This window comes from Pseudonocardia phyllosphaerae (genome assembly GCF_046546475.1).
GTDB classification, from domain to species: Bacteria; Actinomycetota; Actinomycetes; order Mycobacteriales; family Pseudonocardiaceae; genus Pseudonocardia; species Pseudonocardia phyllosphaerae.
Genome location: NZ_JBKGXS010000008.1, coordinates 114066 through 169671, shown reverse-complemented (window position 1 = coordinate 169671; position 55606 = coordinate 114066). Strand labels below are relative to the sequence as shown.

The following is a 55606-nucleotide window of genomic DNA, read 5'->3' as shown; positions in this document are numbered from 1 at the left end:
CTCGGTGGCGACCTCGTTCAGCGCGATCACCATGATCTCGGCGGAGAGGATGAAGTCGGTCCGCACGGCGCCGGAGACGACTCGCTTCTCACGGGCCTTCGGGTCCTCGCCGGTCTCCTCGTCCTGCGACTGCTCGTCGTGGCCGTGCCCGGAGAAGTACTCCCAGATCTTCTCCGCGCCCTCGTAGGACAGGTAGAGCCCGCCGAGCATGAGGATCGGGGTCAGCGCCCACGGCGCGAACTGGCTGAGCACCAGTGCGACCGGGAGGATGAAGACCAGCTTGTTGCGCAGCGACCCGACCGCGATCCTGCGGATGATCGACAGCTCGCGCTCGGGCTTGAGGCCGTGCACGTAGCGCGGGGTCACCGCGGCGTCGTCGACGACGACCCCCGCGGCCTTGGTGCTCGCCCGCCCGGCCGCACCGGCGACGTCGTCGAGCGAGGCGGCGGTGAGCCGGGTGAGCGCGGCGATGTCGTCGAACAGGGCGAACAGGCCGGCGCTCATCGGGCGACGCTCGCGGGCGAGGTGGTGGTCTGCACGCGAAGCAGCGTACGGCCACGAAAGGACGAAGACACCACTCGTTCGAAAAGGGGACGAACGAGTCGGAACGGGGCTCCGTCGACGTACCGTCGGCGCCGACGATCATGACGCCTGGAGTGACCGGAGGGGCCATGCCACGCCCGACGACCTCGAGCCACGTCCGGCGGGTGCTGCTCGCCCTCGGGGCGGTCCTGTCCGTCGGCGCCCTGACCTCGGCCGGGGTCGGCGGTCCCGTCCCGGGGCCGAAGCCCGACCCGGGACCGGCGCCGCGCACCCAGGCGGACGCGCCCCTGCCGCGGCTGCAGACCGACGGCCGCTTCTTCACCGCGGGCGGCAAGCCGTTCTTCTGGCTCGGTGACACCGCGTGGGCGCTGCTGGGCAAGCCCGACCACGACGACGTCCTGCGCTACCTCGACACCCGCGCGGCCCAGGGCTACACCGTGATCCAGACGGTGGCGATCTTCCCGCAGGCCGGGTCGACGAAGCCGATCAGCGGCGACGTCAGCACCGCGAGCGAGCACGAGGACTACTGGAAGCGCGTCGACGGCATCGTCGACGAGGCCGCGAAGCGCGGTCTCTACCTGGCGATCCACCCGGTGTGGGGCGACAAGCAGACCGGCAAGGTCGTGAACGAGGGCAACGCCGAGGACTACGGCCGCTTCCTCGGCAAGCGCTACGGCGCGCGCGACAACATCACCTGGACCCTCGGCGGCGACCACCCCGCCGACGGCGAGGAGAAGCTCTGGGGCGCCCTGGCCAAGGGCCTCGACGCCGGTGGCGGCACCCAGCTCAAGACCTACCACCCGCAGGGCGACCAGACCTCCGCCCAGTGGTTCGCCGGGTCCGACTGGCTCGACTTCAACATGCTGCAGGGCGGGCACTGCCTGCGCTACGAGAAGCGGCAGAAGCTGGTCGAGCAGACCTACGGCGCGTCGCCTGCGAAGCCGTTCGTCGACGGCGAGCCGATCTACGAGGACCACCCGTACTGCTGGAAGCCGGAGAAGGGTTTCTCCACGGCGCAGGACGTCCGCCGCGACGCGTACTGGGCCGTCCTCGGCGGCGCCGCCGGGCACACCTACGGAGCGCACGCGGTGTGGCAGTTCAGCCCCGGCGGCAAGGGCTCGCTCGGTGCCCGCGGCAGCTGGACCGACGCCCTGCAGCTCCCGGCCGGCAAGGAGCAGATGGCGCACCTGCGGCAGCTGATGACCTCGCTGCCGTTCACCAAGGGCGTCCCGGCCCAGGACGCTCTGACCTCCGACGCCGGCTCGGGCGCGGACCGGGTCGTCGCCAACCGCGGCTCGGACGGCTCCTACCTGCTGGTCTACAGCCCGTCGGGGGAGAAGTTCACCCTCGACGACGCCGCGACCAAGGGCCTGACCCGGATGCAGTGGTTCGACCCGCGCAGCGGCACCTACCGCCCGGCGACCACGGGCACCGAGCAGCGGCCGCCGTCGGCCGACGACTGGGTGCTGGTCGCGCGGCGCTGACCACGACGCCGGCGCCGGAGCCCGACGAGCAGCACGGTCAGCAGAGCCCCGGCGACGGCCGTGACCAGCCCGTACGCCGAGGTCACCGACTCCCGCGCGGCCTCGCCGGTGAGGTGCCCCAGCGTCGTCAGCACGGCCGCCCAGGTCGTCGCGGACACCGAGTGGACGACGGTGAACCGGCCCGGCGGTACCGCGGCCCAGCCCGCGACTCGGGGCGTCACGACCCGGCCCCAGGACAGCCACTGACCGGTCGCCACGGTGAGCACCGGGTGCCCCGCGAGCAGCCGCCCGGCGTGGCGCCACGGTCCCCGCGGCAGCCGCGTCGCGACCGCGAACGGCGCCGCCCGCCCGCGTCGGGCACGCCCGATCCGGAAGCCCAGCTGGCCCCCGGCCACCGTCCCGGCGGCCACCGCCGCCACGGCCACCGGTAGTGAGGCTCCTCCGGCGAGCGCCCCCGCGGTGAGGGCGACCAGCGTCCCCGGGACGAACGCACCGACCGGGAGCCCCGCCTCGACCACCAGCACCGGGACCACCAGCGCGAACAGAACGGGCAGCGGCAGGTCGGCCGCACCGGGCACCGCGGTCACGATGCGCTCCGTAGCGGCCGACGGCCGATCGTCAGCCGGGCCGGTGGCAGGTTCGCCCAGATCGTCGCGGTCTCGACGACCTCCCCGAAGGCCTCGTGCATCCGGTCCAGGAACCGGCGTCCACCGGCGCGCAGCCGCGCGGGCCGGTAGGTCACCGTCGCGAACACGCCGTCCGGGCGCAGGGCGCACAGCACCTCCTCGAGCACCCGGTCCTGGCCTGCCGCGTCGAAACACGACCACGGCAGGGTGCTCAGCACCGCGTCCGCCGGACCCGCACCCGCGGTGGTGAGCAGAGCGGTGAGGTCGCGGGCGTCGCCGGGGATCCGGTGTGCCCACGGCGCCCGCCGGCGCAGCTCCGCCAGCATCATCGGGTCCCGTTCGACGGCGAGGTGGGTGCCGCGGCCGTCGAGCTTCGGGCCCAGCGCGGCGCTGACCGCACCCGTACCCGCCCCCAGCTCGACGACCACGACACCGGGCGCGCCGGGTATGAGCGCGGCCATCCGGCGCGCCACCACCCCCGACGTCGGCGCGACGGCCCCCATCGACGGCTGGTCGACGACGGCGCGGTTCAGGAACACGGCCAGCGCACTCATCTGGTCCCCTCAAACGCGGCTGCTGATCGGACGAGATCGATCGTCGCGAGCTGCGCCGAGCAGCAGGAGGGTGCGCGGTCCACACCCGGAGCTCCGGTGCTCCACCCGGGCGGGGGAGGAAGGTCCACCCCCGCCCGGGGAGCCGTCGCCCTCCTGCGCACGGACGGGATCGGCCAGGATGGATCGCGGGGGAGGTGATCGGAATGCGGCTCGTCCGCTTCGTGCAGGCCTGGGCGGCCGGCGTGTGGCGGCTGCTTCTCACCGGCGTCGCCGCGGGGCTGCTGCTGTGCCTGCTCGTCGCCGGGGTCGTGCTGCTGCCGCTCGCCGGGCTCGGTGTCCCGGTACTGGTGGGGGTGTTCGCGCTGGTCCGGCTGCTCGCGGCCGAGGAGCGGGCCGCGGCCGGTCGCCGGCTCGACGCGTCGATCCCGGAGCCCGCAGGCCTGCGCTTCATCGACGAACCGGGCCCCTCGGTGTGGCGTCGCTTCGGCCGGCTGCTGGGTAGTGACGCGTTCTGGCGCTACCTCGGCTGGACGGTGTGGCAGGCCGTGGCGGGGCTGGGGGTCCCGCTGCTGATGTGGGCGTCGCTGTTCTTCGGCTGGACCTTCCTCGAACCGGTGCCCGGTGGGGGAGGTGCACTGGTACTGGCGCCGGTCGCCCTGGGGTTGCTCGCGCTCCCGTTCCTGGTGGGCCTGCCGGTCCTGCGCCGGCTCGCCGCGGTGTCCCGCTGGTTCCTCGCCGCCCCGGAACATCGCTCCGACCTCAGCCGCCGGGTCGACGAGCTGGCGCGCACCCGGGCCGCGACCGTCGAGGCACAGGACGCGGTGATGCGCCGCGTCGAGCGCGACCTGCACGACGGGACCCAGGCGCACGTCGTCGCGACCGGGATGACGATCGGCCTGGCCCGTACCCTGCTGCGCGAGCAGCCGGAGAGGGCCGACGAGCTGCTCGCCGAGGCCGAGCGGACCATCGGGCAGACCCTGCAGGAGCTGCGCGCCACCGTGCACGGAATCCGCCCGCCGGTGCTAGCCGAACGCGGCCTGACCGAGGCCGTCCGGGCGCTGTGCCTGCGCTCGCGGATCCCGGTCGAGCAGCACATCGCGCTCGACGAACCGGCCGGTCCGGCCGTCGAGACCGCCGTCTACTTCGCACTCGCCGAGGCGATCACGAACGTGAACCGGCACTCCGGCGCCGGCCGGGCCCGCCTCGAGCTCTGCCGTTCCGGCTCCGCACTGCACGCCGCTGTCTGGGACGACGGCCACGGCGGGGCCGACCCCGGCCGCGGCAGCGGACTCGCCGGGCTGCGTGGCAGGCTCGCCGGCGTCGACGGGACGGTGCAGGTCGTCAGTCCCGCCGGAGGCCCGACCGAGATCAGGATGGAGGTGCCGTGCGCGCCGTCGTCGCCGAGGACCTCGCCCTTCTCCGGGACGGGATAGTCCGCCTCCTGACCGCGCACGACGTCGAGGTCGTCGACGCCGTCGCCACCGGCCCGCTGCTGGCCGACGCCCTGGCCCGGCACGAGTTCGACGTCGCCGTCGTCGACGTGCGGCTGCCGCCGTCGTTCACCGACGAGGGCCTGCGCGCCGCGATCGGCGCGCGCAGCCGCCGCCCGGGGCTGCCGGTGCTCGTGCTGTCCCAGCACGTCGAGCCGCTCTACGCCCGCGAGCTGCTCGCCGACGGCGCCGGTGCGGTCGGCTACCTGCTCAAGGACCGGGTCATGGAGGTCGGCCAGTTCGTCGACGCCGTCCGCCGGGTCGCCGACGGTGGGACCGCCATCGACCCGGAGGTGATCTCCCAGCTCCTCGCCCCGCGTGACGGCGACGACCCGCTGCACCGGCTCACCGGACGCGAGGCCGACGTGCTCGCGCTGATGGCCGAGGGCCGTACCAACGCTGGTGTCGCGCAGCGTCTCTCGGTGTCATTGAAGGCGGTCAGCAAGCACATCAACAGCATCTTCGACAAGCTCGGCCTGGCGCAGAGCGAGGACGACAACCGGCGCGTGCTGGCGATCCTCGCCTACCTGGAGCTGCGCGGGCGGTCGTAGTCGGGCAGCTCGATCGTGTTCACCGGAGGCGAGGTGAGCTTGCCCAGCAGCCCGCCGAGCGGGCTGTTCACCACGGCGGACATCCCGCGCATCGCGACGCGGTTCACCGCCCGCCCGGCGCGGCTCTGCGGGTTCATCACCCGCAGCACCGACGGCCGGATGTCCTGTGCCTTGTCCACGAACGGCCGCATGGTCGTCTCGTACCGGTCGAACGCGCCACGCACGTCGGCGCCGTCGCGCAGCTCCCCGGCCAGTACGTACGCGCCGGTCAGGGCCAGTGTCGTGCCGGCGCCGAACGGGCCGGGCGACCAGGCGGCGTCGCCGAGGAGCACGGTGCGCCCGGTGCTCCAGCGCGGCATCCGGACCTGCGCGACGGCGTCGAAGTAGTACGGCGCGTCGTCGAGCCGGTCGAGCACCCGGCCGGTCTGCCAGCCGGCGTCGGCGAAGGTGCGGCGCAGCACCGCGGCCTGGTCGGCGCGGTCGAGCGCCTCCAGGCCGCGGATGTTGCTGAGCAGCGACAGGAACACCCGCGTCGTGCCGAGGTTGTCCGGGCGCAGGCTGACGCTGCGCGAGCCGACGGCGGAGTACCAGCGCCACCACTGGTCGTCGTCGGCGGTGCGGGGGATGGTCAGGTAGGCGATGTAGAGCCCGAGCTCGGTGATGTCCGGGGTGATCCCGGCCGGGGTGAACACGGCGTCGCGGGTGCGCGAGCGGGTGCCCTCGGCGAGCACGACGACGTCGGCGGTGAGCACGTCGCCGCCTGTCAGGGTGACCGTCGCGCCGTCGTCGCCCTCGGTGATCCCGGCGATCTGCTCGCCGAACCGGTAGTCGGTGTCCGGCGTGCGTTCGTAGAGGATCCGGGACAGCTCACCGCGCAGGATCTCGGCCTCGGCGGTGCCGCCGTTGGTGTCGCCCTCACCGGCGGGGAACACGGCGATCGCGGCGCCGTCGTCGTCGACGAAGCGCAGCCCGACCTCGCCGGTGCCGGCGGCGAGCACGGCGTCCTCGATGCCCATCCGGCGGCAGACCTCGCGGCCGACGCCGCGGATGTCGATGTTCTGGCCCTCCTCGCGCAGCTGCGGCGCGCGCTCCAGGACGGTGGTCCGCCATCCGCGGGCGTTGAGCTGGTGGGCCAGGGCGGGCCCGGCGATGCTGGCTCCGGAGATGACGGCGTGCGGGCTCATGCCGCTCATCCTGCCGCCCGCGGCGGTGCGCGGCCCGCCGGTTTCCGATTCGTCCGGAGACCGGCGGGCCGGGAAGCGGTGCTCAGCCCGGGAACACCTGGGCGAGGTCGTCGTCGGCGGGCTGCTCGGCGCCCGGGGACAGCGGGCGGTCGACGACCTTGGCCTTGCGGGAGTTGTCGAAGTGGAGCCGGAAGACGTCCGGGCGGGAGTAGTGCCCGACCGGGTCCGCAGCGTTCTTCGCGGCGAGGATCGCCGAGTAGTCGATGTCGGCGAACAGCAGGCCCTCGACGGTCGGCGCCAGCGGCTCGGCGAGCTCGCGGCCGTCCGGGCCGAAGATCCGCGCGTGCCCGCCGCCGACGGCGAGGAACTGCTTCTTCTGCTCGGTGTCGGCGACCAGCGCCTGCCCGGCCTCGCCGACGATCGCGCACGGCGACAGCACGAATGTCTGGCCCTCGACGGCGTACTGCCGCGCGGCGCCGGTGTTGACCTCCGGGCCGAGCGCGTAGACCGCGCCCTCGAAGATCGAGAAGCTCGGCCAGGCGGCGACGTGCAGCTGCTCGCCCTGGGAGAACATCGCGTACTTGGCCAGCGGCTGCAGGTGCTCCCAGCAGTTCAGGGCGCCGAAGCGGCCGAACTCGGTGTCGATGACCTGGATGTCGGAGCCGTCGCCCTCGCCGAACAGCGTCCGCTCGACGTGGGTGGGCTTGAGCTTGCGCCGCACGGTGCGGGTGACGCCGTCGGCGCCGATGAAGGCCTGGGCGATGTAGAGCGAGCCGTGGTCGCGCTCGCTGAACCCGAGGGAGATCGCGATTCCCAGCTCGCGGGCGGCCTTCTCGATCCGGCCCCAGAGCGGGCTGCCGACCTCGAGCGAGTTCTGCGCGTAGGGCAGCGTGAACTGGGACTGCCAGGCGACCGAGTCGAGCCAGAGGAACCACGGGTAGCCCGGGATCCAGACCTCCGGGAACGCGATGATGTCCGCGCCGCCCTCGGCCGCCTCGCGTGCCAGGGCGATCGTCTTCTCGACGCCTGCCTCGACGTCGTTCCAGGCCGGCTCCGCCTGCACCACCGCTGCACGGAACTGCGTCGTGTAGTCGCTCACCGTTGCCTCCTCCGAACCGGACCGGGGCCGGGCGCCCCGGGAGTGCGGTCGAAACTAGGAGCGGAGTTCGCGGTGCGGCCCGGCGATTCCTGCACCGCAGCCGGAGATCCGTGCAGGATGCGCCCGTCGATCCGGCGCTTTCTGCACGTGCAACACGATCCGCGGCCGCGGAAACACAAGGGAAACGGCGCACCGCTGGTGGGGGACGGGGCCGGTTCGTAGACTGGACCGCGATGACCCCGGTCACAGTGCGGTCGGTGTCGGAGTGGGCGGACGCGTGCAGCGCGGCGTTCGTGCCCCTCGCGGTGGAGGCGACGGCGCCCCGCTTCGCCGCGAAACTCGACCAGACCGAACTCGCAGCAGGCGTCTCGGTGACGCGCGTGGCCAGCGACGGATCGGTCGTCTCCCGGGGCTCCGGCACGATCACCCGCGAGCCGCGCGAGGACCTGCTGCTGTCGCTGCACCGGGTCGGCCGCGGCCGGGTCGAGCAGCACGGACGGGCCGCCGACCTGCGGGCCGGTCAGGCCGCCGCCTACGACGCGTCGGTGCCCTACTCGCTGCGCTTCCCCGGCCGGATGGCCGAGCTGGTGCTGCAGGTGCCGCGCCGCGTGCTGGGCCGCAACGGGCACGCCTTCGACGACCTCACCGCGCGCGTGCTGCCGGACTCACCGAGCCTCACCGCCCTGACCCACCTGATGACGACGCTCGGCGCCGACGGCGACCGCCCGCGCGACCCGGCGGAGAACGACCTGCTGGCCGACGCGGCGGTCACCCTGCTGCGCGGAGCGCTGCTGCCGGTCGGCCGCCCGGCCACCTCCCGGATCGACACCCGAGCCCTCGACGCGGCCATGCGCGCCTACGTCGACCACCACCTCGCCGACCCGGATCTGACCGTGGACAAGCTGGCCGCCGAGCACCACGTGTCGGTCCGGCTGGTGCACAAGATCTTCGCCGACACCGGGGAGTCGCCCGCGGCCTACGTGCGGCGCAAGCGGCTCGGGCACGCCCGCGCGCTGCTGCGGGACGGCGCCACCGTGACCGCGGTGGCGCGGCAGGCGGGGTTCTCCGATCCGGACACCTTCACCCGGGCGTTCAAGCGGGAGTACGGGCTGCCGCCGTCGGCGTTGCGTTCCTAGACCCCTCTGCAGTTCAGCGGCGGATCCCGAGCAACGCCGAGGCGAGCGCGTCCGCCGCGTACGGGACCGACAGTGAGCTGAGCAGGTAGGTCGCGCGGGTGGCGGCCGGGTCCAGCCGGGTGACGCGTCCCTGGCGCACGGCGGGGAGCCGGGCGAAGGTGGGCGTGGCGAGGAGCTGCGCGGTCGTCGTGCCGAAGTCCTGCACGACGACGGCGTCCACATCGGAGAACCGGCTGAGCTCTTCGTCGGAGATCTGCCGGGTCCCGGGTGCCGCGCCCGGGTCGACGGGCGTCAGGCCCAGCGCGCGGAGCAGGACGCCGCCGCCTGCCTGGCCGTCGTCGACGCTGTCCACCCGGATGCCGCCGCCGTAGTGCCCGAGAACCGCGACGCGGGTGCCCGCCATCGCCGCGAGCCGATCACGCGCTGCCGCCAGTCCGGTCTCGGCGCCATCGATCGCCGCGGTCGCCTGTGCCTCGCGTCCGGTGGCCCGCCCGACGACCGCGGTGCCGCGCCGCCAGTCGCCGTCACGCAGCTCGACGGTGACGGTGGGTGCGATCGCCTGGAGCGGCCGGAGCTTGTCCCCGATCAGCCCCGCCGCGGCGACGATGAGGTCGGGTCGCTGGGCGGCGATCTTCTCGAGGCCGACCTCGGCGACCGAGCCCTCCAGGCGTACCGATCGGCTCGCCCCCTGCGCCCACGGCGTCAGGTCCGGCACCAGCCAGGGGGAGTGGCCGAAGGCGACGGGGACGACGCCGACGGCGAGCACCGCGTCGAGGTCGTCGTAGTCGAGCGCGCTGACCACCCGAGTCGGCGCGGCCGGTATGTCGGTGACCCCCGAGGCGTTCTGCACCGAGCGCGGGAAGCCCGGAGTGGTCCGCTCGGCGGACCGCCCGCCCGCCGGAGCACATCCGGTGAGTACCCCTGCGGCCGCGGCACCGGCGAGCAGGGAACGGCGGGAGACCGAATCCTGGAGTGACTGAACGGCAGTCAGCATGGGGCGAGCACACCACCCCGGTCGCGGAGGGCGCAAGGGCCGACCCGGCGCAGGCACTGTCCTACGCCACTCCGTGGCGGTGTCGATCTACGCCACTCCGTGGCGGTGTCGATCTACGTCACTCCGTGGCGGCGCCGGTACGCCCGCTGACGGCACGCGGCGGAGCAGTACGAGGCCCGGCGGCCGGTGCTGCGCGCCGTCAGGGCGGTGCCGCACTGCAGACAGCCGCGACGGCGCTCGTCGTGACGAAACCCTGCAGATCCGTCACGGGCGGCACCGGCTGGCGCGGCTGCGGCCGACCGTGCCGCGACGAGCGGATCCCGTTCCGGGAACCGGCCACGCGGGGTGTCCCGGGCGAGCAGGTCGTCGAGGAACGGGCAGTCGGCGGCGGGGTCGTCGTCGACGCACTGCAGCAGATGGCGCAGGTGCTCCCGGGCGGTGTCGAGCCGGGCGATCTCGGCGTCCAGCCGGCGGAGCTCGCCGCGGACCTCGCCCTGCCAGGCGGCATGCGTCGTCCCCGCGGACACGACCGCGGCGGTACGGGTGAGCGTCATGTCGCCGCTGATGCGACACAGATGCGCCAGGCCGATCCGGCGCAGCTCGCGGCGGTCGTAGCGCCGCCGCCCGCCGGTGCGCGGGGCGGCCGGGAGCACACCGTGGCGTTCCCACCAGCGCAGCGTGGACGGGGCGAGACCGAACAGTGCGGCGGCGGCACCGATCGCAACGGTGTGGTCGTCGGTTGACATCACGTCGTCTCCAACCGGGATGGTGAGCCGACTCTAGGAGAGGAGCCGTCGTGGCGGAGGAGAACGCCGGGCAACTGGACGTCGGGCTGCTGGAACTGGCCGACGCGTATGCGGCGCCGTTCCTGCTCCGCGCCGCCCTGCGGCTCGGGCTGGCCGAGCGGATCGGTGAGCGGACCGTGACCGCCGAGAGCCTCGCCGACGAGGCCGGCTGGCACGCCCCCACGGTGCTGCGGACCCTGCGCGCGCTCGCCGCCCTGGACGTACTGGCCGAAGGGGAGCCCGGCAGGTTCCGGCTGACCGCACGCGGTCACCGGCTACGCCCGAACGTCCCGGACTCGATGTACGCGTTCCTCGCCGTCTCGCTGGACGACCCCATGTGGAACGCCTGGCCGGCCCTGGACCACTCCGTCCGGACCGGGCAGTCGGCGTTCGAGCACGTCCACGGCAGCGACTACATGACCGCGGTCGGCTGGACGGACGGGTCGGTGACCCGTGAGCAGGTCGACCGGCTGATGATCGACGAGACCGCGAGCGTCACGCCGTACGTGCTCGCGGCGGTCGACCTGGCCCGCTTCTCGACGGTGGTCGACATCGGCGGTGGGAGCGGCCCGCTGATCGCGGCCGTCCTCGCCGTCCACTCCGGAATGCGCGGTGTCCTCCTCGACCGTGCCGACGGCGCGGCGCACGCCCCCGATGTGCTGGCCCGGGCAGGCGTCGAGAACCGGTGCGAGATCAGGATCGGGGACTTCCTCGACTCCGTGCCACCCGCCGACCTCTACGTCTGCAAGTCCGTGCTGTTCAACTACGCCGCCGACGCCGCGGTCGCGCGCCTGCTCGCCAACGTCCGCGAGGCGATCGCCGCGGACGGCAGGCTGCTGCTGGTCGAGCAGATGCTGCCCACCACGGTGGACGGCTCGGTGCCTGCCCGGCTCTACCTCGACGACATCAACTCGGTCGTGAGTCTCGGCGGCCGGTGGCGCACCGAGCCCGAGTACCGCTCCCTGCTCACCGCAGCCGGCTTCTCGATGGTGGTGCACCCGCTGCCGCTGCTCGGTTACTCGGTCATCGAGGCCGCACCGGCCGGCTGAGGAGCGGACGCGGCGTCCGGCAGGCCCACCGCCCGGCGGAACAGCGTCCGCGTCGCGGTGTGCATCCGCTCCGTGGCGATGTCGTCGGAGCGGTGCCACAGCCGGTCGAACATCCGGTGCAGCGCGCTGCACAGCAGCGTCGCGGTCAGCTCGACGTCGTCGACGGTGAACAGCCCGGTGGATCGGCCGTGCTCGATCACGTCGGCGAGGCTGTCGGTGAGGTCGCGGCGGTCGTCCTCGGAGTCCGGATGCGGCGTCGCCAGCACCGGGTGGTGGAACAGCACGTCGTGCAGGGCGACGTCGTCGGGGTAGTGGGTGAACGCGGCGTCGAGCCACGCGTCGAGCCGGGCCGCGGGATCGTCGCCCGCAGCCTCGGCGACGGTGTCGGCACGCTCGACCATGCGGGTCTCGAAATCCTGCTGCAGCCCGGCGAGCAGGTGCTCCTTGGACTCGAAGTGCAGGTAGAAGCTGCCCTTCGCGATGCCCGCGGCGCGGGTGATCTGGTCGAGCGTCGCCGCGGCGACACCCTTCTCCAGGAACACCTCGAGTCCGGCGTCGAGCAGCTCCCGGCGCCGCTGCGGTGCGGGCTTGGTGCGGGGTGCGCGGCCGGTGGTGGTGGCGTCGCCTCGGGTCACCCGGTCACGATAACCGCTCTTGAAATGACTGACCGACAGTCAGTACCGTGCGGCGCATGGAGACGGTGAGCGGCGGGCGCAATCCCGTACTGGCGTTGTCGGAGGGGGTGCGGGGCTGGATCGCGGCGGTGACCGTCGTCCGGCTCGCGGTCCTGGCCTGCTATCTCGCGCAGGGGTTCCTGCTCGCGGGGCTGCTGGCCGGAGTGGTGCACGGCAGCGAGGTCGGCGCCCTGGCCGGGCCGGTGCTCGGGCTCGCCGGAGTCGTCGTGCTGCGCGCGGTGCTGTTGTGGCTGGCCGACGTGCTCGCGGCGCGCACGGGTGCGGCGACGACGCTGCGGGTGCGCAGGCGCGCGTTCGACCGGCTGGCGCAGCTCGGCCCGGTGCACCTGACCGGAGCCCGCACCGGAGCGTTGCGGGAGTCGCTGGTCGAGGGCGCCGAGGCATTGGAGGGCTACCTCGGTGGTTACCTGCCCTCGCTGATCGCCGCCCTCGCGGCACCGGTCGCGGTCGTCGCCCTGCTCGCCCCGCGCGACGGGGTGCTGGCCCTGCTCGTCGCGGTCGTCACCGTGCTCACCCTTGTGCTGCCGCCGCTGTGGACCCGCCCGCTCAAGAAGCGTGGCTCCGAGCGGATGGACGCCTATCTCGGGCTGGGCGCGGAGTTCCTGGACACGCTGCAGGGCATCGTCACGCTGAAGAGCGTCGACGCCGCCCGGCGCCGCCGGAACGAGCTGGCCGATACCTCCGACCGGCTCGTCCGCCGGTGGAACCGCGAGATGGCGATCGCGCTCGTTCCCGGCGGGATCTACGCGGCCGGGATCGTCGGCGGCGTCGTGCTCGTCGGTCTGGTGGCGGCCTTCCGGGTCGCCGGGGGCGTGCTGCCGGTCGGGACCGCGTTCGTGGCGCTGTTCCTGACCCGGGAGGCGCTGCGCCCGATCGGCGTCCTGGCCGGCGCGTTCCACACCAGCTACGCCGCCACCGACGCCGCCCGCCGCATCCAGGACCTCCTCGACACCACGCCGCCGACCCGTCCCACCACCGGGTACGGCGCGCTCCCCACCGCCGACGGCGCGCTGCCGGTCGCCCTCGACGACGTCACCTTCGGCTACGACCCGCAGCGGCCGGTGCTGCGCGAGGTGTCCCTGCAGGTCCCGGCCGGTGAGACGTGTGCACTGGTCGGGCCGTCCGGTGCCGGGAAGAGCACGGTCGCGTCGCTGCTGCTGCGCTTCGCCGACCCGCAGGCCGGTGCGGTGCGGATCGGCGGGACCGACCTGGCGTCGGTGCCGCGCGGGGCCGTCCCGACCGCGCTGGTCGCGCAGGACACCTACCTGTTCGGCGACACCGTGCGGGCCAACCTGCGTCTCGCCCGGCCGGACGCCTCCGACGCGGAGCTGGAGCGGGCCGCCCGTGCCGCCGCCGTCCACGACGACCTCGTCGCCCTGCCCGAGGGCTACGACACCGTGCTCGGCGAACGCGGCGCCGGGCTCTCCGGCGGGCAACGCCAACGACTCTCGCTGGCCCGCGCACTGCTCGCCGACGCACCGGTGCTGGTCCTCGACGAGGCCACCGCCTCGGTCGACGCGGTCACCGAGGCCGCGATCGTCCACGCACTCGACGCCGACCGGGGCAACCGCACCGTCGTGGTCATCGCGCACCGGCTGTCCACCGTGCGGCGGGCGGACCGGATCGCCGTGCTCGACGACGGTGCCGTCGTCGAGACCGGCACGCACGACGAGCTGGTCGCCGCCGGCGGCCGCTACGCCGCACTGATCGCCGCACAGGACGGGAACCGGGACGAGGAGGTGGCGGCGCGATGACGACGACCGCCGAACGTGTGGAGGCTCCGCGACCGCCCGAGGCGGAGCGCGGGGGAGGCGGCGACGGTCTGCTCGCCGTGCTGCGCCGGCTGCGGTCGGGGCGTGCGGCGCTGGTCGTCGCGGTCGTCGGCGGTGTCGCCGAGGCGGTGGGCGCGGTCGTCTCCGCAGGCACCGTCGGCTGGACGGTCGGCGCCGCGGCGTCCGGAGCACCGTCGTCGGCGCTGGTCACGGGCGCGGTGTGGGCGGTCGTCGCGGTCGTCGTCGCGGCGGTGGGGACCTGGGCGCTCGGCCAGTTCGGGCACGCCTTCGCCTTCCGGGCCCAGGCCGACCTGCGGCTGCAGCTGTTCGACGCCCTGGAACGCAGCGCGCCCGGCAGCCTGCAGGGGCGCCGCAGCGGCGACCTCGCGACCACCGTGCTGAACGACGTCGACGCCCTGGAGGGCTTCTTCGCCCACCTCGGTGTCGGCGCGCTCGTGGCCGGGGCCACCGGATTGGCGTCTGCGGTCGCGCTGACCGTGATCAGCCCGTGGGTCGCGCTGATCGCCGTCGTCGGGATGCTGCTCGCCGGGCTCGTCCCCGAGCTGCTCGCCCGCCGCGGCGCCCGCCGCTCCGACGCGCTGTCCACAGCGGTCGGTGAGGTCAACGCCGACGTCGTCGACGGGGTGCAGGGCATGCGCGAGCTCGTCGTCCACGGCGCCACCGACGCCTGGTGGGGAAGGATCGCGCGCGGCAGCGACACGGTGCGCCGGCTGCGGCTGGCGCACGCCCGCGCCGTCGGGACGCAGAGCGGGGTGACCGACGCGCTGTCCGCGGGCACCGCGGTCGCCGTGCTGGTCGTGGCCCTCGGCCTCGCCGGTGCGGGCACGATCACGCTGCCCGCCGCGGCGGTCGCGGTCACCGTGGTCATGGCGGCGATGGGCCCGGTGACCGCCGCGGTGGGGATGGCGTCGATGCTCGCGCCGCTGCGCGCGAGTGCGCGCCGGGTGCTGGAGCTGCTCGACCAGCCCGAGGCCGTCCCGGACACCGCCACCGAGCCGGTGCCGGTCGCTCGCCCCACCGTCCGGTTCGACGACGTCTGGTTCGGCTACCGGCCCGGGCGCCCGGTACTGCAGGGGCTCGACCTGGAGATCCCCGCGGGCGTCACCGTCGCGGTCGCCGGGCGCTCCGGCGCGGGCAAGTCGACGGCCGCGCACCTGCTGCTGCGGCTGCACGACCCCGACGCGGGGCGGATCACGATCGACGGTCAGGACCTGCGGGACATGCCGTTGAGCCAGCTGCGCCGGTTGGTCGGGCTCGTGCCGCAGGACGTGCAGCTCTTCGCCGGGACCGTCGCCGACAACCTGCGGCTGGCCGCCCCGGACGCGTCCGACCTGGACCTGGAGATCGCCGCCCGCGACGCGGGCGCGCACGCGTTCGTCAGTGCGCTGCCGCAGGGCTACGACACCCCGGTCGGCGAACGCGGGGCGCTGCTCTCCGGCGGGCAGCGGCAACGGCTGACCATCGCGCGGGCACTGCTCACCGGAGCGCCGATCCTGGTGCTCGACGAGTCGTCGTCGAACCTGGACTCGGAGAACGAGCAGCGGATCCTGCACGCGCTGCGGGAGGCGCGACCGGACGCGACGACGCTGGTCATCGCGCACCGGCTCTCGACCCTGCGCTCCGCCGATCTCGTGGCGGTGCTGGAGCAGGGGCGGGTGGCCGAGTTCGGGCCGCCCGCGGTGCTGGCCGGTCGTGACGGCGCCTACGCCCGGCTCGTCGCCCACCAGCACCGCGACGACGCCGGAGGCTGACACCCGCGTGGGGCGGCACCGGTGCCGCCCCACGCGGGTCGTGCACGTCGCTCAGTCGGCCAGCTTGGCGATCGCCTGCGCCCAGAGGAAGTACTTGTTCGTCCCCAGGTCGCGCACCGTCTTGATGTTGAACGCCTCCTTGAGGTGCTCGGCGTCGCTGTCCGAGACACCCTGCAGGGAGGCGACCGGCGCGTCGGCCAGCTCGGCGATGTCCTTGTCCTCGTAAGCCTTGTCGACCTTGCTCGCGATGTCGCCCACGATGATCCTCTCGTCGGTCGCGGCCGGGTGGCCGCGGGGGAACGCGTACGTGGCCCACCCTGGTCAGTCACCGGCGACGGAGCGTGATCCGGCGCGGGACCGATCGGTGAACGGTTGCGCAACGCAAGGGAGCGGGCGAGCGGCCTGTCCAGGGCTCGCCGTCCGTGGCCCGCCGGCGGCACAATCGCCGCACGGCGCACGCGACCCGGCGTTCCGGCCTGCGGAGGACATCCTGAGCTACGACGACGGCATCGCCACCGACGGCCTGCAGCAGGTCGTCGACAACCTGGCCCAGCGGCTCGGCCGCTCGGTCGCCGTCGACGACCCGCAGGGCCGGATGGTCACCGTCAGCAGGCACTTCGGCGACGAGGACCCGCTGCGGGTCTACGCGGTGCTGCAGCGCGAGTCCGACGAGCGGGTCATGGCGCACTTCCGTGCCCACCGGATCTACGACTGGACCGAGCCGGGCCGGGTCCCGGCGGCCCCGGAGATCGACTTCAAGGCCCGGGTCTGCTGCCCGGTCCGGGCCCGCGGGCTCCTGTTCGGACATCTGTTCCTGATCGACCAGGACGTCGACGGCTGGGAGGTCGACGCCGCCGCGGCGGCCGCCACCGAGGTCGGCGGGCTGATGTACCGGCGGGTGATCCTGCACGAGCGGGCGCAGGCCCGCGCCGAGGAACTGGCCCGTGACCTGATCGCCGGCACCGCCCGCACCCGGGAGGCCGCGGCGCTCGCGGCCGTCGAGGAACGGCAGGTCGTGGCGGCCGAACCGGTCGTGGCCCTCGTCGTCGCCCCGGACGGGGAGCCCGGGCCGGAGAGCGAGGCCGCGTTGCGGACCGCGGCCGAGCACGCTGTCCGCGACCACGCGCCCGGCCGGATCCTGGCCACGGTGGACGGTCGCCGCGCGACGCTGCTGCTGTTCGGTGGCGCCGCGACCACCGGTACCGCCCGCGGGACCGCGACCCGGATGCTCGCCGGTCTCGACCGGTCGACCCGCGCCGTGACCGGGATCGGGGCGTCCGCGACCGGCGCCGACGCCGCGTACCGCTCCCACGACGGGGCCCGCCTCGCCGCGCACGCCGCGGCGTTGCTGCCGGACCTCGGCGACGTCGTCGCCGAGGCCGAGCTGGGCGTGCTCGGCGTCCTGCTCCGGCTGCCGCGGGCCGCGCGCACCGCCGAGCGGCTGCCCGACGGGCTGCGCCGGCTGCTGGCCCAGGACAACGGCGACGTCCTGGTGGGCACGCTGGAGACCTATCTGGACTGCTGCGGCGACGCGACCCGCACCGCGACGACGCTGCGTGTGCACCGCTCGACGCTCTACTACCGGCTCGGCCGGATCGAGGCGCTCGGCGAGGTGTCCCTGCACGACGGCGCCGACCGGCTCGCGCTGCACCTCGGCGTCAAGCTGCACCGGGTGCTGGAGGCCTACCGGTCGCGGCCGGACCTGCTGACCGACCCCTGACATCCGCAGCGGAACCGCCGCATCCGCCCAGTTCACAGCGCTGGTTCCGACACTGTGTCGGAACGCCGGGGCGTCGATTCGTGACGCTGTCGGAAGTGCCGCCGTGCCCGGTCACGTCATCGTTCCTCCCCGCACCGCAAGGACGCGGGGCCTGCGGCTCGGCCGCGGCACGACGACCACGTGGGGAGCGCCCATGCCACGGAACGTGCTCGAAGACGCACCACTGTCCGGCTTCCACAAGCGCCTGGCGCTGTTCTCCTCCGGCGGCCCCTTCCTCGACGGCTACGTCCTGTCGATCATCGGGGTCGCGCTGGTGCAGGCGTCCCCGGCGCTGGGGCTCTCGGCGTCGGAGGAGGGCCTCGTCGGTGCCGCCGCACTCGTCGGGATCTTCCTCGGCGCGTTCGCGGGTGGCTGGCTGACCGACCGCTTCGGCAGGCACCTGCTGTTCACCATCGACCTGGTCGCGATCATCGCGTTCTCGGTGGCGCAGTTCTTCGTCACCGACGCCGTCTGGCTGATCGTGCTGCGGCTGCTCGTCGGGATGGCGGTCGGTGCCGACTACCCGATCGCGACGTCGCTGCTGGCCGAGTTCTCACCGCGCCGCCACCGAGGCCCGCTGCTCGGTGCGTTCGTCACCATGTGGTTCGTCGGCGCCGCGGCCGCCTACCTGGTCGGGGAGCTCCTGCTGGCCTACGACGACGGCTGGCGCTGGATGCTGGCCAGCGCCGCGCTGCCCGGGCTGCTGATCGTCGTCTGCCGGATCGGTACCCCGGAGTCCCCACGCTGGCTGCTGAGCAAGGGCCGCGTCGACGAGGCCGCCGCCGTCATGCGGAAGGTGTTCGGACCCGACGCCGGCGTCGAGGACATCGAGCCCGACCCCGAGGGCACCGTCGGCCTGCGCCGCCTGGTCCGCTCCGGCTACGCCGGGCGCCTGGTGTTCGTCACGCTGTTCTGGACCTGCTCGGTCGTCCCGCTGTTCGCGATCTACGCGTTCGGCCCCAAGATCCTCGGTGCGCTGAACCTGAGCGACGGCGCCGACACCGTCGGCTCCGCGGTCATCACGGTGATGTTCCTGGTCGGCTGCGCGGTGTCGTTGCTGCTGGTCAACCGGATGGGACGGCGCTCGCTGCTGCTGCACAGCTTCCTCTGGGCGGGCCTGGCGATGCTCGGGCTGGGCCTGTTCCCGGAGGCCCCGGTCGGCGTCGTCATGGGACTCTTCGTCGCCTACGCGGTGTTCATCGGCGGCTCGCAGATCCTGCAGTGGATCTATCCGAACGAGCTGTTCCCGACCGAGATCCGGGGCTCGGCGGTCGGGCTGTGCTCCTCGCTGTCGCGGATCGGCGCGGCCGTGGGCACCTACCTGGTCCCGCTCTCGCTCTCCGGGCTCGGCATCGGAACCACGATGGTGATCGGCGCCGCGGTCACCCTCGGAGGGCTCGCCGTCTCCTGGTTCATGGCCCCCGAGACCGCACACCTCGGACTCTCCGAAGCCGCCGCCCTCGACACCCCCTCCGCCGCCCCGGCCGCCACGCCGGTCCGGCGCTGACCGTGCTGCCCCGGACTGCTGACCTCGACGAGGAGAACCTGATGAGAGACGTCATCATCGTGGGCGGCGGGCTCGCCGGGCTGTCCGCCGCGTGGCGGCTGCGGCACACCGACGCGCTGCTGCTGGAGGCCGACGACCGCGTCGGCGGCCGCGTCCACTCCGAACGGCGCGGCGCGCACTGGCTCAACTGGGGCGGCCACGTCTACGCCGGCGGCGACTCCGCGACGTCGTGGCTGCTGGACAGCACCGGCGTCGACTCCGCCGAGGTCCCCGGCTCGCTGTCCGGGCTGTCGATGAACGGCAGGCTCCTGACCCGCGGCCGGGTGGAGACCTACCCGCTGCGCGTCCCGATGTCCTGGAACGACCGGCTGCACATGGCCCGCGCGGGGATCAAGGTCCGCGCCGCGGTCGCCCGCTACGCGAAGGTGCTGAAGCGCCGCCCCGGCGAGGACGACGCCGGCCGCCAGCAGCGGATCTACGACTTCATGAACGACCGCTCGTTCGCCGACTTCGTGGGAGAGCTGCCGCCGGACGCGAAGGCGCTGTTCGAGCCGACGGTGACCCGGTCGTCGGCGAACCTCGACCAGATCGCCGCCGGAGCCGGGATCGGCTACTTCAGCCTCGTGTGGAACATCGGCGGCGGGCTCAACCGCAACATCCTCGGCGGGCCGTCCACGCTCACCGAGTCGATCGCCGCCGCACTCGGTGATCGGGTGCAGCTCGGCGCGGCGGTGCACGAGGTCGTGCAGCGCGACGGCTCGGTCGTGGTCCGCTACCACCAGGACGGGCGCGACCACGAGGTGCAGGCCCGCGCCGTGGTGCTGGCGACCCAGGCCCATGTCACGCACCGGATCGCCGTCGACCTCGACCGGGACCTGCGGGAGGCCCTGTCGCGCATCGAGTACGGCCCGTTCGTCAGCGCCGCGTTCCTCACCGGCGAGACCACGCCGCGGCGCTGGGACGACTCGTACGCGATCGCCACACCGAAGCGGTCGTTCAGCGTCGTGCTGAACATGTCCAACGTGGTCCACGGCTACGGCTCCGAGCGGATCCCGGGCAGCAGCCTGATGACGTTCTCACCGGCGAACCAGGCCCGTGCCCTGCTCGACCTCGACGACGACGACATCCTGCGCCGCTACACCGAAGACCTGTCCGCCGTCCTGCCCGGCTTCGCCGGGACGCTCACCGAGGCGCACGTGCGGCGCTGGCCGCAGGGATCGCCGTACAGCTTCCCGGGGCGCGGCCTGTTGCAGCCCGCGCTCACCCGCCGCCGGGGCGGGCGCGTGTTCCTCGCCGGCGACTACCTCGGGACGCTCTACACCGAGACCGCCGTGCGCACCGGGCTGACCGCCGCGCAGAACGTGCGGTCGGTGCTGGCCGACACCGCCGCTTCTGCCCCCACCTCGCCCGACGCGCTGACCAGCGCGTTCTGACTCCCGATCACCGGAAGGGAAGGCACCACCGTGTCCGAGCTCAGCGGAATCCTCACCGCCCTGGTCACCCCGTTCGACTCCGACGGCGGGATCGACGAACCCACCCTGCGCGCCGTGGTCGACCGCAGTGTCGACGGCGGGGTCGGCGGCGTCGTCGCCTGCGGGTCGACCGGCGAGTTCGCCGCGATGACGGCGGACGAGCGGCACCGCGTCGTCGAGATCGTCGTCGAGCAGACCGCCGGGCGGGTCCCGGTCGTCGCGCAGACCGGGGGGCTGAGCGCCCGTGAGGCGATCGCGCACTCCCGGCACGCGCAGGACGCCGGTGCGTCGGTGCTCATGCTGGTCACGCCGTTCTACGAGCCGCTCACCATGGACGAGACCCTGCGCTACCTGCGCACGGTCGCGGGCGCCGTCGACATCCCGGTGATGCTCTACAACCTGCCGCCGGCGACCGGGGTGAACCTCGACCCGGACACCGTCGGGCGGCTGGCCCGCGAGGTCGGTCCCATCCGCTACGTCAAGGACACCAGCGGGGACATGGCCCAGCTCGGGCAGCTCATCCGGTATCACGGCGACGTCGTCTCGACCATCGTCGGCTGGGACAGTCTCGCCCTCGCGGCGCTGGCCGACGGCGCCGCCGGGGCCATGTGCGGCAGCGGCAACGTCATCCCGGGCGAGCTCGTCTCGGTGCAGCGGGCGATCGCCGCCGGTGACCTGGACCGGGCCCGCACCGAGTGGGAGCGGATCTACCCGCTGCTCGACACGCTGCTGTCGGTCGGCTTCATCCCGGGGGTCAAGGTGGCGACGACGGCCCGAGGGCTGCCGGTCGGGCTGCCGCGCGAGCCGCTGGCCCCGCTCGACGCGGCCGCCACCGCGCGGATCGAGGAGCTGGTGGCGGCGCTGCCGGAGCCGGTGGTCGCAGGCTGATCCCTCCGCTCGGTATCAGTGATCACCGGTTGCGGAGCGGATCGCACGCTCAGCGCACGCCGAGCTCCACAACCGGTGATCACTCACGGTCCTCAGGCCCGGGAGGCGCGGGTGTCGTAGAGGTGCCGCGCCCAGACGTAGCTCACAACGGTGATCACCACGCACCACCCGGTGGCGAGCAGCACGCTGGTGACCGGCGCCGGGCCGCCGTCGAGCAGGCCGCGCAGCGCGTCGATGACCGGGGTGAACGGCTGGTACTCGGCGAACCAGCGCAGCCCCCACGGCATCGAGTCGGTCGGCACGAACCCGCTCCCGACGAACGGCAGCAGCACCAGGAACATCGGGGTGTTGCTCGCCGACTCGACGGTCCGGGCGAGCAGCCCGAGCGCGACGGTGAACCAGGTCAGCGCCAGAGTGAGCAGAGCAAGGACTCCCAGCACACCGAGCCATCCGCCGGGACCGGCGCCCGGGCGGAAACCCAGCGCCAGCGACACCGCGAACACGACGACGAGCGCCACCGCCGTCTGCACGAACGCCCCGACGACGTGCCCGGTCAGCACGCTGACCCGGGCGATCGCCATCGTCCGGAAGCGGGCCACGATCCCGGTCGTCATGTCGGTGGCGACGCCGATCGCGGTCGCCAGCGCGACGCTCGCGACGGTCATCAGCAGCACCGCCGGGGTGATGTAGGCGAGGTACTGGGCGCGGCCGCCGCCCGGGCCGGCGAGCCCGGCGCCCATCGTCGCGCCGAAGACGTAGACGAACAGCAGCAGGAGCACGATCGGCTGGCCGATCAGCATGATCGTCAGCGACGGGTAGCGGCGCATGTGCAGGATGCGGCGGCGCACCATCGTCAGCGAGTCCGCGACGGGGCGGGGCGCGTCGAGCGTGGCGGTGTCGAGCGTGGCAGTCATGAGAGGACCGGCTTCCTGTCATCGTCGGAGGACCCGGCGCCGTGCCCGGTGAGGGCGAGGAACACGTCGTCGAGGTCGGGGGTGTGAGTGGTGAGCCCGGCCGGGTCGACCCCGGCCGCGTCGAGCCGGTCGAGCACCGAGCGCAGGGCGGCGACGCCGTCCGCGGGCAGCTGCAGCGTCAGCGCGTCCGGGTCGGCGACGGCGCCGGGCAGGGTCCGGCGGGCCAGCGCCAGCGCGGACTCGTCGGGCAGGTTGAGGCGGACGTGCCCGCCCGGGACCAGCGTCTTCAGGTGCGCCGGGCTGCCCTGGGCGACGATCCGGCCGCCGTCGAGAACGGCGACGTCGTCGGCGAGCTGGTCGGCCTCCTCCAGGTACTGGGTGGTGAGGAAGACCGTCACCCCGGCGGCGACGAGGTCGCGCACGCACGCCCACAGGTCGCGGCGGCTGCGCGGGTCGAGACCGGTCGTCGGCTCGTCGAGGAAGATCACCTGCGGCGAGCCGACCAGGGTCATGGCGAGGTCGAGGCGCCGCCGCATGCCGCCGGAGCAGGAGCTCGCGGGCTTCGCCGCGATGCCGGTGAGGTCGAAGCGTTCGAGCAGCTCGCGGGCCCGCTCCCGGGCCTCGGCGCGTGGCAGGTGGTGCAGGTCTGCCATCAGCCGCAGGTTCTCCTCGCCGGTGAGCAGCCCATCGACGGCGGAGAACTGGCCGGTCACGCCGATGGCGGCGCGCACGGCGTCGGGTTCGGTGGCCAGGTCGTGGCCGGCGACGCGGACGCGTCCCGCGTCGGGCCGGAGGAGCGTCGACAGGATCGTGACGACGGTGGTCTTGCCGGCGCCGTTCGGCCCGAGCAGGGCGAACACGGTGCCGGTCGGGACGTGCAGGTCGACGCCGCGCAGGACGTCGTGCGTGCCGTAGGACTTGTGCAGGCCGGTGACGGCGATGGCGTACTCGGGCATGGCGGGTTCGGGCATGACGGGCTCCTGTTTCCGGGCAGGACGGGGCGGCCGGCGGACCCTCGTGGTCCGGCGGCTCTCGAGCAGGGGAGGGGCCGGGGTCAGGCCCGGCGGATCACGATGTCGCCCTCGCGGGACCGGGCGGTGACGGCGACCTTCTCGGTGAAGCCGGTCGGGTCCTCACGGGCCGTGAGCTCGTTGTCGATCCGGGCTCCGGTGTCCAGGTCCAGCCAGGCTGCGGTGGTGGCGGCGATCCCGGCCTCCAGACGGCCGTGTGTGCTGCTCAGCGACACCTCGCCGCGGGTGAGCCGGCCGATCCGGACGCCCCCGTAGGAGGTGCGGGCGCGGACGTCCGCATCGGCGGCGTCGATCTCGATGTCACCGTGCGTGCCGGTGAGGTCGGCGGGGCCGGCGAGCTCGTCGGCGCGGACGAGACCGTGCTTGCTGCGCAGGGTGGCGGTTCCGCCGATCCGGCCGGCACGGACGCCGCCGTGGTCGGCGGTCAGGGTGGCGTCGCCGTCGACGGTGCCGGTGACGGCGATCCGGCCGTAGCCGGCGACGATCCTGGCCTCGGCCGCCTCGCCGATGCGGACGTCGCCGTAGCGGGCGTCGATGTCGCAGGCGCCGAGCGGGCCCTCGGTGGTGACGTCGCCGTAGCCGGTGCGGACGGTGAGCGACGACCCGGCAGGCAGGTCGACCACGACCTCCAGCGACCGGCCGGGTGTCCTCGGCGAGAGCTTCTGCAGCAGGCCGAGCGGCCGGCCGGTGACCCGGAGCTCGTCGCCGGTGAGGTCGACGCGGACGGCGTCGGCCTGCTCGCGGTCGGCGGAGTCGGCACGGACGTCGACGACGGTGTCCGGCCGGTCGGCAGCGACCACGCGCACCGTGCCGATCGGCAGGTCGACGGTCGCGCTGACCGGTCCCGGGGTGTCGAAAGCGGACATGGGGTATCGCCTCCTCGGCGCGAGTGGCGCCGTGAGCTCTGGGCGTTCTGCGGAGTGTCTGCGGTTCGTGCAGTCGCGGGGTGGGTCAGCCGAACCAGCCGACCCGCCGGTTGCCCGGCGGAGCGGACGACGACGGCTGGTCCAGCGCGGCCTGGGCCACCCGGGTCAGCCAGGTGTTGACACTGAGGCCGTCGCGCCCGGCGGCGTCCTCGATGCGGGTCTTGAGGCTCTCCGGGGGCCGGAAGTTGATTCGGGCGACCGGGCCGCCCTCGGACTCCGGCGGTGGCGCCACGGTGGCGCCGCTCGGTGTCGCGTCCGGCGCGGTCGACCCGGTGGGTGCGGGCGCGACCACGAACTCGGGATCGGATCCGCTCAGGCGCAGATGAACCGAGCCGGGGGCGAGGTCGAGGGTGATCTCGTCCGCCGCCGTGGCCAGGGCCTCGAGCAGCACCAGGCGCACGGTGGACTCCAGGGGCGCCACCAGGCGTTCGGCGATGTCGCGGACCTCGTCGCTCGCCACGTCACTGACCGCGGCGAACTGCGCCCGGAGTCGATCCACGTATCCGTCCAACTGCATGACGCCATAGTGGCGCATGATGGCGCCATGCGCAAGGTGTCCGGCGCGGCGTGACATCAGGACGGCGGCGGGACGGGTGCCGCGGGGTCGGAGCCGATCATGAGGTGATCCACGGTTCCCGGAGTCCGATCCGGAGTCCCGTGCCGACCCTTGACAGTCACGTCGCCGTCAATACGCTCACAACTCCCGGAGGCTTTGAGCAATCGGCTCTGGGACTGACGGTCACCGCCGACCCGAGGATGCAGAGCATGAGCGATCAGCGGAGCGCCGCCGAATCCGGCGACCCCTGTCCGAGCCTGCCTTCCGGGCCCGAGTCGCCGTCGGCCGGGCGCTGACCCGACGGTTTCGCCACGGCGACGATCCTCGTACGGATCGTTCTGCCCGGCCCCCGCCCAGTTCCGCTGAGAAAGCCACTCGACGGGTAGGTTTCCAATGACTTCGTCTCTCCTGCAGGCTCGCGTACTGACCGACGAACTCGTGCGAAACGGGCTGCGACATGCGGTCGTGTGCGCCGGGTGGCGGAACGCCCCCTTGAGCGTCGCGCTCCTGGAGGCTGAGCGGGAGAATCGGCTGGAACTGCATGTCCGGCTCGACGAACGGTCGGCCGGGTATCTGGCGATGGGGCTGGCGGCCACCGGGGACGGGCTGACGGCGCTGGCGTGCACATCGGGTACCGCCGTCGCGAACATCTATCCGGCAGTCCTGGAATCCTGTTATTCCGATATCGGGTTCCTCGTCATGACGGCGGACCGGCCACCGGAACTCCAGAACACCGGAAGCAGTCAGACGATCCGGCAATCGGGACTCTTTCAGGGCTCGGCGTCGAGCATGGATGTCCCGGTCGCCGAGAACCGGCCGGGGCAGAACTCGTTGTGGCGCAGCATGGTGTGCCGCGCGGTCGCCCAGGTCGATTCACCGCGCATGGTGCACATGAACGTTCCGCTCAGGGAGCCGCTGCTCGCGGACCGCGAGAAGGACGTCCCGCCCGACTACCGGGGGCGCCCGTCGGGGGAGCCCTGGACCTCGGTCGTGCAGTGGCCCGCCAGGCAGGACGGCGGGCAGGAGTTCCGAGCCGCCCTTCCGAAGCGGACGATCGTCGTGCTGGGGGACGGCCCGGAGCCGCGGATCCGCGCTGCTGCGCGGTACGCGGCGGAGGCCGGATGGCCGGTGGTGGCCGAGCCCGCGGCCGCGCCGATCGCGCTGCGCGAGCACGCGGCGGTGCTCACGGCGGGCGCGTTGCTGTGGGGCAGCGGCGAGCTCCCGACCGGAACCACCGTGGACGCCGGTCACCTCGCCCCGGACGCGATCCTGGCGGTCGGCCGCAACACGCTGACCCCGACGACCCCACCGTCGCTCGACGGCACACCGGTGCACCGCGTCGGCGACCCCGACGGGTGGACGGACCCGGAGCACTCGGCCGTGACGGTCACGGGCCGGCTCCCCGAGGCGCCGCCGAGGGTGGTGGCGGACTCCGAGGCCGACTGGGACTGGTCGGGTGCGTGGCTGTCCCTGGACGCCGACGTCCGGGCGGTGGCCGACCGGTACGTGGACTCCGATGAGTGGCCGACCGGCATGCAGGTCGCACGGGACATGGTGGCCGAGCTCCCCGCCGACTCGATCCTGTTCCTGGGGGCCTCGAACTCCGTCCGCGACACCTACTTCGGGGCGACGCCGCGCAGCGACCTGTACGTCCACTCGAACCGGGGCGTCGCCGGCATCGACGGGAACACCTCGACGGCCGCCGGTCTCGCGCTCGCCAACTCGAGAGACGGCATCGGGCGGCCCTGTTACGCGTTGATGGGGGATCTGACCTTCCTGTACGACGTCAACGGTCTGCTGGTCGGGCCGCACGAGCGCCGGCCGGACCTGACCGTGGTCGTGCTGAACGACGGCGGCGGTGGGAACTTCTCCCTGCTGCCGGACGCGGACGAGTCCGACGCCTCCTTCGAGCGGCTGTTCGGTACGCCGCAGTCGGTCGACCTGGAACAGATCTGTCTCGGGCACGCCGCCGAGTACACGCGGGCCACCGATCGCCGGCACCTCGTCGAGCTCGTGAAGAGCCCGCCGGCCGGCCTCCACGTCATCGAGGTCGTGCTGGAGCGCGATCGGATCCGGGACGCCCACGCGCAGCTGCGGGAAGTCCTGACCGAGGCCGTGCGCGCTCGTACCGACGCCGGCTCGCCTCGCGGCGACGGCATGCCCGAAGGCGATGAGACGTGAGTGTGCTGCCGCAGTGGCTGGCCGGCATCGACGGGCCCACCTACTCCTCGTCCGTCGGGGTGGTCGCGCCGGCGGATTTCGCGCTGAGCGGGGAGCTGGTGCGCTGGCTCCCGGAGGAGATCTCGTGTCATCTGGCCCGGCTGCCGTACTACTCGGATGACGTCGGGCTCGAGTCGGCGACGTTCGTGAGCGACACCAGCCGGATCGAGGCCGCGGCGCGGTCGTTGCACGACTTCGTCCCGGCGGTCACGGCCTACCTGTGCACCCTCGGCAGCTTCTTCGAGGGTCCGGCTCACGAGCGCACGGTGCAGAACGCGATGGCGACCTCCGGCTCGGATCACCTGGTGACCACGGCGGATGCGATAGCGGAAGCCGCCGACGCCGTGCGCGCGGAGCGGCTCGCCGTGGTCGCGCCCTACACCGAAGAGGTCACCGACCGCTTCGTGGCCTATCTCGAGGCCCGGGGGAAGAGCGTCGTCTCGGCCTGCAGCTTCGGGCTGACGCGCCGCATCTGGGCGGTCCAGTACCGGGAGACCGCGGAGAGGATCATCTCCGCCGATCACGCACAGGCCGACGCGATCGTCGTCGCCTGCACGAACCTGTCGACGATCGACGTGCTCCCGTTGCTCGAGGGTGCGATCGGCAAGCCCGTCATCGCGGCGAACCAGGCGACGATGTGGGCCTGTATGCGAACGATGGGGCTGCGCATCGTGCCGGGCACCGTTCTCGGTGACCTGGACCCCGTCGAGAGCGTGTGACCGACGGTTCGTCGAGGCGGAACTGATCGACGGCGATCGCCGTCCCGATCGAGATCGAGCAGGCCGGCGGCCCGTCGTGGCGTGGGCTCGGCATCGCGGGGACGGCGGACACTGCCACCGGGAGGCCTCTAGTGCACCTTGCCGTTGCTTTAGTGCGCTGCTAGCGTCGACTAAAGCAATGGATCGTTGCGCTCAGCGGTCGCAGACCGCCAGACGGAGGAGTGGACATGCGGATCCTGGTCAGCGGAGCGGGTATCGCCGGGCTCGCCGCCGGCATCGACCTGGCACGTGCCGGGCACGACGTCGAGGTCGTCGAGCGGGCGGCTCACCTGCGCACCAACGGCTCCCCGATCGACGTGCGGGGTGCGGCCCTCGGCGTGGCCCGGGACATGGGCATTCTCGACGCGGTGCACGCGCACGAGATCACGATGACCGAGCGGACGAGGTTCGTCGACGCCTCCGGCGCGGCCGTGGCGCCGCTGGTGGGGTCGGAGATCGACGAGTCCTCCGATGACGTCGAGATCCCCCGCGAGGACCTCACGAACATCCTGCGGCAGGCCCTGCCCGAACAGGTGGAGCTGCGCTTCGAGGAGTCGATCACCGCCCTGGACGACGACGGCGACCGCGTCGCGGTCACGTTCGCCTCCGGCCGCGCGGCGGTCTACGACCTCGTCGTCGGCGCCGACGGGGCGCACTCCACGGTGCGCCGCCTGGTCTTCGGCCCGGAGCAGCAGTTCACCGAGCACCTCGGGGTGTACGTCGCGATCGGTGACGCCCCCGACCAGGCGACCCCCGGTGAGCGCACCACCGAGATCCTCAACGTGCCGGGGCTGATGGCCGGCGTCGCCCACTACCACGACCGCACGCTGGGCATGTTCGAGTTCCGCTCCGGCCCGATCGACTACGACCACCACGACCTGGACGCCCAGAAGCGCATCCTGGCCGAGGTGTTCGACGGCGTCGAGGACTGGAAGATCCCCGCGCTGCTGCGCACCGCCCGGGCCGACCCCGACCTGTACTTCGACGCGATCGCGCAGATCCACATGCCGGTCTGGCACCGCGGCCGCGTCGTGCTGATCGGCGACGCCGCGCACTGCGCCACCCCGATGGCCGGTCGCGGTGCCTCACTGGCCCTGCTCGGCGCCTGGTACCTCACCGAGGAGCTCGGCAGGCACGACGACCTCACCACGGCGTTCGAGGCCTACGAGCGGCGCCAGCGTCCGCACGCGGCGGCGGCGCAGGAGTTCGCACTCGGTGGCGCCGACCTCATGGTGCCCGCGACCTGGGCGGACATCGAGGCCCGCAACGCCCGGCTGCGTGCGGCGCAGCCGCTGTAGGGTGCCGTCCGTGGCCGACGACGGACCGACCCGGGAACCGTCCCGCCGACCCGGCGGGCGCACCGCCCGGGTGCGGCAGCGGATCCTGGAGGCCGCGGCCGAGCTGATCGCCCGCGACGGGTTCGCCGGCCTGCGCTACGACGAGGTCGCCGATCTCGCCGGGGTCAACAAGACCAGCGTCTATCGCAACTGGCCCGACCGCACCGCGCTCGTCGCCGACGCGCTGGTCGCCTTCAGCGCCGACGCGGCGCCGCTGCACGACTCCGGCGACATCGACGCCGACCTCGCCGACTTCCTCGAGGCCGTCGCCGCCTCGCTGGGCAGCCCGCAGGGGCGTGCCCTGCTCGCCGTCGTCGGATCGGCCCGGGACAACCCGGCGCTGCAGGCCGTCGTCGACGACGTGCTCGCCCGCCGTCAGGAGACACTGCACGCGCGGGTGGAGGCGGCCGTCGCGAGCGGGGAGCTGCCGGTGGTGGACCCGCACTTCCTCGGCGAGATGCTGAGCGGTCCGGTGCACCTGCTGGTCAGCCGGGGCGGACGCGAGTTCACCCGGGCCGACGCCGAACGGGTCACTGCGATCGTGCTCGCCGGGGTGCGGGCCACGGCAGGCGCCAGGCAGTAGGGCTTCTCGCATCGTGAAACTCTGAAGTCGTTGGCTCGCCTGGCCGATGAAGCACCCTCGCCGGGCGGGGAAGTGGCCGCTTGAGCCGGCCCGGCCGGTGATGCGGCAGGTTCTCGTCCGGATGCCTCCGGCGGAGGGCTGTGCTCGCTCTCCCCGCCGGCGGTCGTCCGCGGGGAGTGGCCGATGATGCACCCGGAGCCTTGCGTGCTCGGATAGTACGTGCTCGGATGGTATCTGGAGGTGGTCGACATGGACCAGAATCTGTTCAACGACATCTGCCGACAGCAGCTGGAGCTGTCCGGGGTGCACGAGGGTGAGACCGTGGCGGTGCTGACCCGCGGTGCCGAGCGCGCCGAGTACGCCGATGCCTTCCTGTGGGCGGCCCAGCAGCTGGGCGCGGCGACGTTCCACCTGCGCCTGCCGTCGCCGGCCGACGCGTCGGGGGCGTGGGCGGTCGGCGACTCCGGGCTCGGGTCGATCCCGCTGGCGGTGGAGGCGCTCAAGTCGGTCGACATGCTGGTCGACTGCACGTTCCTGCTGTTCAGCCCCGAGCAGTTCGCGATCCAGGACGCGGGTACTCGCATCCTGACCGCGGTCGAGCCCCCGGAGCTGCTGGCCCGGCTGATGCCCACCCGCGAGCTGCGCGAGCGGGTCGAGATCGGTGCCGAGCTGCTCGCGAAGGCCTCCACGATGCGGATCACCAGCCCCGCCGGCACGGATGTGACCTACCGCCTCGGGGTGTATCCGACGTTGTCGGAGTACGGCTACACCGATACCCCCGGGCGCTGGGACCACTGGCCGGCGGCGTTCGTGTTCACCGGCGGGGCCGACGACGGTGTGGACGGGCAGATCGTGCTCTCCGCGGGCGACGTGCTGTTGCCGTTCAACACCTACGTCCGGTCCCCGGTGACCCTGACGATCGAGCAGGGCTTCATCCGGGACATCCGCGGCACCGACGGACGGTCGAGCCTGGATGCCGACCTGCTGTCCTCCTACATCCGCAGCTTCGACGACCCGCGCGGCTACGGCATGTCGCACGTCGGCTGGGGGCTCGACGAGCGCGCGCACTGGCACGGCCTGACGCAGTTCCCCGGCGGGATGGGCATGGAGCTGCGTAGCTTCTACGGCAACGTGATGTTCTCGATCGGCCCGAACAACGAGCTCGGCGGTCCGAACGACACGCCGTGTCACTTTGACATCCCGATGCGGGGCAACTCCCTGTTCCTCGACGACGAGCTGATCGTCGACAAGGGCGAGCTGACCGTGCCGGAGATGCGTCCGGCGTCGTCGCGGTGAGCGCCGGCGGTGACCATCACATCGGGATGGTCGTACCGAGTTCGAACCTGACGATGGAGACCGAGCTGCCCCGCATGCTCGCCGCCCGCGAGCGGGAGCTTCCGGAGGACCGGTTCGTGTTCCATGCGGCCCGTGCCCGGATGCAGCATGTGACCCCGGAGCAGCTGCAGGCCATGAACGCGCAGGCCACGAGGGCTGCGAGCGAGCTCGCCGACGCTCGTCCGGACGTCGTTGCGACGGCGTGCCTGGTGGCGATCATGGCGCAGGGGCCGGGCTTCCACTGCACCGCAGAGGACGACATCACCCGGGCGCTGCGCGAGGGCGGTGCACAGGCCCCGGTGGTGTCCTCGGCCGGAGCGCTGTTGTCGGGGATCGCGGCACTGGGCGCCCGGCGGGTCGCGATCGTGACCCCGTACATGAAGCCACTCACGGCGGCCGTCGTCGCGTACCTGACCGATGCCGGGATCGAGGTCGTCGACGCGCTGTCGCTCGAGGTTCCCGACAATCTGGCCGTGGCCCGTCTCGACCCGGCTGATCTGCGGGAGCACCACCGCAGGCTCGACCTGTCGGGAGCGGACGCACTGGTGCTGTCGGCGTGTGTGCAGATGCCGTCGCTGCCTGCGATCGAAGCGGTGCAGGACGACGTCGGTATGCCGGTGCTGTCCGCGGCCACCGCGACCACCTTCCGCATCCTGTCCGAGCTGGGGCTCGCGACGCGGGTGCCGGGAGCGGGACACCTGCTCAGCGGTGCGGTCACCGATCCGGGGCCGGTCACCCGGATGCCGGTTCACGCGGCCTGAAACCGACGACGGTGGGGCCGGTCGACGACCGGCCCCACCGTCGTCGTGCGGTCAGCTCAGCAGCGTGGTCAGTGCCTGCCTGGCCACGCCCAGACCGATGGCGGGCTGGTCCCAGAAGACCATGTGTCCCGCGTCGGGTACATCGACGATCTGCGCGTCGGGACGGGCTCGTGCTGCCTCCGCCGCGTCCGCAGCGGTGACGACGGGGCTGTCCCCGCCGCGGAGCAGGACGGTCGGGGAGGGTACGCCGGGCCACGTCGCGAAGAAGTCCTCGGACTCGAAGCCGGCGTGGGTGGCGACGATCGCGGTGCGCGAGCAGGACCCCAGCCACCGGGCCCGCAGGGACTGCTCGCGGCGCGGCCACAGCGGCCAGGACGCGGCGACCTCATCGGCGTCGGTGCCGCGCCGAGCCTGGTCGAGTTGACCGAGGAACGCCGCGAGCGGAGTCGGGTAGGGGCCGCGTCCGGGGCCGCTCATGGGCGGATCGACCAGCACCGTGCCGCGAAGAGGATGAGTCCCGCGGGCAGCGGCGACGGCGGCGATTCTCGCCCCCATGGAGTGTCCGAACAGGATCGGGCGGTCGAGGTCGAGGCCTGCTGTCACGGCGTCGACGTCGTCGGCGTAGGCGCCGAGGTCGTAGCCGCGCAGCGGGCCGGCGGCGTCCGTCGGGGCGTTGTCGGACAGCCCGCGCCCGCGCACGTCGAGGACGAGCGGCCGTACGAGGTCGGTGAGCCGGCGGGCGAGGAAGTCCATGGTGATCGCGGGGCTGGTGATGCCGGGCAGGATCAGCACGGGTACGGCATCGGCGGGGCCGTAGTCGAGCAGGTGCAGGTGCCCGGAGGGGGTCCGTACCCAGCGGCTGGTGACTCCGCGAGCGGACAGCTCGGCCAGGTCGGCGAGTGCGGGCTGGGTCAGCAGCCGGGCGGTCGCGTGCTCCACCTCGACGGTCGGGACGGTGCTGGTCACGGGCGGTCTCCTCACAGGGCGGGTTGCCGGACGGCGTGGGTCGCGAGGTAGCCGAGCGCGTCGTGGAGGTCGATCACGTCGGCGTACTTGGCCTGCAGGTCGAACAAGGCGGCGTCGTGCGGCCCCGCGGCGCGGTCGCCGCAGGCTTCGCGTACGACGAGCGTGTCGAGACCGCCGGTGACCGCGTCGACGGCGGTGGCGCGTACGCATCCCGAGGTGGTGGCGCCGCAGACCACGGCGGTGTCGACGTGCAGACCGGAGAGCAGGGCGCCGAGCCCGGTGCCGTGGAACGCCGAGGCTCCCTTCTTCACGATCAGGTGGTCGCCGAGCACCCGGTCGATTCTGGGATCGAGCGCGACGGCCTCGCTGTCCTCGCGCAGGGCGCGCATACCGGTCGCCTTGCGGAGCCACGCGACGGCGTCACCGTCGGCCTCGGCCGGCGTGTAGCTGATCGCGGTGAACACGACCGGCACGTCTGCGCGGTGCGCGGCGTCCACCAGGGCCGCCGCGGCGGCCACCGGGGCGGACAGATCGGAGCCGGAGGCGAATGTGGGTTCGGTGAACCCGCGGGTCAGGTCGACGACGATGAGCGCAGGGCGCGGTCCGCGAGGGACCGTTGCGCCGAATCCCGCGCGGTCGTAGGTGGCGTCGGTGTCGGCGCCGTGCAGGCTCTCAGCGGTCACGCCGCAACTCCTTGATCAGCTTGTCCTGGGTGCGGACCCGGCCGAGCAACCAGCCCTGGAAGAACGCCACGGCGAGCGCGCCGGCGGCCGCGGCGTAGCGTCCGGCGCCGGCAGGCAGCAGCATCGCCAGTCCGTCGAGCGACTCGCCGCCGGATCCTCCGTTCCGTGCGCCCGCGGTCGGGACCGCCTCCGCTGCTCCACCTGCCGTGGCGTGCTCCGCGGTACCGGGTCGGTTCTGGTCGGGCGGTGCCTGGAGCTGCGCGGCGAGGTTGCGGGCGAACTGGTCGAGGAGCTTGTTCGACACCGTGGTGATGGCGCCCTTGCCGAACTGGGCGATCTTGCCGCGGACCACCAGGTCGGTGTGCAGATCGAGGGTCGACCCCGCGGATGCGGGGGCCACGGTGAGAGTGACGTCGGCTTCGGCGTCGCCGTTGCCGTGGCTGTCGGCTCCCCGGGCGGACAGGCGCAGCCGTCGCTCGTCGGCGGCGACCTCGGTGAACCGGATCTTCCCCGCGTAGGCGGCGCTGATCGGTCCGACCTTGAACTTCACGCGGCCCAGGTAGGTGTCGTCCTCCTGGCCGTCGAGTATCGCGCCGGGCAGGCAGCTCGCCACACGTTCGACGTCGTTGATCAGAGCGAACACCGCGTCGGGGTCGGCGGGGATGTCGAGGTGATTGTCGAGGATCACGATCGGGTCTCCTTCGAGGCTGAGGTCCGGCGCCGGGTCGCGACGTCGGCGACGGCGTCGACGACGGTCTGGTAGCCGGTGCAGCGGCACAGGTTGGCCGAGAGCGCGTCGCGGACCGCGTCGCGGTCGGCGTCCGGCTCGTCGGCGAGGAAGCCCTCGGCGAGCATGAGGAACCCCGGGGTGCAGAACCCGCACTGCAGTCCGTGGTGGCTGCTGAAGGCCTGCTGGAGGTCGCTGAGCTCGCCGTCGTGGCCGAGGGACTCCACCGTCGTCACCCGGGAGCCCTCGGCCTGGACGGCGAACATGAGGCAGGCCCGGACCGGGGCGCCGTCGACGAGGACGGTGCACGCCCCGCAGACCCCGTGCTCGCAGCCGACATGGGTCCCGGTCAGCTCCAGATCGTGGCGTAGCGCGTCGGACAGTGTCCGGCGTGGTTCGACGAGGATCTCGTGCTCGGTGTCGTTGACGGTCAGGACGACCAGTTGTCGTTCGCTCACCGGGCGCCTTCCTGTTCCGGAGTTCGCGTGGCGGCCTCGTCGAGGGCGGCCAGCAGGGTCTGTGGGTGGACGGGGGTGTCGTCGATCGCGACACCGGTGTGGCGCAGTGCGTCGTTGAGCGCACCCAGTACCGCGGCCGGTGCGCCGATCGTGCCGCCCTCGCCGGCTCCCTTGGCCCCGTTCTCGGTGAACGCGCACGGGGTCTCCAGGTGGGTGACGGAGATGTCCGGGATCTCGGCGGCGGTCGGGACGAGGTAGTCGATGAAGCTGGCAGCCGACGGTTCGCCGTTCCCGGCGTAGGTCACCTGCTCGTAGAGCGCGCCGGCGATGCCCTGGGCGATACCGCCGCGGCACTGGCCGTCGACGACCTTCGGATGGATGACCACACCGCAGTCCTCGACGCAGGCGTAGCGCAGGAACCGGACCTGCCCGGTTCCGGGGTCGATCTCGACGACCACCGCGTGGGTGGCGTTGGAGAACGTCCCGTCGCCGGGGACGTCGAAGCTCGCGGTCGCCGACAGGGTCGGTTCGACGTCCTTGGGCAGCAGGTGGGCCCGCAGATAGGCGACGTCGGCGATGTCGTCGAAGGAGATCCGCCGGGTCGGATCGTCGAGCTGGGTCACCCCGCCGTCGCCGTCGAGGGCGACGTTGTCCGGGCGGGTCTCCAGCAGGTGCGCTGCGATCCGGCAGAGGAGCTCCCCGAGCCGGCCGGCCGCGAGGGAGACGGCCGACCCGCCGATGGTCACCGACCGGGAGGCGAAGGTGCCCCAGCCGTAGGCGATGCGTTCGGTGTCGCCCTGGCGCAGCTTGACCTTGGCGATGTCGACGCCGAGGCGGTCGGCGACGATCTGGGCGAGGGTGGTCTCGTGGGACTGGCCGTGGTTCATCGTGCCGCTGGTGACCACGACGGCGCCGGTGGTGTCCATGCGGATCTCGGAGATGTCGAACCCGGGCACCACCTGCATCTTCCGTTTGGCGAAGGCCTCCGAGCCGTAGCCGGTGCGTTCGGAGAAGCAGCTGTACCCGATGCCGATGTGGCGGCCCTCCGCGGCGGCACGGTCGCGCAGCGCGTACCAGCCCTCGTCGCGCAGCGTGGTCTCGGCCAGGTCGAGTGACTCGCGGTAGGTGCCGGGGTCGTAGGTGACGCCGTTGACGCCGGTGTACGGGAACTCTGTGATCACGTTGCGGCGGCGGATCTCGACCGGGCTCAGATCGAGCGCGCGGGCGGCGCGGTCCATGACGAGTTCGACGGCCTGGACGTACTGGGGGCGGCTGACACCGCGGTAGGGGGCGGTGGGCGCCTTGTTGGTGGTGATCGCGCGGCCGCGGACCCGGTAGGCGGGCACCTGGTAGACGCTGGGCATCTCCGCCGAGGCCATCAGGGGCTCGATGCCGACGGTGAACGGGTAGCAGGAGTAGGCCCCCATGTCGCATACGACGTCGACGTCGAGGGCCGTGATGTGGCCGGTCGCGTCGAACGCCGCGCGGGTGCGGTAGCGCTGCTCGCGGGCGAGGAACCCCGCGGTCAGCGCCTCCCGCCGGTCCTCGATCCATTTCACCGGTCGGTCCAGCCGATGCGCAGCGGCCGCCACGGCGATCTCCTCACGGCCGACGACACACTTCTGGCCGAAGCCGCCGCCCATGTCGGGCACCGTGACGCGCACGGCCCGCTCCGGGAGCCGCAGGCAGCGGGCGAGGACGGTGCGGACCTGGTGGGGGACCTGGCTGCAGGTCTGGACCAGGAGCTGGTCGTCGCGGGCGTCCCAGGAGGCGACGACTCCGCGTGTTTCGAGCGGGAGCGCGTTCTGCCGCGCGCTGCGCGAGGTGACCTCGACGACCGTGCCCGACCGGGCGGCGGCGTCGAAGGTGTCGTCGACGCCGGGTGTGTCGAACATCGACACGTCGAGCAGCACGTTGGGGGGCAGGGGACCGCCGGTCGCCTCGTCGTGCAGGGCGGGTGCGTCGTCGGCCAGGGCGCCGTCCTCGTCGACGACGGCGGGCAGCGCGTCGTAGTCGACGACGGCGGCCTCGATGCCGTCCTCCACCACGTAGGGGTCGCGGGCGACGACGAGCGCGACCGGTTCGCCGACGAAACGGACCTTGCCGCGGGCCAGCACCGGCATCGTGGTCGGAGTGAACTCCTCGGGTGGCCGGTCGAGCAGCGCCACGATGTCGCCGAGCGCGAGATCGTCGGCGTCGTAGGCGGCGACCACCCCCGGGATCTCGCGGGTGGCGCTCAGGTCGACTCCGGTGAGCTCGGCGTGGGCGACCGTGGCCCGGACGAATCCGGCGTGCAGCATCCCGGACAGGTGGATGTCGTCGACGAACCGGCCGCGGCCGGACAGGAGGCGAGGGTCCTCCCGCCGCGGCACCGACGCACCGACCCAGTGGCCACGCGCCGAGTCGAAACTCGCCGCCCGCGCCGGTTCGGTGTCGACGGGGTCGGACTCGTGGTCGGCGCCGGGTGTGGGGATCGTCATCGGTTCTCTCCCTGCTGCCAGGCATCGGTCAGTGCCGCGGTGACCAGGGTGCGGGTCAGGCGGCGGCGGTATCCGGCCGTGGCGGCGGCGTCGTCGGGCGGGTCGATCGCCTCCGCGGCGGCGGCGCCGGCCTCGGCGAACAGGTCCGGCCCGGGGATCCCGCCGGCGAGGACGGCCTCGGCGTCGGCGATCCGGACCGGGGTGGGCGCGACCCCGCCGAGGACGATCCGGCCGCCGGCCAGGCGCGGTCCGGAGCCGTTGGATCGGGCGTCGTCGATCTCGAGTGACGCTGCGGCGTCGACGATGGCGAAGTCGCCGTGGCGGCGGGCGAACTCGGTGAGGGCTGCGCGCGGCGAGGGCCGGGTGAAGCGCACCGCGGTGACGACCTCGTCGGGTTCGACCGCGGTGGCGTAGAACCCGAAGAACATCTCCGCGGCCGGGATCTCCCGGGTCCGTGTCCCGCCGGCGGGAGCAGGCCCTTCGGCGACGATCACGGCATCGAGCAGCAGGGCCAGCAGGCACCACTCGGCTGTGGCATCGCCGTGGACGATGCTGCCCGCGACGGTTCCCCGCGAGCGGATCGGCAGGTGCCCCACCCAGCGCATCGCCCGGGAGAGGACGTCGAAACCGGGGCCGAGCGCGGCGGCGCCGGTCTCCACCTGCCGATGGGTGAGCAGTGCGCCCAGGGTGAGCGAGCCGTCCTCGTCGTGGTCGATCGCGGTGAGCGCCCGTTCACGGCGCAGCGGTGCGAGGTCGACCAGGGCGCCCGGGCGGGCGAGCCGGAACGCCATCATCGGCATCAGGCTCTGTCCGCCGGCGATGACCTTCGGGTCGTCGCCCGCCGCGTCGAGCTCACCGAGCAACCCGATCGCGTCGGGCACGTCGTGGGCGCGGTGGTAGCGGAACGCGCTGGGCTTCACCTTCGACAGCCTCCTGCAAGTCGGGTCAGGACGACGCGATGGTCGTGGGTGGAGTCGACTGATCCGACTGATCCGACGGTGCCGCGTTGGAGCCGGGCGTGATGTGGTCGAGCTCCTGACCAGCGGTCTCCGGCGCGCATCGCCACATGAACACCACCGCGGCGACGACCAGGACGCCCAGAAGGGTGAACGTCAGCGGCAGGCCGAGGACCGGCCAGAGGACGCTGCCGAACAGCAGCGGTGCGAATCCGGTGATCGCCCGGCTGGACGACGACGCCCACCCGAAGCCCGATGCCCGCAGCTCGGTGGGGTAGAGCTCGGAGACGTAGGCGTACATCACCGGGATGACGATCAGGGCGAAGGCACCGAACGCGGCCATGGCCACGATCGCTGCGCTGACGGCGCCCGCGCCGAGCAACACGGCGAAGGCGACCAGCGTGGCGGCCGCGAGTGGCCCGGCGGCGCCGATCACCCGCTTGCGTCCCAGCCGCTCCACGACCAGCACCGCGATCAGCACACCGACGATGCCCAGCCCGTTCATGAGGGTCGTCGTGGCGAACGCGGCCACCTCGCCGAGGCCCTCGGCACGCAGGATCGAGGGCATCCAGCTCAGGGCCGCGTAGTAGACCAGCATCACCGAGATGAACAACGACCAGGCCACGGCGGTGACCTTCGGGTTGAACGCCCAGATCCGGCGTAGCTGATCGGCCGCCGCCGCCAGCGCTCCGCCGCGCTTGTCCTCGACGACCGGGTCGGGGATCGAGTAGGGCTCGGGTGTTGCCCCGGTGCGGGCGACGAGGTCGTCGATGACCTGGCGTGCCTCGGTGTCCCGGCCCTTGCGGGTCAGGTACAGCGGGGACTCGGGCACGTCGCGGCGGGCCCAGAACAACAGCAGGGCCGGCAGGATCATCAGCACGAGCATCCAGCGCCAGTTCCCCTGGACCGGGACCAGCAGCGTCGCCGACACCCCGGCGAGGGTGGTGCCGATCGGCCACCAGCCGTCCATCGCGGCCAGCACGCGGCCGCGCTGCTTCTTGGGGGAGAACTCGCTGACGATGGCGTAGTCGACCGGGATGCAGCCACCCAGCCCGACGCCGGCCAGGAACCGCAGCGCGAGGAAGATCTCGATGTTGGGTGACAGGGCTCCGAGCACGGAGAACAGGGCGAAGATCAGCAGGGTGATGCTGAAGGCCTTCTTGCGGCCGATCCGGTCGGCGACCGTGCCCCAGGCGACGGCGCCCACCGCCATGCCGATCAGGTTGGCCGTGGCGACCAGCCCCTTCTGGCCGGCGGACAGCCCGAACTCGGTGCCCAGCAGCGGGGTGAGGAATCCGTTGAGGGCGACGTCCCAGGCGTCGAACATGTAGCCCAGCCCGCCGATGATGAAGATCTTGCCTTGCACCGACCATCGCCATGGCAGGTCCTGGACGATCTGATCTCCGGTGCGCATGTGGATAGCTCCTCATCCCGCGTGGTCGCGGTATCGGTGGGGCCGGGCCGGGTGGGGTCGCGTCAGCGGGCGAACTGGTAGTGGATGGACTCGGTGTCCGGGTCGCGCAGCGGGCTCCCGCGCCAGAGCCAGTCGTAGGACAGGTCGGACTCGCCGTCGAAGCGGGCGAGCTTCTCGTCCCGCGCGCGCTGCTCGGGTCCGTCGGGCAGGTGGTAGAAGTCCATGTTCTGCAGCGACGCGTCCTGCACCATGCCCGCGTGCTTGGCGCGGCGATCGACGTAGCGCAACAACGCCTCGTCGATGCCGGCCCGGGTGATCCCGCCCAGCTCCTCGGCCAGCACCGCGGCGTCCTCCATGGCCTGGGAGGCGCCCTGGGCCTGGTAGGGCAGCATCGCGTGGCAGGCGTCGCCGAGCAGCGCGACCCGGCCATCGACCCACACCGGGTCGCGGCGGCGGCGGTACATCGCCCAGACCGAGACGTCCTCGGGCTTGGCCTTGGTCAGCATCGCCGGGACGCGGTCGTCCCAGTCCGCGTACTCGGCGGCGAGGTCGTCCGGGGTCGCGGGGCCGCTCCAGTCGCGGGCGATCGTGTCCGTGCACGGCACGATCGCCACGACGTTCAGGTACTGGCCGCCGCGGATCATGTAGTGGACGAGGTGCTTGTCCGGGCCGTACCAGATGGTCGAGTGGAATCGGTCGACCAGGAACCGGGTCGCCGGGTCGGCGGCCACGAGTTCCCCCGGGATCAGGGCCCGGTAGGCCATCTCCCCGGAGAACACCAGGGTGTCGTCGAACCCGGCGAGATCGCGGACCGCGGACCGGATCCCGTCGGCACCGATGAGGACGTCGCCGGTGAACCGGCGTCCGTCGGCCGACACAGCGACCGGGCGCTCCGGATCGGTCCGGTCCAGTTCGACGACCGTCGCGGCCGTGGCGACCTCGACGACCGGGCCGGGGCCGTCCGGGTCGAGGCAGGCGTCGAGCAGGACCTGGTGCAGATCGGCGCGGTGGTAGTGCCAGTACGGGGCGCCCTGCGCGTCGATCACGCGTTGCCCGAGCGGAAGCTGGGCGATGATGCTGCCGTCCGCCCAGCGCCGCCGGACCTGGTCCTCGGGCTGGGTGCGGATCGCTTCGAGCTGGGCCCGCAGGCCGAGGCCGATCAGGATGCGGCTCGCGTTGGGTGCGGTCTGGATCCCGGCGCCGATCTCGCCCAGCTCCGGCGCTGCCTCGACGACGGTCACACGCAGACCGCGCCGGCGCATCGACAGCGCCGCGCACAAGCCACCGAGTCCGCCCCCGACCACCGTGACCTCGAACGACTGGCTGGCTGCCATTGCGCTGACCTCCTCGTGAACCTGGATCGAGGCGGGAGCATCGCGGCCCCTCGCCATACGATCCGAACACGTACTATCCGGATGCGCAATAGTCTGCGTCGATGACACCTACTCGTAACGCAGACGAGCTTCGTCGGGCTAGAGGCCGGGCAGTTCCTTGCTGTCCGCGACGGCTTCCCACCGTTGGCTGAGGTCGTTGAGCAGGCCGGCGATCTCGTCTCGTCGTCCGCCGTTCAGGCCGGCGAGCAACGCCTCGTCCAGGGCTCTGGCCCTGCGGTTGGTCTCATCCAGTGCCGCCTGCCCCTCGTCGGTCAGGGTGAGCACCTTCGCGCGGGCGTCGAACGGTGCCTCGTATCGCCGGATGAGGCCGCGGCGCTCGAGTCGTCGGCAGACGTCGGCCATCGTCGAGGTGTCCAGCGCCACCGCGGCGGCCAGCGAACTCTGGTCCGCGTCCGGGTAGGCGCGGACTGCCGTCAACACGGCGAACTGCGGGCCGGTCAGTACGGAGTCCACGTGCCGGTTCCACGCGGCCAGGTAGGCCTGGTAAAGGCGCCGGGCGCCGTAGCCCGGCGCTGCGACCAGGGCGGCGGGCGGCGCCAGCGACACCCGTCGACGCGCGGACCGGGCCTCGTGCACCTCTGCCGGCTCACCCACGGTCGACAACATAGTTCTCCCCCTGGTCGGCGTCACCCACGGTCGGCATCGCCTCTGACCGGACCTCGGCATCGGTCGGACGGCACATGTGCGTGAACAGCGCGTTCTGATATTCCGTGTCCGGACTATACGTGTTCGACAGCAGCACGACGCAGATCACCAAAGCTCCTGTCTTGCTGCTGCGGGGTGCCTGACATGGTCGCGAAGTCAGCGGGCGCTCGACGGCAACGGGTCCGGTGGCCCGCACGTGACACCACGCGGGGGTTCTCCCGAGTGAGTCAGCTGCTCTGACCTGCGTGCTCCCAGGTGGGGCGTCGAACGGACCAGCGTGGGCAAGACCGTCTGGGCGACCCTCTGAAAGCTTCATGTATTGAGGCTCGTGCCGGGCGCTGGCACTCGGGGCGCCTCGACGACGCACTATCGAGTGCCTAGGGTGGCAGATTCGAACCGGGCACCGCCTCGGATGACGTCGCCGTGGCCTGGGGTGATGCCGGGGCGAGCGAGGGGCGAGCCTCGCGGTCAGCTGTTTCCCGAGCAGCAGGTCGACGTGCGGAGCGCGGTGTCCTGGTTGTGTCGCCGCGCGGACAGTCACGGCGACATCGGTCCGCGGCGGATCGGCGTCTGGGACAGCAGAGTTGCGGGACCGGTGGTCATCCAGGCCGCGGTGCTCGACCGGTGCGTGCGATGCGTCGTGGCGAGGAGCGTACTACCCGACATTCCGCAACGAGGTGCTGCTGCAGTCACAGGAGTAGCTCCTGGGCTGGGCGCCGGTGGATTTCATCGACCGCCTCGATCCGACGCCGTTGTTGATCGTGGCCAACGGCGGACCGGGCCCCTGCCACGAGCTCGGCGAGGTCCAGGCCGCCTACGCCCGGGCGGGCGAGCCAAACAGCTCGACATCCTGCCGTGCGACGCGATGGGAGCCTGTACATCAAGCTCGGCCTGGGTGGCTCCATGCGACGCATCGTGTCCTGGTTCGACCGGTACCTGTGCCGTGAGCCGCTGCCGACAGTCACCGGCTCGCCGTGACCCGAGCAGGTGACCGCTGGCGCTGTTCATGTGTACTTGAAGCTGTACATGTGTATGGTGCGGCGTGTGCGACCGATCGAAGACCTGACCGCCCGGGCCCGGATACGCGACGCCGCGATGGCGGAGTTCGCTGAACGCGGGATCCGCAGCGCCACGATCCGCGGCATTGCTGGGCGCGCCGGGGTGTCTCCGGCGCTGGTGCAGCATCACTTCGGCACCAAGGACGGGCTAAGAGCGGCCTGTGACACCCGGGCGGTGGAGTACTTCGGTGCCGGACTCGAAGTCGCCCCCGACTCTCCCGGATTCTTCGACGCGGTCGGGGTGTCGATCCGACCGGTGACCCGATATCTGGCCCGATCCCTGGTGGATGGCTCGGCGGCGGCGGAGTCGGTGTTCGTGCGCCTGGTCGAGCTCACCGAGACACACCTCGCCGACACACCCGGGCTGACCGATCGACGCACCCGCGCGGTCGTCTGGGTCGGCATGCGCATGGGCGCACTGGTGCTGCACGAGCAGATCGGTCGCCTACTGGCCACCGAGACGACCGACCCCGCACAAGCCGGAACTCAGATGGCCCGGGCCACGCTCGACATCATCTCGCCCGGGCTGTTGCCCGACGGGGTGTTCGACGGCCTGCGCCGCGCCCTCGACGCAGACGCTCCCGTCTCCGTCTCTCGTGAACAGGGGAACCAACAGTGACAAACCAAGCGCAGAGCAGCACGGTGCGCGACCGCGCCGACGGCTCGGCGGTGATCGAGGTCGAGGACCTCGTGAAGACCTTCGGCCGGTTCCGTGCCCTGGACGGGCTGAGCCTGCGTGTCGACGGGGGTGAGGTGCACGGCTTCCTGGGCCCGAACGGGGCCGGCAAGTCGACCACGATCCGGGTACTGCTCGGACTGTTGCGGGCCACCTCGGGACGCGCCCGGCTGTTCGGCCGCGACCCGTGGACCGACGCGATGGACCTTCACCAGCGGCTCGCCTACGTTCCCGGCGACGTGACGCTCTGGCCCACCCTGACCGGCGGCGAGGTGATCGACCTGCTCGGCCGCGTGCGCGGCGGCCACGACCCCGCCCGCCGCGCGGAACTCACCGAGCGGTTCGCGCTGGACCCGACCAAGCGGTGCCGCACCTACTCCAAGGGCAACCGGCAGAAGGTCGCGCTGGTCGCCGCGTTCGCGTCGTCAGTGTCCCTGCTCGTCCTCGACGAACCCACGTCCGGTCTGGACCCGCTGATGGAAGCCGTGTTCGCCGAGGAGGTCGCCCGAGAACGCGACCGCGGCCGCACCGTGCTGTTGTCCAGCCACATCCTGTCCGAGGTCGAGACGCTGTGCCACCGGGTGAGCATCGTGCGCGCCGGCCGGGTCGTGGAGTCCGCACCGCTGGCGCAGCTACGCGCCAGCCGTCGCAGCATCGTCACCGCCGAGCTGCAGACGCCAGCCCCACGGCTGGCCGACCTTCCCGGGGTGAGCGAGCCGGAATGGGTGGGCACGACGTTCACCTGCCGGGTCGAGGCCGATCATCTCGATGGGTTGCTGCGGGCTCTCACCGACGTCGGCGTGCGCGGCCTGACCTGCCGCCCGCCGTCGCTGGAAGAGCTGTTCCTGTCCCACTACCAGACCGAATCCACCCTGATCGAGGCCTCCCGATGACCGCGGCGATCACCTCGAACGCACCGCACGCTGCGGGCTCGTCGATCGGCGTGCCGGTCGGCACCGGGGCGCTGGCCCGGCTGGCGCTGCGCCGCGACCGGCTCGTTGTCGCCGCATGGGTCGTCCTGGTCGCCCTGTTGGCCATCGCGCTGGGCTCGGCCGCGACGACCACGGTGTCGAACCCGGAGGTGGGCGCCACGCTCGTCGCCCAGACGAGCGCCAACCCGACGCTGCTCGCCCTTCGAGGCCCCCTGTTCGGCCCGACGCCGGGGGCGCTGACCGCCCAGACGTTCGGCACCAGCGGGCTGCTGATCGTCGGTGTGATCAGTCTGCTGCTGGTCGTCCGGCACACCCGCGCCGACGAGCAGGCCGGACGCGCCGAACTGCTCGGTTCGGCGTCCGTGAGCCGAGCTGCTCCGGTGGCCGCCGCCTTGCTGGTGGTCGTCGGGGCGAACGTCGTTCTGGCTGTGCTGACCGCGCTCGCGCTGCTCGCGATCGGTCTCCCGGCGGCCGGGTCGCTGGCGTTCGGGCTCGGGTTGGGCGCCGGTGGTGCGGTGTTCGCCTCGCTCGGCGCGGTCGTCGCGCAGTGGAGCGAGCGCGCCGGCACCGCCCGCGCGCTCGGGCTGGTCGCCGCCGGGGTGCTGCTGCTCGTCGCCGGGGCAGGCGATCTGAGCGGGACCGGTCTGGTGTGGTTGTCCCCGTTCGGCTGGTTGCGACACCTCCGGCCCTTCGCCGGTGAGCAGTGGTGGGTCCTTGCCCTGTTCGTCGCGGCCGCCCTCGCGCTGGCCGGTCTTGCCTCGATCCTGTCCGAGCGCCGAGATCTCGGAGCCGGGCTCGTCGCTGCCCGGCCGGGACCGGCGGGCGCGGGCGCGGACCTGCGCGGCCCGTTCGGACTCGCCTGGCGAGTCCAGCGCGGAACCCTGGTCGGCGGCGTCGTCGCCGCGCTGGTGCTCGGGATCGTGCTGGGTGCCGCGGTACTCAACAGCCGCGGACTCTTCGACACCCCGGCCTACCGCGACCTGGCCGCCTCACGCGGGACCAGTGACCCGGTGACGGCGTTCCTGTCTCTCATGACCTACGTGTTGGCCCAGGTGGGCGCGGCCGGCGCGGTCGCGGCCGCTTTGCGGGTGCGCTCCCAGGAAACCGGCGGCCTGGGCGAGCTGCTGCTCAGCGGTCCGGTCGACCGTCGACGATGGGCCGGCGGACACCTGCTCGCCGCCGCCGCGCTCGCCGCGCTCGTGCTGCTCGCGCTCGGCGTGGGCACCGGCATCGCCGGTGGCGCCGCGCAGCTCGCGGTGAGCATGGCCTACCTGCCGGCCTGTCTCCTGTTCGTCGGGCTCGGCGCCGCGCTGACCGGGTGGGCCCCGCGTCTCGCCGCTCCGGTGACCTGGGCCCTGCTCGCCGCCGCGATCCTCGCCGACTTCGTCGGCGAGTTCGGCTACCTCGACCCACACACCCTGCGTTACCTGTCCCCCTTCGCCGCGATCTCCGTTCCGCTGTCCGAGGGCACCGGACTACCTGCAGCCGTGGCGGTACTGGTCGGGCTCGGCGCCGCCCTCACCGTGATCGGACTCATCGGACTGCGTCGCCGGGACATCGACTCCAGCTGACCCCGTCCACTTCGAGCGTCATCACCACTCGCGCGTGTCGCAGGTTCGAGTCCCGCTATGCACTCGCTGTGATGTCCCAAGACATCACAATTGTGCCCCCGGCAGGATTCGAACCTGCGGCACCCGCTTTAGGAGAGCGGTGCTCTATCCCCTGAGCTACGAGGGCGTACGTGCAGGCTACCTGGGAGTCTCCGGCTGCTCGTCGTCGCCGTCGTCGTCCTGGGGCACATTTGGGGCACATGCCGCCGAGTCGAGCCGATCGGCCAGGTCGTCCATCCGGTCCGGGAACAGGTGGCCGTACAGGTCGAGAGTCATCGTCGCGGTCTTGTGCCCCAGCATCATCTGCACCACCTTCACGTCGGCACCCGACGCTATCGCGAGAGACGCAGCAGTGTGCCGCAGCTCGTGCGGATGGAACCCGGCCGGGCCGGTCCTACGCACCACCGGGTCGAGGACGTTCCGCCGGAAGTTGCGCACCCGCAGGACCCCGCCACGAGGTGCCCGGAAAAGCAGTGCCTCGGCATCACGACCCTCCACGAGTGGCACCAGCTCAGCGGCGAGGAACCGGGGGACCGGCACCACTCGGCGCTGGTGTGTCTTGGGCGTTCCCCACACGAGCCGCCCGTTCACCTCAGTCACGGAAGCGACCACGTGAATCCGCCGGCTGCCCAAGTCGACGTGGCGAAGCCGGAGCGCTGCGACCTCACCCCACCGTAGTCCGGTGTACGCGAGCAGCCGGATCAACGGGCCGTACGGGCCGCACTCCTGCGCCATCAAGGCGACGGCGGCGTGGTCGAGGTACCGGTGTGTATGCAGCTCGCCGGGCCGAGGCACGGGGACGCCGTCAGCCGGGTTCCGCACGAGCCGTCCGTCGCGCACTGCCCACCCGAGGATCTGCCGGAACACCCCGAGGATCTTCGCGACCGTGCGCGGCGCGCTGCCCTTCCGCGTCAGATCGGTGACCCAGACCTGAATTTCGGTGAAGGTGACCGCGGACAGCGGAGTGCGGCCCCAGCGTGGGAGGACGTAGTTCTGGACCACCCCGACGCTGCGGGCGTGCGTCGACTCCTTCAAGTGGCCCTGCGCCTCGGCCCAACGGCGCGCCCACTCCTCTACGAGGATCTTCCCGGCATCCGGGGCGATGTAGGAACCGGTGCGAACCTCCTGCCGGACGGTCCCCGCGAAGTCCTCGGCGTCGGCCTTGAGCCGGAACGCCTTCTTCCGCTGAATCCCCGACGGGTCCCGCCAGCGGACGATCCACCGTGAGCCCTTGCCGTAACGCGCGGTCCGTACCGGCTTGCCGTTCGGGCCCTTCCGATGCCACCGGTCGTCGATGTCAGCCATCAGGCCGCGTCCTTCCTCGGTCGGGCTGTGGGCTCGCCGTCGAGCCAGGCGTGGAACCGCTTGCGCGGGACGAGCCAGCGGCGCCCGATTCGGGTTGCGGGGATCTCGCCGTTGCGGACGGACTCGTAGGCGACGCCGCGGGCGATCCCGAGCAGCGCGGCGACCTGCTCGACGGTGTAGGTCAGGGACTCGGTGCTGGTCATGACGTCCTCCCGGTCTCGGTGGTGCGGGTGCGTCGCTGTTCGCGGTGTCGTTCGGCGATGCCGGTGGCGATGTCGCGTTCGGCGTCGTTGCGGTGGCCGATCTGGGTGACCTGCCAGTCGTTGACCACCAGCACCGAGCCCGGCTCGGCGGGGGTGTCGAGGGCGGCGAGGAGTTCCCCGAGCCGGTAGAGGCGGCGTTCGCTGCGGATGGCGCCGAAGGTGGTGGACCAGGCGCGGGATTTGGTGAGGAAGTGGCCGCGGAAGCCGAGCATGTGGGCCCAGCGGCGCAGGTTCAGGTCCTCGTAGTCCTCGCGCCCGCCCAGTTCCCAGGCGGTTTCGATGAGCCGCCGGTGGTGCGGGGTGAGGTTGAGGTGGTCGAGGTGGGTGATGTCGCGGATCGGCCGGTCGGTGGCCTCGGACTTGCCGGTGCCCTTGGTGGCGTACTTGGCGACGTACGCGGCGAGCGCGGAGTCCGAGATTTGCCCGTCGTCGTTCTCGAGCGCGGCCGCCGCCGTGGAGGTGATCGGTCGGGTGTCGACCTGCGTGCCCCACGCGAGTGCCATCGGCGCACCGTCGGGCCGGTCGACCACGACCGAGACCGAGCGGGCGGCGTCGGTGATCGCGGCGTGCAGGGTCCCGGTGGTGATCCCGCGCGGTGGCGGGTCGGTGGGGCCGTCGGGCCCGTCGAGGCGGACGACGGCGTGGAAGTGGACCAGGCCGCGCCGCTGGTACTCCGCGACCTTGGCGTAGGAGAGCCGGGCGCGGTTGGGGAAGTCGCGGACGCGGATGCCCAGCTGGTGGGCGAGGGTGCGGCGGAGCCGGATCGCGAACCGGTTCCACAGCTGCCCGGCGTGGGCCTGCCACAGGATCGCCCCGACGTAGTCGTAGCTGTCGCCGTCGAGGGCGGTGCCGACGCGGGGGTCGTCGCGGTGGTGTTTCTCGCCGCAGGGGCAGGGCACGACGAGCCCGCGGGTGGTGACGCGGCGGGTGTGCACCGGCCCGAACGACGGCGCGGTGAGTGTCGCGAAGACCCGTGGGTGTTCGGCCGCGGATTCGGGGACGCCTTTTCCGCCGGCCATGCCGGAGCGGAGCAGGTGGTAGGCGTCGGAGGCGTAGCGGTCCGAGCAGGCCGGGCACACGCTGGCGCGCCGGTTGCCGCAGGGGGCGAGGACGTCGCCGTCGCGTTCGGCCAGCACCGTGCCGGTGGTGCGGTCGTAGATCCGCGATGAGCCGGTGAGGTGGATGGGTGCGGAGCAGCCGTGCAGGGCGGTGACGGCGCGGCGCCAGTCCTGGAAGCCGGGTGAGCGCAGCAGGTGCGACAGATCGTGCTCGTGCTGGTCGTGCTGGGTGTGTGCAGCCGTCATGGCGGCATCCCTCCCGGGGATGACGAAGCAATGTGGGGGGCCGGGCCGGTTAGTCGTGCTGGTAGCGCTGGGGCTCGTGGTCGATCTCGACGACGCCGGGCTTCAAGCCGTAGTGGCGGGCGAGCATCCGGGCCCCGGCGCGGAAGGAGGAGGCGTAGCCGACGTGGTTGTCGTGGTCGTCCTCGATCCGGTAGCGGCCGGAGTCGCGGCGGATCAGCCCGCCGGTCGCGGTGCCCCGGATCAGCACGAGCGCTTTGCCGGGTTCGACGACGTCGACCGCGATGACCCCGCTGGGCTTCGGCTGCTTCTTCGGTGCGGGCGTGGGCCGCTGGGGCTGTTGCGGGATGGGGTGGAGGTGGTCCCAGCGGGTCACCATGTCCCGGGTCGCCTTCGGGACCAGCACGGCCCGTGCCGGGCCTTCTTGCCCGTTGTGGTGGGTGTGGTGGTTCCCGCCGAGACGCAGGTGCCCGGAGTCCAGCAGCTGGGCGACGGTGTCCCCGTCATGGCGGGAGACCGCCTCGGCGCAGCCGGGCCGGGCCGGATCGGACCGCAGCACCCGGCCGCTGCGTTCGATGACCAGCAGCCCGGGGTCCTGGGCGAGGGCGATGATGCGGGCGACCTCGCGTGGGTCCTGCGTCGCGGCCGGGCTGTCCTCGGCCGTCTCGATCAGGACGGGGTTGCCGAACAGGGCGTCCTGCACGGGGCGGCGGTTCATGCCGACCACCACCAGGTCGCGCGGGCCTCCCACGACCACTCACGGCCGAGCTGCCGCACGACGTAGTACTCGGTGACGCAGGCGGCGGCGATCGCGGTCCAGAACCAGCCGGAGCCGGTGCCGAACCAGACCCACACCACGCCGACGAGCAGCCCGAGCAGCAGGCTCAGCTTGAACCAGGTGCGCAGTGCCCAGAGGGTTGTCGTGCCCATCACGCGACCTCCTGCTCCCCGTCGGTGCCCTCGTCGTCGGTGCTGTCGTGCAGGTCGATGACGTCCGCGCTGGGTGGCGGGGCGCAGCGGGAGACGAGTTCGGTGATGTCGTCGTCGGAGACGAACGCGGCCCGGAAGCGGACCGGGAGGCGAGAGCCCTTGTCGATGACGAACCCGATGCCGGCATGGGCCGGGTCGCCGGGGATCTCATCGGCCAGCGCTCCCCGCTCCCGCGCGCCTTCACCCAGCACCATGTCCACGTGCGAGGCGGCGGTGACGCCGAGGCAGATCCGCTGGGTGAACAGCTCGCGCACGTCCAGGACGTCCTTGGAGGGCTCCTGCAGGTAGCCCTGCACGCTGAACAGCGACGCCCGCCCCTGGGTCATGATCTCCGCCAGCAGCCGCAGGGCGTCACGGACGGCGGTGCGGTCGCCGTAGGCAGTGAGCATCGCCATCTCATCGATCACCAGCAGCTCCACCGGCGTCGCCGTCGACGGGGTGCAGGTGCGGATGCCGTGGTCGCGCATGTCGTCCTGCCGGTCACGCATGGCGTCGCGGAACTCGGTCAGCAGGTTCAGGGCGTCGGGCATGGTGGTGGCGTAGCGGTGAAACAGCGGCGCGCCCTGCTCGGTCTCCACCCCACCCTTCAGATCCACCATCCAGACCCGCACGAGGCCGTCGCGCAGGCACGGGCCCACCCCGCGCAACGTGGACCAGAGCAGCGAGCCCTTGCCCGAGCCGGACGCCCCAGCGACGAGGCGGTGCCCGCCGATCACGGGGGCGGTGAAGGGTTCGCCGCGTTCGTTGTCGCCGAGCTCCACCCCGCCCAGATCCACGTCCTCGCTGCGGGCCGGGATCGGGGGTGCGGGGATGGTGCGGGTGAACGGCATCTCCCACTCGATCACCACGGCGACCACGCCCGGCTTGTGGCGGGTGATCGCCACCCGGTGCGCGATCAGCGCCTCCCACAGGACGGGGGCCTTCTCCTGCCAGAACGCGACGTCCTGACCCCGGACGATGCGTACGTACACGGTGTCGATCGAGGCGGTGGCCGAGCGGACCCGCAGCACGCGGGGTACCAGGTGCTCGCCGGAGCCGCGGTGCTCGCGGGTCAGGCCGCAGTCGCCCATCAGGCGGGCCCACCGATGGCCGCGGTAGATCGTCCAGCGGCGCCAGGACGCCCGCAGCCGAGGCGCGGCATACCGGTCGAACGAGGCCGGGTGCGCCCGTCCCCACGCAGCGACGCCGAATACGAGGGCGGTGAACACGGCCCCGGTGATGATCGGGCCGAGCGTCATCGTCAGGCCGAGGCCGAGCAGGGGGCCGATGACGAAGCCGGGGTGCTGGGCCAGCCACGCCAGCGCCTGAACCTCCCGGCCCGCCGGACGCGCGGGACGGCTCGGCTGACGGGTCGGGGTGTTGGTGCGGGTGGCGGTGCCACCACTACTACGCTTGGTCATTGCTACCAGTCCTCACGAGAATGAGTTGCCGGGTAGCGGGGTGCCCGCCGGTGTTTCCGCCAAGAATCAGTTCGGCGGGCGCCCCACCACCACAGGTGGTCACTTCTGTTCGCGTAATTCGCCCCGCGCCGAATCCAGATGCACCGTCAGCACGGCGACATCACGGGCGAGGTTGTCGTGGGTGTTTTTGAACCCACCCGTCCGGTACGGGATCCCGTGCAGACTCCGGCGGAGTTCACGCATCGCCGCATCCAGCTGCTCCACGGTCCGGTCCACAGCCTTCGACACGGGGCTACTTCCTCCACTCGCGCGAGATCAGTTCGGCTTCCCACTTCTTCGCCGACGACGCCATCACCCGCAACGAGCCGTGCGCCTTCTTCGCCGCCGCACTGATCTCCTCCGGCGAGGCGGTCGACCAGTGCCCACCGGAGCCGCCGGCCTTCGCCGAAACGCCCTTGCCCGCGCTCTTGCTACGCCGGGTCTTGGGGGTGTCGGTGGTCTTGGCGGCGATCTTCTCCGCGTCTGCCAGGGCATCGCCGACCAGCTGCAACGCCCGCCAGAACTCCCCGTACTTACGCAGTGCGCGCCGGTTGACCTTCGGCAGCGTCTTCACCCGGTCCCGCGCGCCCACGCTGATCGCCACGGCTCACACGCCCTTGCGGATCGCGAGCTGGGCCAGGCGCAGGCCCTCGGCGACACCGGCCCGCCACGCCTGCTCGGTCGGCACCCCCGGCTCGTCCCCGCGGGCCCAGCGGCGCCGCTCGATTTCCAGGCGCCGCACCAGCCGCCCCACCCCGGTCGTGATCCGCGGCCGCACCACCGTCGTTGCACTCATCGCCCTACCTCCGTCCCTGCCAGCGGCACCGCGCCACTGGTGTCCTCACTGATGACGCCGTCGCCGAAGCACCCCGGACAGGACCCGGAGCCGTCGCACTTGTCGCACCCGACTGAGTCGATCGACTCGCCGTAGCCGTCACAGACATCGCAGTCCCGGCTACCACTGCACTCGCCACACACCATCGCCACTTCACTCCCCGGAAAAGGACACACGTGTCCCCGATACGGAATTGCTCAGATTTGCCGGAACCGTGTCCGGCCGGAAAAACTGGGCCGCGTCCGGCGGCCGGCGGACTTACTGCTCGCCGTCGTCCTTGCCGCGCCGGACCGGCGTCGGGTGGGCGGGGCGCAGGCCCATTGCCTTGAACGCGATGCCCGACACCGTGCGCCCGTCACCGGACTCGATCGCGTACGGCGAGATCTTCGGGTCGATCAGCTGCACCCGCACGTCCTCGCCGAAGTCACCGCCCGGATCGGTCGCCAGGGTCACCTTGATCTCCTCACCCTTCGGCACCCGCTGCCCCGGCGCCGCGAGCTGCTTCGCGAACAGCGACACCACGAACTGCGCCACCCCGTCCCGGTCGGTCACCGGCACCTCCGCACCGTTCGCGTCCTGACGCATCTTCGGCGCGGGCGGCTCCACCACCGTGAGCTTGAACCCGTCGAGCACCACCGGCAGATCCCTCATCGCTGACCACCTCTCGGTTGTTGACTCCCCTAAACAGTCAAGGCGCCGGAGTAACGCCGTTCAGGGGGCTAAACCAGCATGTCGCCGGTCGCTCGCCTTGTCAAGGGGCCTAAACTGGCGGTCGTGGTTGATGTTGATGACGAGTTCCACGCGCTGCGTGCCGAGCCGGATCCGGTCCGGCGAGGGCGGCGTGCGACCGACCTGCTGGCGACGTACCAGCAGCGATCGGTGGAACTCGCGCGCGTCCGCCGCGACGCCATCGAAGAGGCGCGCGACCAGCTGGGCGGTAGCTACACCGAGGTCGCCCGGGCGTTCGGGCTGACCAAGGGACGGATCACACAGATCCGTAGCAGCGCCCCGCCGGCCTACCGCGCGTTCTTCGGTGTCGGCCCGCTCGACGTCGCGCTACCCGGGCGCCGTCTGCTCGACCGGGACGACGTCGTCATCGCCACCGAGGACGACGCCACCGGCACCCACCTCACCGACGAGGCAGAGCAGCTCGCGTTCACTGTCGAGCGCCAGATCATCGACCCGCAGCAGGAGTGGGAACCCGTCCGCGACGCCGTAGTCGTATGCGGGCCCTCGTCCGCACACGTCGGCAACATGCTGATGCAGCGCGATCCACTGCTGACGATGTCGCTCGGTGACGGCGCCCGATGGGGCATCGTCGACCAGGAGACGGGGGAGCGGTTCCTCTCCCCGATGGACGACGAGCAGCCGCGCCGCGCTGACGTCGCCTACCTCGCGCGGCAGGTGATGCCGGACGGGTCCGTGGTCGTGCACATCGCCGGGGTTCACGCCCTCGGGTCGGTGGGCGCCGCACACTTCCTCACCGACCATGTCGCCTCGCTCTGGTCCGAGTTCGGCGACTGTGCGTTCAGCATGGTCGTCGGGGGCGAGTTCGAGGGGCTGACGCCGACCAAGCTGGACGTGCTCGTTCCGCCCCGTCGTTGGTCGCCATGACCACGCACGGCGCATCGCTGCCGGGCGGAAGCCCCCCGGGGCAGGACCGCTGGACCGTCACCCCGCACGGCATCGTCGTCCTCGACGGGGCAACGGCAGTTGCGCCCGACGTGCCACCCGCCGAGAAGTACGTAGATCACCTACTCGCCGCCATCAGCCAGCGTCTCGACGCGACTCGTGACCTCACTGCGGTCGTCGCCGAGGCCATCGACGCGGTGGCGACCGAGCTGCAACTCCACCCCGGAGGGGCGCCGTCGTCGACGGTCGCCGTACTGCGCTGGACTGGCACTCACGTCGACTCGCTGGCTCTCGGCGACAGCACCATCGTCCTCGGGCTCGCGGACGGCTCCGAGACCCGGCTCCGCGACGACCGATTAGCCGCCGTCGCTCCCACTCAACGCGACACCTACCGCAGACGACTCGAAAGCGGTCACGGCTATGACGGCACGCACCGCCAGATCCTCTCCGAGATTCAGTCAGCCGAGATCGCGGCCCGCAACTCCGAGATGGGGTACTGGATCGCCGAGGCCGACCCGGCGGCCGCCCGGCACTCAGTCGCACGACGCGACGCGTTGACCGAGCTGCGATGGGCAGTCCTCGCGACTGACGGCGCACAGCGCCCGATAGACCACCTCGAACTCCCGTGGGCCGACGTCGCCGCACGGGACAGCGACGCACTCGGTGCGCTGCTCCACGACCTCCACCGGTGGGAGACCCACATGGACCCCGACGGCCGCGCCCTTCCCCGCGCGAAGCGCCACGACGACAAAGCAGTCGTGACCTGGGCCGCGGACCACCTCTAACCGTCGTCCGGCCGACCAGGCTCCCGCCGTGTCTAGAGTCTCTTCTCGGTATCAAGCGGCGCCTGCGGCGCCGAGAGGACTCCTGCCCGGGGCGTGCGGCCTCCGGCCGGTCCCCAGGCAGGAATCCTCTTAGTCGGTGTGACGCTGCAGTCTTCCTCGGATTACTTCGGACTCTCCGAATGGGCGCAAGATTGATCTGACTGGGGTCCCGTCAGCGGTTCGATCGACGGTCGCTGAAACCGCGTCGGCGTGAAATCCAACGTTCCCGATCGAAACTTCTGTCCGCCCCACTAAAACTCGGTGCTCGTTAACAAAGTAGACCGCAAAGTTGCCATCCGACATGGGTGAACCGTTGGATTCAACCTTAATCTCGGGTGTGCTCACGGCCACCTCTTCGCCTCGGATTAGGCGTGCGGCGATGTCAATATCGACAGCTTCGCGAGTGGTCAGTTGGTCTAGATCTGGAACTGTAAGCTGCTCGCTCGTAACGCTCTGAATAGTCGAGATCGATTCGATTAGGTCTAGAAGGGGGCCTGGGACGAGGTGTGACAGATCCGTACCCACCGGGTATCGAATGTCAGTCATCGGACCAAACTTGCGACCTGCTCGAATTACGCGCCCTGGAGTGAGGCTGCGAATAAAGCGAAGTCCGGGCAAGACCTCATCAGGATTCTTCCCCGTAAGTTCGCCAATAGCGAAGTCGAGCTTCATTATTCGCGTTTCTTCAGTGAATCGCTGTTCGACGCTGAAAGTCTCGGCTGGCCACTCGGTCGCGATCGTCCTCCAGTTTCGCCCGTCTAGTCCGGTCGTGTACGGGTCCACCTGAACCTGCACCGTCTCTAGCTCTTCGGTGTCAGTCTCAATCCTGAAGCGGAGAATGACCTTATCCTGTTCCGAGGATTGGCGAGGGTAGATGCTGATCGGTCCGGTGCGCTCGCTCCCGTCAAGTCCCCCGGGGAGGTCGACGGAGAGGGTGGCGCTGTCTAGCTGCAGTGGGGCTCCGAACTCGAAGAAGTCGCGGACTGCCTTGCGTGACTCCTCGTCCGGAGTATGTAGTGCACCCTGTCCGTTAATGGGTCTATCGTCTAGCGATCCGGTGTACTTCTCGATGACTCTCACGGTGACGTAGCAGTCGCCCGTGCCAATCACCGATGCAAATGCGAGTCCACTTTGATCGGCGTCGATTGTCGGTATATCGCTGTCAACGGAGAAGTCGTAGTTGAAATGCGGATCGAGCTTATTTATCAGACTGTGAGCCGAGCGGAGGTGCTCGATT

The 55606-nt window shown here is 72.1% G+C and carries 57 protein-coding genes and 1 tRNA gene (2 of these 58 only partly in view); 23 read left to right on the top strand and 35 right to left on the bottom strand.

Translation table 11 applies throughout. The features are described 5' to 3' along the window. Positions 1–504, bottom strand: the 5' portion of a protein-coding gene (locus ACLE50_RS17415; RefSeq protein WP_410944623.1) for a DUF808 domain-containing protein. 567 nt of this gene lie to the left of the window's left edge; 504 of the gene's 1071 nt are visible here — the first part of the coding sequence; it begins with the start codon at positions 502–504; its stop codon lies beyond the left edge, outside the window. Positions 505–671: 167 nt separating this feature from the next. Here ACLE50_RS17415 and ACLE50_RS17410 point away from each other — a divergent pair, with 167 nt between their 5' ends. Further along, positions 672–2027, top strand: a complete 1356-nt coding sequence (locus ACLE50_RS17410; protein WP_410944622.1) for a glycoside hydrolase family 140 protein — start codon at positions 672–674, stop codon at positions 2025–2027. On the opposite strand, the gene ACLE50_RS17405 is transcribed toward ACLE50_RS17410, so the two are convergent. Together ACLE50_RS17405 and ACLE50_RS17400 are read right to left on the bottom strand one after the other, a co-directional pair. Next, positions 1952–2614: a hypothetical protein gene (locus ACLE50_RS17405; RefSeq protein ID WP_410944621.1), complete on the bottom strand. Its 663-nt coding sequence runs from the start codon at positions 2612–2614 to the stop codon at positions 1952–1954. The genes ACLE50_RS17410 and ACLE50_RS17405 overlap by 76 nt on opposite strands. After that, positions 2611–3207 (bottom strand): class I SAM-dependent methyltransferase, encoded by a 597-nt coding sequence (locus ACLE50_RS17400; protein ID WP_410944620.1) that lies wholly within the window; start codon positions 3205–3207, stop codon positions 2611–2613. Before ACLE50_RS17400 ends, ACLE50_RS17405 begins: the two co-directional genes overlap by 4 nt. A gap of 203 nt (positions 3208–3410) precedes the next feature. On the opposite strand from ACLE50_RS17400, the gene ACLE50_RS17395 reads away from it, so the two are divergent. Together ACLE50_RS17395 and ACLE50_RS17390 are read left to right on the top strand one after the other, a co-directional pair. After that, positions 3411–4640 carry a sensor histidine kinase gene (locus tag ACLE50_RS17395; RefSeq protein ID WP_410944619.1) on the top strand — a complete coding sequence of 410 codons (1230 nt, stop codon included), beginning with the start codon at positions 3411–3413 and terminating at the stop codon, positions 4638–4640. Further along, positions 4592–5248, top strand: coding sequence for a response regulator (locus tag ACLE50_RS17390; protein WP_410944618.1), 657 nt, complete (start codon positions 4592–4594; stop codon positions 5246–5248). Before ACLE50_RS17395 ends, ACLE50_RS17390 begins: the two co-directional genes overlap by 49 nt. Here ACLE50_RS17390 and ACLE50_RS17385 read toward each other — a convergent pair. Together ACLE50_RS17385 and ACLE50_RS17380 are read right to left on the bottom strand one after the other, a co-directional pair. Next, positions 5221–6432, bottom strand: a complete 1212-nt coding sequence (locus tag ACLE50_RS17385) for an FAD-dependent monooxygenase (RefSeq protein WP_410944617.1) — start codon at positions 6430–6432, stop codon at positions 5221–5223. The two genes, ACLE50_RS17390 and ACLE50_RS17385, sit on opposite strands and share 28 nt — an antisense overlap. Positions 6433–6514: 82 nt before the next feature. Then, the gene (locus ACLE50_RS17380; RefSeq protein ID WP_410944616.1) at positions 6515–7531 is read right to left on the bottom strand and encodes a carbon-nitrogen hydrolase family protein; all 1017 of its coding nucleotides are present in this window, start codon (positions 7529–7531) and stop codon (positions 6515–6517) included. 233 nt (positions 7532–7764) lie between these two features. Between ACLE50_RS17380 and ACLE50_RS17375 the strand changes: the two genes are divergently transcribed. Further along, on the top strand, positions 7765–8667 hold the full coding sequence (locus ACLE50_RS17375) for an AraC-like ligand-binding domain-containing protein (protein ID WP_410944615.1): 903 nt from the start codon (positions 7765–7767) through the stop codon (positions 8665–8667). A 13-nt stretch (positions 8668–8680) separates the two neighbouring features. Here ACLE50_RS17375 and ACLE50_RS17370 read toward each other — a convergent pair whose 3' ends face one another. Continuing rightward, complete coding sequence (locus tag ACLE50_RS17370) at positions 8681–9661, bottom strand: ABC transporter substrate-binding protein (RefSeq protein ID WP_410944614.1); 981 nt, start codon at positions 9659–9661, stop codon at positions 8681–8683. A gap of 113 nt (positions 9662–9774) precedes the next feature. Continuing rightward, on the bottom strand, positions 9775–10407 hold the full coding sequence (locus ACLE50_RS17365; RefSeq protein WP_410944613.1) for a MerR family DNA-binding transcriptional regulator: 633 nt from the start codon (positions 10405–10407) through the stop codon (positions 9775–9777). A 50-nt stretch (positions 10408–10457) separates the two neighbouring features. Between ACLE50_RS17365 and ACLE50_RS17360 the strand changes: the two genes are divergently transcribed. Then, on the top strand, positions 10458–11495 hold the full coding sequence (locus ACLE50_RS17360; RefSeq protein WP_410944612.1) for a methyltransferase: 1038 nt from the start codon (positions 10458–10460) through the stop codon (positions 11493–11495). Here ACLE50_RS17360 and ACLE50_RS17355 read toward each other — a convergent pair. Further along, entirely contained in the window at positions 11462–12130 is a 669-nt protein-coding gene (locus tag ACLE50_RS17355; RefSeq protein ID WP_410944611.1) for a TetR/AcrR family transcriptional regulator, read from the bottom strand. The two genes, ACLE50_RS17360 and ACLE50_RS17355, sit on opposite strands and share 34 nt — an antisense overlap. Positions 12131–12186: 56 nt before the next feature. On the opposite strand from ACLE50_RS17355, the gene ACLE50_RS17350 reads away from it, so the two are divergent. Both ACLE50_RS17350 and ACLE50_RS17345 read left to right on the top strand, forming a co-directional pair. Beyond that, positions 12187–13944, top strand: coding sequence for an ABC transporter ATP-binding protein (locus ACLE50_RS17350; RefSeq protein ID WP_410944610.1), 1758 nt, complete (start codon positions 12187–12189; stop codon positions 13942–13944). Continuing rightward, a complete protein-coding gene (locus ACLE50_RS17345) occupies positions 13941–15734 on the top strand; it encodes an ABC transporter ATP-binding protein (protein ID WP_410944609.1) in 1794 nt (597 codons plus the stop codon). Before ACLE50_RS17350 ends, ACLE50_RS17345 begins: the two co-directional genes overlap by 4 nt. Positions 15735–15785: 51 nt before the next feature. On the opposite strand, the gene ACLE50_RS17340 is transcribed toward ACLE50_RS17345, so the two are convergent. Further along, the gene (locus tag ACLE50_RS17340; protein ID WP_410944608.1) at positions 15786–15992 is read right to left on the bottom strand and encodes a hypothetical protein; all 207 of its coding nucleotides are present in this window, start codon (positions 15990–15992) and stop codon (positions 15786–15788) included. Positions 15993–16098: 106 nt separating this feature from the next. On the opposite strand from ACLE50_RS17340, the gene ACLE50_RS17335 reads away from it, so the two are divergent. The 4 genes from ACLE50_RS17335 (at position 16099) to ACLE50_RS17320 (ending at position 21360) form a co-directional block, all read left to right on the top strand. Beyond that, entirely contained in the window at positions 16099–17454 is a 1356-nt protein-coding gene (locus ACLE50_RS17335) for a PucR family transcriptional regulator (protein ID WP_410944607.1), read from the top strand. Between the two features lie 193 nt (positions 17455–17647). Beyond that, positions 17648–19000 (top strand): MFS transporter, encoded by a 1353-nt coding sequence (locus ACLE50_RS17330; protein ID WP_410944606.1) that lies wholly within the window; start codon positions 17648–17650, stop codon positions 18998–19000. A gap of 41 nt (positions 19001–19041) precedes the next feature. Then, positions 19042–20433 carry a flavin monoamine oxidase family protein gene (locus tag ACLE50_RS17325; protein WP_410944605.1) on the top strand — a complete coding sequence of 464 codons (1392 nt, stop codon included), beginning with the start codon at positions 19042–19044 and terminating at the stop codon, positions 20431–20433. Positions 20434–20463: 30 nt separating this feature from the next. After that, complete coding sequence (locus ACLE50_RS17320; RefSeq protein ID WP_410944604.1) at positions 20464–21360, top strand: dihydrodipicolinate synthase family protein; 897 nt, start codon at positions 20464–20466, stop codon at positions 21358–21360. Positions 21361–21452: 92 nt separating this feature from the next. Here the strand turns inward: ACLE50_RS17320 and ACLE50_RS17315 are convergent, their stop codons facing one another. From ACLE50_RS17315 to ACLE50_RS17300, 4 genes are all read right to left on the bottom strand, one after another. Further along, a complete protein-coding gene (locus tag ACLE50_RS17315; protein WP_410944603.1) occupies positions 21453–22274 on the bottom strand; it encodes an ABC transporter permease in 822 nt (273 codons plus the stop codon). Then, positions 22271–23230, bottom strand: coding sequence for an ATP-binding cassette domain-containing protein (locus tag ACLE50_RS17310; RefSeq protein ID WP_410944730.1), 960 nt, complete (start codon positions 23228–23230; stop codon positions 22271–22273). Before ACLE50_RS17310 ends, ACLE50_RS17315 begins: the two co-directional genes overlap by 4 nt. A gap of 98 nt (positions 23231–23328) precedes the next feature. After that, a complete protein-coding gene (locus ACLE50_RS17305; RefSeq protein ID WP_410944602.1) occupies positions 23329–24171 on the bottom strand; it encodes a DUF4097 family beta strand repeat-containing protein in 843 nt (280 codons plus the stop codon). Positions 24172–24256: 85 nt separating this feature from the next. Further along, positions 24257–24748 carry a hypothetical protein gene (locus tag ACLE50_RS17300; RefSeq protein WP_410944601.1) on the bottom strand — a complete coding sequence of 164 codons (492 nt, stop codon included), beginning with the start codon at positions 24746–24748 and terminating at the stop codon, positions 24257–24259. 432 nt (positions 24749–25180) lie between these two features. Between ACLE50_RS17300 and menD the strand changes: the two genes are divergently transcribed. The 6 genes from menD (at position 25181) to ACLE50_RS17270 (ending at position 31781) form a co-directional block, all read left to right on the top strand. Next, positions 25181–26968 (top strand): 2-succinyl-5-enolpyruvyl-6-hydroxy-3-cyclohexene-1-carboxylic-acid synthase, encoded by a 1788-nt coding sequence (menD, locus tag ACLE50_RS17295; protein WP_410944600.1) that lies wholly within the window; start codon positions 25181–25183, stop codon positions 26966–26968. Then, positions 26965–27726: a maleate cis-trans isomerase family protein gene (locus tag ACLE50_RS17290; RefSeq protein ID WP_410944599.1), complete on the top strand. Its 762-nt coding sequence runs from the start codon at positions 26965–26967 to the stop codon at positions 27724–27726. Before menD ends, ACLE50_RS17290 begins: the two co-directional genes overlap by 4 nt. Before the next feature lie 227 nt (positions 27727–27953). Then, positions 27954–29063 (top strand): FAD-dependent monooxygenase, encoded by a 1110-nt coding sequence (locus ACLE50_RS17285; protein ID WP_410944598.1) that lies wholly within the window; start codon positions 27954–27956, stop codon positions 29061–29063. Positions 29064–29073: 10 nt separating this feature from the next. After that, positions 29074–29685: a TetR/AcrR family transcriptional regulator gene (locus ACLE50_RS17280; RefSeq protein WP_410944597.1), complete on the top strand. Its 612-nt coding sequence runs from the start codon at positions 29074–29076 to the stop codon at positions 29683–29685. A gap of 249 nt (positions 29686–29934) precedes the next feature. Continuing rightward, a complete protein-coding gene (locus ACLE50_RS17275; protein ID WP_410944596.1) occupies positions 29935–30981 on the top strand; it encodes a leucyl aminopeptidase in 1047 nt (348 codons plus the stop codon). Positions 30982–31007: 26 nt separating this feature from the next. Beyond that, positions 31008–31781, top strand: coding sequence for a maleate cis-trans isomerase family protein (locus tag ACLE50_RS17270; protein WP_410944595.1), 774 nt, complete (start codon positions 31008–31010; stop codon positions 31779–31781). A 51-nt stretch (positions 31782–31832) separates the two neighbouring features. Here the strand turns inward: ACLE50_RS17270 and ACLE50_RS17265 are convergent, their stop codons facing one another. From ACLE50_RS17265 to ACLE50_RS17220, 10 genes are all read right to left on the bottom strand, one after another. Then, positions 31833–32747: an alpha/beta fold hydrolase gene (locus ACLE50_RS17265; protein WP_410944594.1), complete on the bottom strand. Its 915-nt coding sequence runs from the start codon at positions 32745–32747 to the stop codon at positions 31833–31835. A gap of 11 nt (positions 32748–32758) precedes the next feature. Then, complete coding sequence (locus tag ACLE50_RS17260) at positions 32759–33430, bottom strand: isochorismatase family protein (RefSeq protein WP_410944593.1); 672 nt, start codon at positions 33428–33430, stop codon at positions 32759–32761. Continuing rightward, complete coding sequence (locus ACLE50_RS17255) at positions 33420–34118, bottom strand: SRPBCC family protein (RefSeq protein WP_410944592.1); 699 nt, start codon at positions 34116–34118, stop codon at positions 33420–33422. The genes ACLE50_RS17260 and ACLE50_RS17255 overlap by 11 nt, the downstream gene beginning before the upstream one ends. Beyond that, on the bottom strand, positions 34115–34615 hold the full coding sequence (locus ACLE50_RS17250) for a (2Fe-2S)-binding protein (RefSeq protein WP_410944591.1): 501 nt from the start codon (positions 34613–34615) through the stop codon (positions 34115–34117). Before ACLE50_RS17250 ends, ACLE50_RS17255 begins: the two co-directional genes overlap by 4 nt. Further along, positions 34612–37095 carry a xanthine dehydrogenase family protein molybdopterin-binding subunit gene (locus ACLE50_RS17245; RefSeq protein WP_410944590.1) on the bottom strand — a complete coding sequence of 828 codons (2484 nt, stop codon included), beginning with the start codon at positions 37093–37095 and terminating at the stop codon, positions 34612–34614. Before ACLE50_RS17245 ends, ACLE50_RS17250 begins: the two co-directional genes overlap by 4 nt. Beyond that, on the bottom strand, positions 37092–38015 hold the full coding sequence (locus ACLE50_RS17240) for an FAD binding domain-containing protein (protein ID WP_410944589.1): 924 nt from the start codon (positions 38013–38015) through the stop codon (positions 37092–37094). Before ACLE50_RS17240 ends, ACLE50_RS17245 begins: the two co-directional genes overlap by 4 nt. A gap of 25 nt (positions 38016–38040) precedes the next feature. Next, positions 38041–39465 (bottom strand): MFS transporter, encoded by a 1425-nt coding sequence (locus tag ACLE50_RS17235; RefSeq protein WP_410944588.1) that lies wholly within the window; start codon positions 39463–39465, stop codon positions 38041–38043. 62 nt (positions 39466–39527) lie between these two features. After that, on the bottom strand, positions 39528–40799 hold the full coding sequence (locus tag ACLE50_RS17230; protein ID WP_410944587.1) for an FAD-dependent monooxygenase: 1272 nt from the start codon (positions 40797–40799) through the stop codon (positions 39528–39530). 138 nt (positions 40800–40937) lie between these two features. Continuing rightward, positions 40938–41453, bottom strand: a complete 516-nt coding sequence (locus ACLE50_RS17225) for a MarR family winged helix-turn-helix transcriptional regulator (RefSeq protein ID WP_410944586.1) — start codon at positions 41451–41453, stop codon at positions 40938–40940. Next, a complete protein-coding gene (locus ACLE50_RS17220; RefSeq protein WP_410944585.1) occupies positions 41446–41613 on the bottom strand; it encodes a hypothetical protein in 168 nt (55 codons plus the stop codon). Before ACLE50_RS17220 ends, ACLE50_RS17225 begins: the two co-directional genes overlap by 8 nt. A gap of 746 nt (positions 41614–42359) precedes the next feature. Here ACLE50_RS17220 and ACLE50_RS17215 point away from each other — a divergent pair. From ACLE50_RS17215 to ACLE50_RS17200, 4 genes are all read left to right on the top strand, one after another. Next, entirely contained in the window at positions 42360–42482 is a 123-nt protein-coding gene (locus tag ACLE50_RS17215) for a hypothetical protein (RefSeq protein ID WP_410944584.1), read from the top strand. Between the two features lie 66 nt (positions 42483–42548). After that, on the top strand, positions 42549–43181 hold the full coding sequence (locus ACLE50_RS17210; RefSeq protein WP_410944583.1) for a TetR family transcriptional regulator: 633 nt from the start codon (positions 42549–42551) through the stop codon (positions 43179–43181). Beyond that, positions 43178–44131 carry an ABC transporter ATP-binding protein gene (locus ACLE50_RS17205; protein WP_410944582.1) on the top strand — a complete coding sequence of 318 codons (954 nt, stop codon included), beginning with the start codon at positions 43178–43180 and terminating at the stop codon, positions 44129–44131. The genes ACLE50_RS17210 and ACLE50_RS17205 overlap by 4 nt, the downstream gene beginning before the upstream one ends. Then, positions 44128–45741, top strand: coding sequence for an ABC transporter permease (locus tag ACLE50_RS17200; protein ID WP_410944581.1), 1614 nt, complete (start codon positions 44128–44130; stop codon positions 45739–45741). The genes ACLE50_RS17205 and ACLE50_RS17200 overlap by 4 nt, the downstream gene beginning before the upstream one ends. A gap of 93 nt (positions 45742–45834) precedes the next feature. Here the strand turns inward: ACLE50_RS17200 and ACLE50_RS17195 are convergent. The 11 genes from ACLE50_RS17195 to ACLE50_RS17145 all read right to left on the bottom strand — a co-directional run bounded on the left by ACLE50_RS17195 (position 45835) and on the right by ACLE50_RS17145 (position 52564). After that, a tRNA-Arg gene (locus tag ACLE50_RS17195) sits at positions 45835–45907 on the bottom strand. Positions 45908–45918: 11 nt separating this feature from the next. Next, a complete protein-coding gene (locus ACLE50_RS17190; protein WP_410944580.1) occupies positions 45919–47085 on the bottom strand; it encodes a tyrosine-type recombinase/integrase in 1167 nt (388 codons plus the stop codon). Further along, a complete protein-coding gene (locus ACLE50_RS17185; RefSeq protein ID WP_410944579.1) occupies positions 47085–47288 on the bottom strand; it encodes a helix-turn-helix domain-containing protein in 204 nt (67 codons plus the stop codon). The genes ACLE50_RS17190 and ACLE50_RS17185 overlap by 1 nt, the downstream gene beginning before the upstream one ends. Continuing rightward, positions 47285–48652, bottom strand: coding sequence for a replication initiator (locus tag ACLE50_RS17180; protein WP_410944578.1), 1368 nt, complete (start codon positions 48650–48652; stop codon positions 47285–47287). Before ACLE50_RS17180 ends, ACLE50_RS17185 begins: the two co-directional genes overlap by 4 nt. Positions 48653–48701: 49 nt before the next feature. Beyond that, positions 48702–49367 (bottom strand): hypothetical protein, encoded by a 666-nt coding sequence (locus tag ACLE50_RS17175; protein WP_410944577.1) that lies wholly within the window; start codon positions 49365–49367, stop codon positions 48702–48704. Beyond that, entirely contained in the window at positions 49364–49579 is a 216-nt protein-coding gene (locus ACLE50_RS17170; protein WP_410944576.1) for a hypothetical protein, read from the bottom strand. Before ACLE50_RS17170 ends, ACLE50_RS17175 begins: the two co-directional genes overlap by 4 nt. Beyond that, on the bottom strand, positions 49579–51039 hold the full coding sequence (locus ACLE50_RS17165) for an FtsK/SpoIIIE domain-containing protein (protein WP_410944575.1): 1461 nt from the start codon (positions 51037–51039) through the stop codon (positions 49579–49581). The genes ACLE50_RS17170 and ACLE50_RS17165 overlap by 1 nt, the downstream gene beginning before the upstream one ends. 99 nt (positions 51040–51138) lie before the next feature. Further along, on the bottom strand, positions 51139–51327 hold the full coding sequence (locus ACLE50_RS17160; RefSeq protein WP_410944574.1) for a hypothetical protein: 189 nt from the start codon (positions 51325–51327) through the stop codon (positions 51139–51141). 4 nt (positions 51328–51331) lie between these two features. After that, the gene (locus tag ACLE50_RS17155; RefSeq protein WP_410944573.1) at positions 51332–51682 is read right to left on the bottom strand and encodes a hypothetical protein; all 351 of its coding nucleotides are present in this window, start codon (positions 51680–51682) and stop codon (positions 51332–51334) included. A 3-nt stretch (positions 51683–51685) separates the two neighbouring features. Next, complete coding sequence (locus ACLE50_RS17150; RefSeq protein WP_410944572.1) at positions 51686–51874, bottom strand: hypothetical protein; 189 nt, start codon at positions 51872–51874, stop codon at positions 51686–51688. A gap of 297 nt (positions 51875–52171) precedes the next feature. Beyond that, positions 52172–52564, bottom strand: coding sequence for a hypothetical protein (locus ACLE50_RS17145; protein ID WP_410944571.1), 393 nt, complete (start codon positions 52562–52564; stop codon positions 52172–52174). Between the two features lie 78 nt (positions 52565–52642). On the opposite strand from ACLE50_RS17145, the gene ACLE50_RS17140 reads away from it, so the two are divergent. Beyond that, positions 52643–53527, top strand: coding sequence for a hypothetical protein (locus tag ACLE50_RS17140; protein WP_410944570.1), 885 nt, complete (start codon positions 52643–52645; stop codon positions 53525–53527). Beyond that, on the top strand, positions 53524–54330 hold the full coding sequence (locus ACLE50_RS17135; RefSeq protein WP_410944569.1) for a hypothetical protein: 807 nt from the start codon (positions 53524–53526) through the stop codon (positions 54328–54330). Before ACLE50_RS17140 ends, ACLE50_RS17135 begins: the two co-directional genes overlap by 4 nt. Before the next feature lie 129 nt (positions 54331–54459). Here ACLE50_RS17135 and ACLE50_RS17130 read toward each other — a convergent pair whose 3' ends face one another. Continuing rightward, a protein-coding gene (locus ACLE50_RS17130; RefSeq protein WP_410944568.1) for a hypothetical protein crosses the window boundary here: on the bottom strand, positions 54460–55606 show its 3' portion. The gene runs 359 nt beyond the window's last position; only the last 1147 of its 1506 coding nucleotides appear in the window; its start codon lies off the right edge, out of view — the gene reads right to left on this strand; its stop codon occupies positions 54460–54462.

What these genes read in the sequence shown, in the direction of transcription:
- ACLE50_RS17140 (WP_410944570.1), top strand. Translation starts at nt 52,643, where the DNA reads ATGTCGCCGGTCGCTCGCCTTGTCAAGGGGCCTAAACTGGCGGTCGTG.
- ACLE50_RS17170 (WP_410944576.1), bottom strand. Translation starts at nt 49,579, where the DNA reads ATGGGCACGACAACCCTCTGGGCACTGCGCACCTGGTTCAAGCTGAGC.
- ACLE50_RS17145 (WP_410944571.1), bottom strand. Translation starts at nt 52,564, where the DNA reads ATGAGGGATCTGCCGGTGGTGCTCGACGGGTTCAAGCTCACGGTGGTG.
- ACLE50_RS17135 (WP_410944569.1), top strand. Translation starts at nt 53,524, where the DNA reads ATGACCACGCACGGCGCATCGCTGCCGGGCGGAAGCCCCCCGGGGCAG.
- ACLE50_RS17345 (WP_410944609.1), top strand. Translation starts at nt 13,941, where the DNA reads ATGACGACGACCGCCGAACGTGTGGAGGCTCCGCGACCGCCCGAGGCG.
- ACLE50_RS17370 (WP_410944614.1), bottom strand. Translation starts at nt 9,661, where the DNA reads ATGCTGACTGCCGTTCAGTCACTCCAGGATTCGGTCTCCCGCCGTTCC.
- ACLE50_RS17330 (WP_410944606.1), top strand. Translation starts at nt 17,648, where the DNA reads ATGCCACGGAACGTGCTCGAAGACGCACCACTGTCCGGCTTCCACAAG.
- ACLE50_RS17200 (WP_410944581.1), top strand. Translation starts at nt 44,128, where the DNA reads ATGACCGCGGCGATCACCTCGAACGCACCGCACGCTGCGGGCTCGTCG.
- menD (WP_410944600.1), top strand. Translation starts at nt 25,181, where the DNA reads ATGACTTCGTCTCTCCTGCAGGCTCGCGTACTGACCGACGAACTCGTG.
- ACLE50_RS17245 (WP_410944590.1), bottom strand. Translation starts at nt 37,095, where the DNA reads ATGACGATCCCCACACCCGGCGCCGACCACGAGTCCGACCCCGTCGAC.
- ACLE50_RS17315 (WP_410944603.1), bottom strand. Translation starts at nt 22,274, where the DNA reads ATGACTGCCACGCTCGACACCGCCACGCTCGACGCGCCCCGCCCCGTC.
- ACLE50_RS17365 (WP_410944613.1), bottom strand. Translation starts at nt 10,407, where the DNA reads ATGTCAACCGACGACCACACCGTTGCGATCGGTGCCGCCGCCGCACTG.
- ACLE50_RS17270 (WP_410944595.1), top strand. Translation starts at nt 31,008, where the DNA reads ATGGTCGTACCGAGTTCGAACCTGACGATGGAGACCGAGCTGCCCCGC.
- ACLE50_RS17175 (WP_410944577.1), bottom strand. Translation starts at nt 49,367, where the DNA reads ATGAACCGCCGCCCCGTGCAGGACGCCCTGTTCGGCAACCCCGTCCTG.
- ACLE50_RS17385 (WP_410944617.1), bottom strand. Translation starts at nt 6,432, where the DNA reads ATGAGCCCGCACGCCGTCATCTCCGGAGCCAGCATCGCCGGGCCCGCC.
- ACLE50_RS17285 (WP_410944598.1), top strand. Translation starts at nt 27,954, where the DNA reads ATGCGGATCCTGGTCAGCGGAGCGGGTATCGCCGGGCTCGCCGCCGGC.
- ACLE50_RS17375 (WP_410944615.1), top strand. Translation starts at nt 7,765, where the DNA reads ATGACCCCGGTCACAGTGCGGTCGGTGTCGGAGTGGGCGGACGCGTGC.
- ACLE50_RS17350 (WP_410944610.1), top strand. Translation starts at nt 12,187, where the DNA reads ATGGAGACGGTGAGCGGCGGGCGCAATCCCGTACTGGCGTTGTCGGAG.
- ACLE50_RS17165 (WP_410944575.1), bottom strand. Translation starts at nt 51,039, where the DNA reads ATGACCAAGCGTAGTAGTGGTGGCACCGCCACCCGCACCAACACCCCG.
- ACLE50_RS17410 (WP_410944622.1), top strand. Translation starts at nt 672, where the DNA reads ATGCCACGCCCGACGACCTCGAGCCACGTCCGGCGGGTGCTGCTCGCC.
- ACLE50_RS17400 (WP_410944620.1), bottom strand. Translation starts at nt 3,207, where the DNA reads ATGAGTGCGCTGGCCGTGTTCCTGAACCGCGCCGTCGTCGACCAGCCG.
- ACLE50_RS17310 (WP_410944730.1), bottom strand. Translation starts at nt 23,230, where the DNA reads ATGCCCGAGTACGCCATCGCCGTCACCGGCCTGCACAAGTCCTACGGC.
- ACLE50_RS17395 (WP_410944619.1), top strand. Translation starts at nt 3,411, where the DNA reads ATGCGGCTCGTCCGCTTCGTGCAGGCCTGGGCGGCCGGCGTGTGGCGG.
- ACLE50_RS17300 (WP_410944601.1), bottom strand. Translation starts at nt 24,748, where the DNA reads ATGCAGTTGGACGGATACGTGGATCGACTCCGGGCGCAGTTCGCCGCG.
- ACLE50_RS17275 (WP_410944596.1), top strand. Translation starts at nt 29,935, where the DNA reads ATGGACCAGAATCTGTTCAACGACATCTGCCGACAGCAGCTGGAGCTG.
- ACLE50_RS17185 (WP_410944579.1), bottom strand. Translation starts at nt 47,288, where the DNA reads ATGACCAGCACCGAGTCCCTGACCTACACCGTCGAGCAGGTCGCCGCG.
- ACLE50_RS17150 (WP_410944572.1), bottom strand. Translation starts at nt 51,874, where the DNA reads ATGAGTGCAACGACGGTGGTGCGGCCGCGGATCACGACCGGGGTGGGG.
- ACLE50_RS17190 (WP_410944580.1), bottom strand. Translation starts at nt 47,085, where the DNA reads ATGGCTGACATCGACGACCGGTGGCATCGGAAGGGCCCGAACGGCAAG.
- ACLE50_RS17235 (WP_410944588.1), bottom strand. Translation starts at nt 39,465, where the DNA reads ATGCGCACCGGAGATCAGATCGTCCAGGACCTGCCATGGCGATGGTCG.
- ACLE50_RS17325 (WP_410944605.1), top strand. Translation starts at nt 19,042, where the DNA reads ATGAGAGACGTCATCATCGTGGGCGGCGGGCTCGCCGGGCTGTCCGCC.
- ACLE50_RS17180 (WP_410944578.1), bottom strand. Translation starts at nt 48,652, where the DNA reads ATGACGGCTGCACACACCCAGCACGACCAGCACGAGCACGATCTGTCG.
- ACLE50_RS17230 (WP_410944587.1), bottom strand. Translation starts at nt 40,799, where the DNA reads ATGGCAGCCAGCCAGTCGTTCGAGGTCACGGTGGTCGGGGGCGGACTC.
- ACLE50_RS17305 (WP_410944602.1), bottom strand. Translation starts at nt 24,171, where the DNA reads ATGTCCGCTTTCGACACCCCGGGACCGGTCAGCGCGACCGTCGACCTG.